Genomic DNA, 56,585 nt, shown 5'->3' with positions numbered 1-56,585 from the left:
TGTGGCTGTCGGCCTACGCGGACGACGTCTTCCACTCCGGCGCCGGCTCCTACAGCCTCTTCAACACCCTGATGGCCGTCGGCTCCCTGTGCGGTGCCCTGCTGGCCGCCCGGCGCGGTACGGCCCGGCTGCGCGTCCTGACCGCCGCCGCGCTGGCCTTCGGCACGCTGGAGGTGGTGGCCGCGGTGGCGCCGTCGTACTGGCTGTTCGCGCTGCTGATGGTGCCGATCGGGGTCTGCGGCCTGACGGTGAACGTCACCGCGAACACCGCCGTGCAGATGGCCACCGACCCGGCCATGCGGGGCCGGGTGATGTCCCTGTTCATGATGGTGTTCATGGGCGGTACGCCGCTGGGCGCGCCCGTCGTCGGCTGGATCACCGACACCTACGGCGCCCGGATCGGCTTCGCCCTCGGCGGCGTCGTCTCGGCCGCGGCCGCCGCCGGCATCGGCCTGATCCTGGCCCGCGTCGGCGGTCTTCGCCTGACAGTGGGCTGGCACCACGGCCATCCGCGGGTCCGGTTCGAGTCGAGGAACCGGGAGCGGCTGGCCACGGCGGCGTAGGAGACACCGTACTCCGGGCTGGGCAGCACATCCCCATGGCATCACGCATCACCGGCATCGGCCCCGAGATCCCGTTCCCGCGTGCGGTGGCGGACGGCGGTCGTGCCGGCCTGCGGCGCGGTCGGTGGGCTCGCCGCTGTCGCGCGGTCCGGGGTCGAGGGCGCCAGTGCCGGGCCGATCACGGCTTCCGGGAGCGCGAGGTCGTCTTCTGCGTCGCGTCCTGTCGGGGGAACCCTGAGGGTCGCGCCGGCGGGCGCTCGTGATCGACGGCGCGTGCGGACCTGCAGCGGGGCGCCGCCCGGTCCGGCTGCACGGGCGGTGCCCGGCTCGCCACGGGGATCGAGGACGCGGCACACGGCCTGCTCGGCACCCTCCCGCGCCGAACGCCGATCCTCACGGGAAAGCCCCGGCCTGTCCGGGCGGGCTGATCGTCATGCGCTCGTCCCGTCCGCCGGCTCTGCGAAGGTGAGGGCATGAGACTCTTCGCCGCGGTGCTCCCCCCGGAGCACGTCGTCCACGAACTCGCCGCCGAAGTGGCCCGGTTGAAGCGGCTGCCCGGCGCGGAGCGGCTGCGCTGGACCAACCGGCCCGGCTGGCACTTCACCCTCGCCTTCTACGGCGAGGTCGACGAACCCCTCGTACCGGACCTGTCGGACCGCCTGGCACGGGCGGCCCACCGCACGGCACCCTTCACGCTGGCCCTGTCCGGCGGTGGCCAGTTCGGCCACGGCAAGGCCCTGTGGACCGGCGCGCACGGCGAGGTGGAGACGATGCGGCTGCTGGCCGAACGGGCCGAGTCGGCGGCGCGGAAGGCGGGCGTGCCGATGGAGGAGCACCGGCGGTACAAGGCGCACCTGACGGTGGCGCGCAGCAGGGCCGGGGTGGACGTACGGCCGTACGTCGAGCTGCTCCGCGCGTTCACCAGCCCGAGCTGGACGGTGAGCGAGCTGGTGCTGGTGCGGAGCAATCTGCCGCGCTCGGGGGTGGAGGGAGAGCAGCCCCGGTACGAGGCGGTCGGCCGCTGGCCGCTGGGCGGGTCCGGTTACGCTCGATGACGTGGACCCGAAAACCCGAAACCGGATCATGGCCGGTGTACTTGTGCTGATGTTCGTGGTGGTGGCCTTGGCGGCGGCCGTGAAGTAGTCGCTCTCGACAGCGGCGGAGCCGCACATCGCATGCAGCCCGCCGCCCCTCACGTCGCCGACGAGTGATCCGCCCTACCAGGCGAAGGCCTCCGGGGACGGGCCCGGGCCCGGGAAGACCTCGTCCAGGCCCGCCAGGAGTTCCTCGCCCAGCTCCAGCTCGGCCGCCCTGACCGCCGACTCGAGCTGCCCGGCCGTACGCGGGCCGACGATGGGACCGGTCACACCCGGCCGCGTCAGCAACCAGGCCAGGGCCACCTCGCCGGGCTCCAGGCCGTGCTTGTCGACGAGGTCCTCGTACGCCTGGACCTGGGCGCGGACGGCCGGGTCCTTGAGAGTGTCCGCGGCCCGGCCGGAGGCGCGGCGCCCGCCCCGGACCTCCTTCTTGATCACGCCGCCGAGCAGACCGCCGTGCAGCGGCGACCACGGGATGACCCCGAGGCCGTAGTCCTGCGCGGCGGGAACGACCTCCATCTCGGCGCGCCGCTCGGCGAGGTTGTACAGGCACTGCTCGCTGACCAGGCCGATGGTGCCGCCACGACGGGCGGCGACCTCGTTGGCCTGGGCGATCTTGTAGCCGGGGAAGTTGGAGGAGCCGACGTAGAGGATCTTGCCCTGCTGGATCAGGGTGTCGATGGCCTGCCAGATCTCCTCGAACGGGGTGTTCCGGTCGATGTGGTGGAACTGGTAGAGGTCGATGTAGTCGGTCTGCAGCCGCTTCAGACTGGCGTCCACGGCGCGCCGGATGTTCAGCGCGGAGAGCTTGTCGTGGTTGGGCCAGGCCGGCTGCCCGTCGGCGCCCATGTTCCCGTAGACCTTGGTGGCGAGGACGACCTTGTCGCGGCGCTCGCCGCCCTTGGCGAACCAGTTGCCGATGATCGTCTCGGTCCGCCCCTTGTTCTCGCCCCAGCCGTACACGTTGGCGGTATCGAAGAAGTTGATGTCCGCGTCGAGGGCGGCGTCCATGATCGCGTGGCTGTCGGCCTCGTCCGTCTGCGGCCCGAAGTTCATCGTCCCGAGGACGAGCCGACTGACCTTGAGTCCCGTGCGTCCAAGCTGCGTGTACTTCATGGTCCTCTAGCCAACGGCTTGAAGTGCGCTCTAAGCAAGGGCTTTCGGCCGGAGACGTTCCGGCTCGGAGACCGAGCCCGCCCGCGATCGCCGGCCGGGAAGGCCGTGCCGCTGCTCATGGGCGGGTTCACCGAGCGGGAGGCTCGTCACGACCGCGTCGCGGGAGCCGGGGATGGTCCTCACGGAGGCGAGGCAGCCGTAGGTCATGGACCGCAGCCCGGCGTCCGGCGTGTCAGCCGCGGGGGAACCAATTCCGGCGTCTCCCGGTGACGGTGCCATTCAGGCCGCGTACGTCCGTCCGATCCCCCATGCCTCCCACATCGCTCCCGCGAACGCCCCCGCGATCCGGTGCTCCCCGGCCGCGTTGGGATGCGTGCCGTCGTAGGTGTCGACGTGGATGTCGTACTCCTCCGGCGGTGAGGCCAGCAGCAGCGGGGACCTGGGTTCGTCCAGGTCGGCCGCGCACTTGGCCAGAAGGACGTTGAAGAGGTCCACCTGTGTGGCGAAGGGGGCGTCCATCTCGGCCCGGATGTTGGGGATCACCGGGAGGAGGACGATGCGGATCCGCGGGTTCGCCTCGCGGGCGCCGGTGACGAAGGCGCGCACGTTCTCGGCCGTCTGCTCGGCGTCGGTGTAGAAGCCCAGATCGATGAGCCCGAGGGAGACCAGCAGCACGTCCGCCCGGTGCCGCCGTACCGCCTCGCCGATCAGCGGGGCCATGTGCAGCCAGCCCTCGCCCCAGCCGGCCAGGTGACGGCGGGGGAAGTCCGGGTCGGCGTAGTCGTACGACGTCGGTGCCTCGGCGGACTTGTCGTAGAGCTCCTCACGGGGGCCGACGAACGTGAACGGGCCGCCGTGCGTCTCGCACAGATGCCGCCACAGCCGGTAACGCCACGTGTGTTCGCCCGCGCTCCCGATCGTCATGGAGTCACCTACGGGCATGAACCTGAGCATCCGCTCATGATGGACGATCCCGCGCGCCGGTGGGGTGTGAGGCCCACCACGTCCGGCGGACAGCGACGGCAGCCCGCCGGGTGAACCGCCGCACGGGGTGGCAGGCTTGGGACATGCGTCGATCGTCCGCCGTCCTCGCCGGGTTGCTGCTCGCCGGCGCCTGCGCGCTGCCCGCCTCCGCCGCCGGCGCGGACGGCGACCAGGGGTTCACCTTCAAGGACCCGCGCATCGACGAGTCCAGCGGACTCGCCGCCTCCCGCCTCCACCCCGGCGTCTACTGGACGCACAACGACAGCGGTGACGGGCCGTACATCTACGCCGTGGACAGCCGCACCGGCAGGACGGTCGCCCGGGTCACCCTGCGCGGCATCGGCGCCCCGCGTGACGTCGAGGCCATCTCGATCGGGCCGCACGACGAGATCTACCTGGGCGACATCGGCGACAACCTCGGCGGCAAGTGGCCCTACGTGTGGATCTACCGGCTGCCCGAGCCGAAGGAGCTGCGGGACCAGACGGTCACCGCCACGCAGTACGTCGTGAAGTATGCGAACGGGCCGCGCGACGCCGAGTCGCTGATGGTTCATCCGAAGACCGGACGGGTCTACATCATCGACAAGAAGGAGAACGGCGGACACCTCTACGAGGGCCCGGCCGCCCTCTCCACGTCCGGCACGAACGTCTTCCGGCCGATCGCCCCCGTCGACCTGTGGGCCACGGACGCGGCGTTCTCCCCGGACGGACGGCAGCTCGTCGTGCGCGGCTACTTCGGCGGCATCACCTACGACTGGAACGGCGGCCGTATCAGACGCGAGGGCCGGCTCGACGTGCCGTTGCAGCGACAGGGCGAGGGCGTCACCTACTCCGCCGACGGGACCAAGCTGCTCTACAGCAGCGAGGGCGCGGGCAGCGAGGTCGTGGCGCAGGACGCGCCCGGCCGCGCCGCGGCCGAGGCGCCTTCCGAGGGCGGTGGTTCATCGGCCGCGTCCTCGAAGGGGAGCGGTGACGGCCTGAAGGTCGGCGCCGTCGTCGTCGCCGTCGGGCTGGCCGCCCTGTTCGGGTTGCGGCGGCTGCGGCGCGGGAGTTGAGGCGTCCGGCGGCCCGGTCCCGGCAGGCGTCGGCCACCCGGTGCCGTCGCCTCCCGCGATGACGGGGGTCAGGGCGACCGGGTGAGGGGAGCCGGGGCGGAGGGAGCCGGGCATCGGGACCGGGGGAGATACGGCGTCCGGCGCCGGACTCGAGGCGTCCTCGCGGCGCCGGCTCGCGGCGGGCCCGAGTCGCCGGGCGCCATGTCCGGACCCGGCACCATGGGCGGCGGGGACCTGGACTTCGCCAACGTCGTGGTGACCGACGCGACCGCCCTCGGTTGCCTGCTCGTCGCCCTGACCGGCCGGCGCTCCGCGCGCCCCGGTCACCGCGGCTCACCCTGGAGCACAGCGGTGTCGTGACCACCGTGCACGACGCCTCACCGGAGACGGTCGAGCGGGTCCTCGCCCTGTTCACCGAGACGCCCGAGTCCGCCGGGACCGCTTCCTCCACCGGGACCTCGGAACTCGCCCGGGCTTCCGCGCCCGCCGGAACCCCCTGACCGAACGACGCGCTCCGCGGCCTGCAGCTGGACACCGGCGGCATCGAGATCGGCACATGAGCGGCGCCCGGTGCCTGTCGCACCGGGCGCCGCTCATGGTCCCACGCGTGAGGTCAGAGCTTCTCGATCACGTAGTCGACGCAGTGCGTCAGCGCCTCGACGTCCGCCGGGTCGATCGCCGGGAACATCGCGATGCGCAGCTGGTTGCGGCCGAGCTTGCGGTACGGCTCGGTGTCCACGATGCCGTTGGCGCGCAGCACCTTCGCGACGGCGGCCGCGTCGATCTCGTCGGAGAAGTCGATCGTGCCGATGACCTGCGAGCGCTTGGCCGGGTCGGCGACGAACGGGGTGGCGTACTTGGACTCCTCCGCCCAGGAGTACAGGCGGGTCGAGGAGTCCTTGGTGCGGGCCGTGGACCAGGCGAGACCGCCCTGTGCGTTGAGCCACTCCAGCTGCTGGTTCAGCAGGAAGAGAGTGGCGAGGGCCGGGGTGTTGTACGTCTGGTTCTTGCGGGAGTTGTCGATCGCCGTGGGCAGGCTGAAGAACTCCGGGACGTGCCGGCCGGAGGCGTGGATCCGCTCGGCGCGTTCGATCGCGGCAGGGGAGAAGATGCCGATCCACAGGCCGCCGTCGGAGGCGAACGACTTCTGCGGGGCGAAGTAGTAGACGTCGGTCTCGGCGACGTCGACCGGGAGGCCGCCCGCGCCGGAGGTGGCGTCCACGAGGACGAGCGCGCCCTCGTCGGCGCCGGCCACACGCTTGATCGGCATGGCGACACCGGTGGAGGTCTCGTTGTGGGTGAAGGCGTAGACGTCGACGCCGGCCTCGGCCCGCGCCTCGGGGTGGGTGCCGGGGTCGGTGGAGACGACGGTGGGCTCGGCCAGCCACGGGGCGAGCTTGGCGGCCTTGGCGAACTTGGAGGAGAACTCGCCGAAGCTCAGGTGCTGGGACTTGTTCTCGATCAGACCGTGGGTGGCGATGTCCCAGAAGGCGGTCGAGCCGCCGTTGCCGAGGATCACCTCGTAGCCCTCGGGCAGGGAGAACAGTTCGGAGATCCCCTCGCGGACCTTGCCGACCAGGTTCTTGACGGGCGCCTGGCGGTGGGAGGTGCCGAGCAGGGAGCTTCCGGTCGCGGCGAGGGCGTCGAGCGCCTCGGTGCGCACCTTGGAGGGGCCCGCGCCGAAACGTCCGTCGGCGGGCTTGATGTCAGCGGGAATCTGGATGTCGGCCACGACTCGGAGGGTATCCGGTGGGCGAAACCGGGCGGAACCGTGTCCGTCCGATGAGACGAGATCGCCGTGCAGCGGACTCGTGAATTCATACGACGATATGCAGGGGGCTGTGGAAAACGCTCGGTGACTGTGCGTGAGCGGATGCATCCTGGACGCATGACGGATCACTCGGGTCTCGAAGCGGAGCTGCGCGCTGCCGTCCGGGGCGAGGTCGGTTTCGACACCACCTCCCGGGCGCTGGTCACCATGGACGCGTCCAACTACCGGCGCGTCCCGCTGGGCGTGGTCGCCCCGAGAGATACCGAGGACGTGGCCGCCGTGCTCGAGGTCTGCCGGGCACGCCGGGTGCCGGTGGTGGCGCGCGGCGGAGGCACGTCGATCGCCGGGCAGGCGACCGGCACGGGCGTGGTGCTGGACTTCACCCGGCACATGAACGGCCTGCTGGAGCTGGATCCCACCACCCGTACGGCCGTCGTCCAGCCGGGGCTGGTCCTCGACCGGCTCCAGGAGGCCGCCGCCCCGCACGGCCTGCGCTTCGGCCCCGACCCGTCCACGCACAGCCGGTGCACGCTCGGCGGGATGATCGGCAACAACTCCTGCGGCTCGCACTCGGTGGCCTGGGGGACCACGGCCGACAGCGTGCGCGAACTGTCGGTGGTGACCGCCCGGGGCGCCCGACTGCGGCTCGGGCGGGACTGGGCCGGGGCACCGGAAGGCCTGCGCGCGCTGGTCGAGGGGGACCTGGCCCGGCTGCGCACCGGCTTCCCGGACCTGCCCCGCCGCATCTCCGGGTACGCGCTGGACGCGCTGCTGCCCGAGAAGGGCGCCGACGTGGCCCGCTCCTTCTGCGGCTCCGAGGGCACTCTCGGCATCCTCACCGAGGCGGTCGTCCGGCTGGTTCCGGCCCCCCGCGCGCGTGCCCTGGCCGTGTTGGGATACGGCGACGAGAGCACGGCCGCCGAGGCCGCGTCGGGCCTGCTCGCCCACGGGCCGCTCACCGTCGAGGGGATGGCGGCCGACCTGGTGCGCTCCCCGGCCGGACTGCCCCAGGGGGGCGCCTGGCTGTTCGTGGAGACCGGCGGGGAGTCGACGGCCGAGGCACGCGCGCGTGCCGAGGCGATCGTCCACGCGGCCGACGTGGCCGACTCCCTGGTGGTGACGGAGCCGGCCGCCCAGCGCACCCTGTGGCGCATCCGCGAGGACGCGAGCGGCACGGCCACCCGGATGCCCGACGGCAGCGAGGCCTGGCCCGGTTGGGAGGACTGCGCGGTGCCACCCGTCCGGCTCGGCGCCTATCTGCGGGACTTCCGCGCCCTGTTGTCGGCGCACGGGCTGCGCGGCACGCCCTACGGCCACTTCGGCGACGGCTGCATCCACGTCCGGATCGACTTCGACCTGCTCACCGGGGCCGGCATCGGCCGCTTCCGCCGCTTCTCCGAGGAACTGGCCGACCTGGTGGTGCAGCACGGCGGCTCACTGTCCGGGGAACACGGCGACGGACAGGCCCGCGCGGAACTGCTGCCGCGCATGTACGGTGCCGAGTTGGTGTCCCTCTTCGAGCGGGCCAAGGCGCTCTGGGACCCGGACGACCTCCTGAACCCCGGGATGCTGGTCCGCCCGGCCCGGCTGGACGACAACCTCCGCTTCTCGGTGCTGCCCCGCGAACCGGTGGACGTGACCTTCGGCTATCCGGCCGACGGCGGCGACTTCCGCGCCGCCGTCCGCCGCTGCGTCGGCGTCGCCAAGTGCCGGACGGCGACGGTGTCCGGATCGGCCGTGATGTGCCCCTCCTTCCGGGCGACCGGCGAGGAGGAGCACTCCACGCGCGGCCGGGCCCGGCTGCTGCACGAGATGCTGGCCGGCGAGCCCGTCACCGACGGCTGGCGTTCGATCGAGGTGCGCGACGCCCTCGACCTGTGCCTGTCCTGCAAGGGATGCCGCTCCGACTGCCCGGTCGGCGTCGACATGGCCACGTACAAGGCGGAGTTCCTCCACCACCACTACGCCGGCCGTCGCCGCCCCGCAGCCCATCTCAGCATGGGCCGCCTGCCGCGGTGGCTCCGCTGGGTGGCCGCCACCCGCACGGCCCCACTGTTCAACACCCTCGCCTCGCTCGCCCCGCTGGCCGCCGTCGGCAGACGCCTGGGTGGAATCGCGTCCGAGCGGGAGATTCCCCGGCTGGCGACACGGACGTTCACCGGGTGGTGGCGCAGCCGGAAGCCTGCGAAGCACGGCAGCGGCAGGCTGGTGGTCCTGTGGCCGGACACCTTCACCGAGCATCTGTCGCCGTCCGTCGGCCGGGCCGCCGTGCGGGTGCTGGAGGATGCCGGGCTGCGCGTGGCCCTGCCGCCGACGCTGCTGGTGCGCGGGGACGGGATCGGCGCCGGCCGGCGAAGGTCGGCCGCCGCGCTGCTCACCGCTCGCCGGGCCCGGGTCTGCTGCGGCCTCACCTATGTCTCCACCGGCCAGCTCGACCAGGCCCGTGCGGTCCTGCGACGCACCCTGGACCTGATGGAACCGGTGCTGCGGGCCGGAGCGCCGGTCGTCGCCCTGGAGCCGAGCTGCGCGGCGGCCCTCCGCACCGACCTGCCGGAACTCCTCCACGACGATCCTCGTGCCGCCCGCCTCTCGTCGGCAATCGTCACCTTCGCCGAGGCCCTCCAGAGGTACGCCCCGCACTGGAGTCCCCCCGCCGTGGACCGCCCGGTCGCCGGCCAGACCCACTGCCACCAGCACGCGGTGCTCGGCGACGCCCCCGACCGCCGGCTGCGCGAGGCGGCGGGCCTCACCGGCGAGCTGAGCGGGGGCTGCTGCGGCCTGGCGGGCAACTTCGGTTTCGAGAAGGGCCACTTCGAGGTGTCGAAGGCCTGCGCGGAGGAACAGCTCCTGCCGTCGGTCCGGGGGGCGTCCGCGCAGACGGTGATCCTGGCCGACGGCTTCTCCTGCCGCACCCAGCTGGAACAGCTGGCCGGGGTGCGGGGCCGGCATCTGGCGGAGGTCCTGGCGCAGGCGCTGGACGATTTTGGCGATTCGGCGGGAGACGCGGCGTGACCGGGGGAGTGAAGTGACGGGGGCACGCGGGGTGACGCAGGACGGCGAGGGCGGCGGGCGTGAAATGACCGAGGAATACGGCACGTTAGCGTTCCCACGTCCGCCTGGCGCACGGCCGTCCGGTGGTCGACCCGGGCAGCGTCGGCATGCCCTACGGCCGCACCGGCGCCCACTGGTGCCTCCTCGGCCCGGGGTGGTGCCCACGAACGGCTGCACCGCTCGCAGAACGACGCGGTGACGGACACCGGCGAACTGCGCATGCCGCTGTGGGAGGGGCAGTCCCCGGCGCCGGTCACCGAGCAGGTGCCGGTGTACCACCAGCAGTACGGCTGCCCCGCCCCCTGCATCACCGCCCCGGCGCCCGCCATGCTCCCGGGCGGTCGTCCCCTCTTCCGTGACGAGGAGGTGTGGCCTGCCGTCCGACCGGGATCCGCCGCGCCGGTGTCCCATCATCCGGGACAGCTCCTTAAAGGGTTCACGCACCTGTCGAGGTCCATTACCCTGGACCCGGTAGTACATCGAGATGAACGAACCCGATCAAGCACAGGACCGCCCGTGACCGCCACCTCCAGCACCACCACGCCGACTACGGTCACCCCCGTCCAAGGACCGCGCCGCTTCGGCTCGTTCGGCCCCGTCGGCCTCGTCCTGGCCGGCGGCATCTCGGTCCAGTTCGGCGGCGCCCTCGCGGTGACCCTGATGCCGAGGGCCGGCGCCCTGGGCGTCGTCACCCTCCGCCTGCTCGCGGCGGCTGCGGTCCTCCTCGTGGTGTGCCGCCCCCGGCTGCGCGGCCACTCGCGCACCGACTGGGGCACGGTGATCGCGTTCGGTGTCGCCATGGGTGGCATGAACGGCCTCTTCTACGAGGCGGTCGCCCGCATCCCGCTGGGTCCGGCGGTCACCCTGGAGGTCCTCGGCCCTCTGACCCTCTCGGCCCTCGCCTCCCGCCGTGCGATCAACGCCCTGTGGGCGGCCCTGGCCCTGCTCGGCGTCTTCCTGCTGAGCGGCGGAGGCTTCGGCAGCCTCGACCCCATAGGTGTCGGATTCGCCCTGGGCGCCGGCGCCATGTGGGCGCTCTACATCCTCTTCAGTGCCCGTACGGGCCGCCGCTTCCCCCAGGCGGACGGCCTGGCCTTGGCGATGGCGGTGGCCGCGCTCCTCTTCCTCCCTCTCGGCATCACCTCGGCGGGCACCCGCCTGCTGAACCCCGCCACCCTCGCCCTCGGCGCGGCGGTGGCCCTGCTCTCCTCGGTCCTCCCCTACACCCTCGAGCTGCTCGCCCTGCGCCGCCTGCCCGCCTCCACGTTCGCGATCCTGATGAGCCTCGAGCCGGCGATAGCGGCCACCGCCGGCTTTCTGATCCTCGGCCAGTCCCTCTCCCTGCCGGAGGCCGCCGCCATCACCCTGGTCATCGCGGCAAGCATCGGCGCGGTCCGCACCCAGGTGGGCCGGGGCGGAGCCCGCCGGGAGCCGGCGCCTGAGGCGTGACGTCGCAGCCTTGGCGCAGGCAGCGGCGCGCACTGATGCTGCACCAGGCAACCGGGCCCCGTGCCGACCGCTGCCACGTCGAGGCCGTGGTGCGCGTCGGGAATCGCCTCGGGCAGGTTCGTGCCGTCGGTCCCCCCTTCTTGTCGCCCCGCAGGACCGTCACGTGCCGACTTCCTGGCCCGCCGCGTTGTCCTCGAACCGGGTGGGACCGGCAGATCGGCACGGCCGTCCCGGTGCAGTCCGGTGGTCGCCGTGGAGGTGCCGAAGCCGTCGTACGACTCGCCGGTGCCCGGCACCCCCCCGTCACCGTGGAAACAAATTCATGCAAGCATGCTTGATTGTTTCTCTGCCCGCTGCCATGCTCCCCCCATGGCCGACCCGACGCCCGTCATCGACGACCTGCGTGCCGAGAGCGACGAACTGGAAAAGCTGGTAGGCGAGCTGAGGCCGGAACAGTGGGCGCAGTCCACCCCCGCCCCCGGCTGGACCGTTGCTCACCAGATCGCCCACCTGCACTGGACCGACCACTCGGCCCTGCTTGCCGTCACCGACCCGGACGCCTTCCGCTCGCTGGTCGAGAAGGCCGTCGCCGCCCCCGACTCGTTCGTGGACGAGGGCGCGGAGGAGGTCGCCCGGCTCGCGCGCGCCGAACTGCTGCGCGTCTGGCGTGAGGGGCGCGCCGCAATCGACCGGGCTCTGCGGGCCGCCCCGCCCGGTGCCCGCTTCCCCTGGTACGGCCCACCCATGTCGGCCGCCTCCATGGCCACCGCCCGTCTGATGGAGACCTGGGCCCACGGTCTGGACGTCGCCGAGGCCCTGGGTGTGGTCCGCCCACCCACCGACCGGCTGCAGCATGTGGCCCGGCTCGGGGTCCGGACTCGCGACTTCGCCTACACCGTCCACGGCCTCACCCCGCCCGCCGACGAGTTCCGGGTGGAACTGACCTCCCCGACCGGCGAGTTGTGGGTCCATGGTCCCGAGGGCGCCGAACAGCGCGTCACCGGTTCCGCCCTCGACTTCTGCCTGCTCGTCACCCAGCGCGCCCACCGCGCCGACCTCGCCCTGACCGCCGTCGGTCCGGACGCCGACCGCTGGCTGGGCATCGCGCAGGCCTTCGCGGGGCCGCCCGGCGGCGGTCGCCCGCCGAAGGGGGCCGAGCGGTGAACGCCCTGCGCATCGGCAACTTCTCCGGCTTCTACGGCGACCGCGCGGACGCCCTGCGCGAGATGCTCGCCGGCGGCGAGGTCGACGTCCTCACCGGCGACTACCTCGCCGAACTCACCATGCTGATCCTCGCCCGCGACCGGCTGAAGGACCCTGGCGCCGGTTACGCCCGCACCTTCCCGCGCCAGCTGGAGGGCTGCCTCGGCCTGGCCCACGAGCGCGGGGTGCGGATCGTCACCAACGCGGGCGGGCTCAATCCGGCCGGTCTCGCCGCTGCGGTGAGGGATTCGGCGGACCGGCTGGGCATCCCGGTCAAGGTCGCACACGTCGAGGGCGACGACCTCACCGCCTCCCACCCCGGTGCCCTCGCCGCCCACGCCTACCTCGGCGGCTTCGGTGTCGCCGCGTGCCTGCGGGCCGGCGCGGACATCGTCGTCACCGGGCGCGTGGCCGACGCGGCCCTGGTCACCGGGCCCGCCGCCGCCCATTTCGGCTGGGGGCCAAGGGAGTACGACCGGCTCGCGGGCGCCGTCGTCGCCGGGCATGTGCTGGAGTGCGGCACCCAGGCCACCGGCGGCAACTACGCGTTCTTCCACGAGGGGGACGTACGCCGGCCCGGGTTCCCCCTCGCCGAGATCCACGCCGACGGCAGCAGCGTCATCACCAAGCACCCCGGAACCGGCGGGTTCGTCGACACCGGCACGGTCACCGCGCAACTGCTGTACGAGACCGGGGGCGGCCGGTACGCCGGACCCGACGTCACCGCCCGGCTGGACACCGTACGGCTGAGCCAGGACGGCCCGGACCGGGTGCGGATCGCGGGCGTGCGGGGGGAGGCTCCCCCACCGACGCTGAAGGTCGGGCTCAACCGGCTCGGCGGGTTCCGCAACGAGGTCGGCTTCGTCCTCACCGGGCTCGACATCGAGGCCAAGGCGGACCTGGTGCGCGAGCAGCTCTCCGACGCGCTCGCCAAGTCGCCGCCCGCCGAGGTCGGGTGGGAACTGGTCCGCACCGACCGGGTCGACGCCGGCACCGAGGAGATGGCCAGCGCCCTGCTGCGGCTCGTCGTGCGGGACGCCGACGAACGGGTCGTCGGGCGGGCGCTGAGCGGGGCCGCCGTGGAACTGGCGCTGGCCAGCTATCCCGGCTTCCATGTGCTGGCGCCACCCGGAAAGGGCTCTCCTTATGGGGTCTTCGAGGATGTGTACGTTCCACATGGTGCCGTGGACCACGTGGCGGTCCTCCACGACGGACGCCGTGTCCCGGTGGCGCCGCCCCAGGTGACCCGCCCCCTGGACGCCGTACCGGAGCCGCCCCTTCCGCAGCCGCTGCCGCCGGGACCGACCCGCCGGGCCCCCCTCGGCCTGGTCGTCGGGGCCCGCAGCGGGGACAAGGGCGGCAACGCGAACGTCGGCGTGTGGGCCCGCACCGACGACGCGTGGCGATGGCTCGCGCACGAGCTGTCCACCGAAAGGTTCCGGCAGCTGATCCCCGAGAGCCGGGACCTGCCCGTCACCCGGCACGTGTTCCCGGACCTGCGCGCGGTCAACTTCGTCGTCGAGGGGATCCTCGGCGCGGGCGTCGCCGCGCAGGCCCGCTTCGACCCGCAGGCCAAGGCCCTCGGCGAATGGCTGCGCTCCCGCCACCTGGACATCCCGGAGGTTCTGCTGTGACGGTTCTGCACACCTCCCTGGACCCCACGGGCCCCGACTACCGGGCGAACCGCGAGGCCATGCTCGGCAAGCTCGCCGAACTCGACGCCGAGCACGCCAAGGCGCTCGCGGGCGGCGGGGAGAAGTACGTCCAGCGGCACCGGAAACGGGGCAAGCTGCTCGCACGGGAGCGGATCGAGGCGCTGCTCGACCCGGACACGCCCTTCCTGGAGCTGTCCCCGCTCGCCGCCTGGGGCAGCGACTACGCGGTGGGGGCCTCACTCGTCACCGGCATCGGTGTGGTGGAGGGCGTGGAGTGCCTGGTCACCGCCAACGACCCGACCGTGCGCGGCGGCGCGAGCAATCCGTGGAGCCTGAAGAAGGCCCTGCGCGCCAACGACATCGCGCTCGCCAACCGGCTGCCCTGTATCAGCCTGGTGGAGTCGGGCGGTGCCGATCTGCCGTCGCAGAAGGAGATCTTCATCCCCGGCGGCGCCATCTTCCGCGACCTGACCCGGCTCTCCGCCGCCGGTATCCCGACCGTCGCGGTCGTCTTCGGCAACTCCACCGCCGGCGGCGCCTACATCCCCGGCATGTCCGACCACGTGATCATGGTCAAGGAGCGGGCGAAGGTCTTCCTCGGCGGACCGCCGCTGGTGAAGATGGCCACCGGTGAGGAGAGCGACGACGAGTCCCTGGGCGGCGCCGAGATGCACGCGCGCGTGTCGGGTCTCGCCGACTACTTCGCCGTCGACGAGCCGGACGCGCTGCGCCAGGCACGGCGGGTGGTCGCCCGGCTGGGCCACCGCAAGGCGTACCCGGAGCCCGGCCCCGCCGGGCCGCCCAAGTACGACCCGGAGGAACTGCTGGGCATCGTCCCCGGCGATCTGAAGACCCCCTTCGACCCGCGCGAGGTCATCGCCCGGATCGTGGACGCCTCCGACTTCGACGAGTTCAAGCCGCTGTACGGGACCAGCCTGGTCACCGGGTGGGCGGCCCTGCACGGCTACCCGGTCGGCATCCTCGCCAACGCCCGGGGCGTGCTGTTCAGCGCGGAGTCGCAGAAGGCCGCCCAGTTCATCCAGCTCGCCAACCAGCGCGACATTCCGCTGCTCTTCCTGCACAACACCACCGGCTACATGGTCGGCAGGGAGTACGAGCAGGGCGGCATCATCAAGCACGGCTCGATGATGATCAACGCGGTCAGCAACAGCCGTGTCCCGCACCTGTCCGTGCTCATGGGCGCGTCGTACGGCGCCGGGCACTACGGGATGTGCGGGCGCGCCTACGACCCCCGCTTCCTGTTCGCCTGGCCCAGCGCCAAGTCCGCCGTCATGGGCCCGCAGCAGCTCGCCGGCGTGCTCTCCATCGTCGCCCGGCAGTCGGCGGCGGCCAAGGGACAGCCGTACGACGAGGACGCGGACGCCGCCCTGCGCGCCATGGTGGAACAGCAGATCGAGTCCGAGTCGCTGCCGATGTTCCTGTCCGGGCGGCTGTACGACGACGGCGTCATCGACCCGCGCGACACCCGCACCGTCCTCGGCCTGTGCCTGTCCGCCATCCACACCGCCCCCTACGAGGGCGCGCGCGGCGGCTTCGGCGTCTTCCGGATGTGAGGTCCATGATCCAGACACTGTTGGTCGCCAACCGGGGCGAGATCGCCTGCCGGATCGTCCGCACCTGCCGTGCGTCGGGGATCCGGACGGTCGCCGTGCACTCGGACGCCGACGAGAACGCGCTCCACACGCGTGTGGCCGACGCGGCGGTACGGTTGCCGGGCGCGGCCCCCGCGGAGACGTATCTGCGCGGCGATCTGATCGTGAAGGCCGCCCTCGCCGCCGGCGCGGACGCCGTCCACCCCGGGTACGGCTTTCTCTCGGAGAACCCCGGCTTCGCCCGGGCCGTCCTCGACGCCGGGCTGATCTGGATCGGCCCGTCCCCCGAGGCCATCGAGGCGATGGCGTCCAAGACCCGGGCCAGGCACCTGATGGGGCTGGCACCCCTGACCGACGTCACCGAGTCCGACCTGCCGGTACTGGTGAAGGCGGCCGCCGGCGGCGGAGGGCGCGGGATGCGGATCGTGCGCCGCCTGGAGGAGCTGGACGCCGCACTGGAGGGCGCGCGCGCAGAGGCCACGAGCGCCTTCGGTGACGGCGAGGTCTTCGTCGAGCCCTACCTGGAGCACGGCCGCCACGTCGAGGTGCAGATCCTCGCCGACACCCACGGCACCGTCCGGACCCTCGGCACCCGCGACTGCTCCCTCCAGCGGCGCCACCAGAAGGTCGTCGAGGAGGCCCCGGCGCCCGGGCTCTCCGTCGCGCTCACCGAGGAGCTGTACGCCCTCGCCGTACGGGCCGCGCGCGCCGTCGACTACGTCGGCGCCGGCACCGTCGAGTTCCTCGTCGCCGACGGCCGCGCCCACTTCCTGGAGATGAACACCCGCCTCCAGGTCGAACACCCCGTCACGGAGGAGGTGTTCGGCATCGACCTGGTCGCCGAGCAGATCCGCGTCGCGGAAGGCCACGCCCTCGAGGAAGACCCGCCACGCGCGCGTGGCCACGCGATCGAGGCCCGCCTGTACGCCGAGGACCCCGCCCACGACTGGGCCCCGCAGACCGGCACCCTGCACCACCTGTCCCTGCCGTCCGGCGTCCGCCTGGACACCGGCTACACCGACGGCGACACCATCGGCGTCCACTACGACCCCATGCTCGCCAAAATCGTCGCCCACGCGCCCACGCGTGCGGAGGCCGTCCGCAGGCTCGCCGGAGCACTGGAGCGCGCGGAGATCCACGGCCCGCCGACCAACCGGGACCTGCTGGTGCGCTCCCTGCGCCACCCGGAGTTCACCGCGGCCCGCATGGACACCGGCTTCTACGACCGCCACCTCACCGCGCTCACCGGATGCGACCCCGACCCGCACGCCCCGCTCGCCGCCGCTCTCGCCGACGCCCACGGCCGCTCCCGCTTCGGCGGCTGGCGCAACGTCCCCTCACAGCCACAGGTCAAGCGGTACGTGATGGCGGGCGAGGAGCACGAGGTCCGCTACCGGCACACCCGGGAGGGCCTCGCGGCCGACGGGGTGCGGGTCGTGCACGCCGACGCGTGCCTGGTCGTCCTCGAGGTGGACGGCGTGGAGCGCCGGTTCACCGTGACGGCGTACGGCGACGAGGTCCACGTCGGCACCACCCGTCTCACCGCCCTGCCCCGTTTCCCCGACCCGACCGCCCCGCTCGCACCGGGATCCTTGGTGGCTCCGATGCCGGGGACGGTCGTACGGGTCGCCGAAGGCCTTGCCGAAGGGGCGACCGTGGAAGCGGGCCGGCCCCTGATCTGGCTCGAGGCGATGAAGATGCAGCACCAGATCTCGGCGCCGGTCACCGGAACACTGACCGCGCTGCACGCCAGGACCGGCCAGCAGGTGGAACCAGGAATGTTGCTCGCCGTAGTGCAGGAAACCTCTTCTTAGGAGCTCCATGTCTCCCGTCATCGAAACCGAAGAGCACAAGGCCCTCCGCTCAGCGGTATCCGCCCTGGGCAAACGCTACGGCCGCGACTACCTGGCCCGGACCGTCGCCGAAGGACGGCCACCGGCCGAACTCTGGTCCGAGGCGGGCAAGCTCGGCTACCTCGGCGTCAACCTGCCCGAGGCGTACGGCGGCGGAGGCGGCGGCATCACCGAACTCTCCATCGTCCTCGAAGAACTCGGTGCCGCCGGCTCCCCCCTGCTCATGCTCATCGTCACCCCGGCCATCTGTGGAACCGTGATCGCCCGCTTCGGCACGGAGGCCCAGAAACAGCGGTGGCTGCCCGGCATGGCCGACGGCACCCGCCTCATGGCCTTCGGCATCACCGAACCCGACGCCGGCTCCAACAGCCACCGCATCACCACCACCGCCCGCCGCGACGGCGCCGACTGGCTCCTCACCGGCCGCAAGGTCTTCATCTCCGGCGTCGACATCGCCGACGCCGTCCTGATCGTCGGCCGTACCGAGGACGCCCGCACCGGACGCCTCAAGCCCTGCCTGTTCATCGTCCCGACGGACGCGCCCGGCTTCCAGAAGCGGCCGATCGACATGGAACTCAACGCCGCGGAGAAGCAGTTCGAGCTGGTCCTCGACGACGTACGGCTCCCCGCGGACGCGCTCGTCGGTGAGGCAGAAGACGCCGGCCTGCTGCACCTGTTCGCCGGACTCAACCCCGAGCGGATCATGACCGCCGCCTTCGCCATCGGCATGGGCCGGTACGCGCTGGCCAAGGCGATCGAGTACGCGCGCGACCGCACCGTCTGGAAGACCCCGATCGGCGCCCACCAGGCCATCGCCCACCCGCTGGCCCAGGCCCACATCGACCTCGAACTGGCCCGGCTGATGATGCAGAAGGCGGCCCACCTCTACGACATCGGCGACGACATCGGCGCGGGCGAGGCCGCCAACATGGCCAAGTACGCGGCCGGGGAAGCCTGTGTGAAGGCCGTGGACCAGGCCGTGCACACCCTCGGAGGCAACGGACTCACCCGCGAGTTCGGGCTCGCCTCGTTGATAACGGCCGCACGCGTGTCTCGTATTGCACCGGTGAGCCGGGAGATGATTCTCAACTACGTCTCCCACCAGACCCTCGGTCTGCCCAAGTCGTACTGAGCCCAGCCGCCTGGAGGAACCGTGTTCCGCAGCGAGTACGCAGACGTCCCGCCCGTAGAACTTCCCATCCACGAAGCCGTCCTGGGCAATGCCGCCGCATTCGGCGACCATCCCGCCCTGATCGACGGCACGGACGGCACCATGCTCACGTACGAGCAGATGGACCGGTTCCACCGGCGCATCGCCGCCGGACTCGCCGACGCGGGCGTGCGCAAGGGCGACGTCCTCGCCCTGCACAGCCCCAACACCATCGCCTTTCCGACCGCCTTCTACGCCGCCGCGCGCGCGGGTGCCTCCGTCACCACGGCGCACCCGCTCGCCACCCCGGAGGAGTTCGCCAAGCAGCTCCGCGACAGCGGCGCCCGCTGGATCGTCACCGTCTCCCCCCTGCTGGAGACGGCCCGCCGCGCCGCCGAACTCGCGGGCGGGATAAGGGAGCTGCTCGTGTGCGACAGCGCACCCGGGCACCGCTCCCTCATCGACATGCTCGCCACCACCGCCCCCGAACCGCAGGTGGACATCGACCCGGCCGAGGACATCGCCGCACTGCCGTACTCCTCCGGCACCACCGGCGTCCCCAAGGGCGTGATGCTCACCCACCGGCAGATCGCCACCAACCTGGCCCAGCTGGAGCCCGCCGTCCCCACCGGACCGGGCGACCGCATCCTCGCCGTACTGCCGTTCTTCCACATCTACGGCCTCACCGCCCTCATGAACGCCCCCTTGCGCAAGGGCGCCACGGTCGTCGTCCTGCCCCGATTCGACCTGGAGACCTTCCTCGCGGCCATCGAGAACCACCGCATCACCGGCCTGTACGTCGCCCCGCCGATCGTCCTCGCCCTCGCCAAGCACCCGGCGGTCGCCCGCTACGACCTCTCCTCCCTGAAGTACGTCATCAGCGCCGCCGCCCCCCTCGACGCCGCCCTCGCCCTCGCCTGCTCGCAGCGGCTCGGCCTGCCCCCGATCGGCCAGGCCTACGGCATGACGGAACTCTCCCCGGGCACCCACGTCGTCCCCCTCGACCGCCTCCACGACGCCCCCGCCGGCACCGTCGGCAGACTCATCGCCGGCACCGAGATGCGGATCGTGTCCCTCGACGACCCCGACAAGGACCTCGGCACCGGCGAGTCCGGCGAGATCCTCATCCGCGGCCCCCAGGTCATGAAGGGCTACCTCGGCCACCCCGACGCCACCGCCGCCATGATCGACGCCGACGGCTGGCTGCACACCGGCGACGTCGGGCACGTCGACGGTGGGGGCACCTCCCGCTCGAGCGGAGCCGAGAGTGGGGGAGGCTGGCTGTTCGTCGTGGACCGGGTCAAGGAACTCATCAAGTACAAGGGCTTCCAGGTGGCCCCCGCCGAACTGGAGGCGCTGCTGCTCACCCACCCCAAAATCGCCGACGCCGCGGTCATCGGCTCCTGCAACGACGACGGCAACGAGATCCCGCACGCCTTCGTCGTCCGCCACCCCGACGCCACCGAGACGCTGACGGAGAACGAGATCATGCTCCATGTCGCCGAACGCGTCGCACCCTATAAACGGATCCGCCAGGTCACCTTCATCGACACCGTCCCCCGCGCCGCCTCCGGCAAGATCCTGCGCCGGGAACTGAGGGAGCACCCGTGACCCCGATCAGCCGCACACGCGCGCGCGCCGTCGAGACCCTCAGCCTCGACTCCACCGAGACCCGCAACGCCCTGTCCGCGACCCTCGTCACCGACCTCGCCGCTGCCCTCACCGACTGCGGCAAGGACCCCGACGTACGCGCCGTCGTCCTCACCCACACCGGCACCACCTTCTGCGCCGGCGCCGACCTGCGCGACCCGCCCGACCCCGACACCCTGGTCGCCCTGCTCCGGCAGATCACCGAACTGCCCAAACCCGTCGTCGCCCGGATCACCGGGCACGTCCGCGCCGGTGGCCTCGGCCTCCTCGCCGCCTGCGACATCGCCGCCGCCTCCACCACCGCCACCTTCGCGTTCACCGAGGTCCGCATCGGTGTCGCACCCGCCGTGATCTCCCTGCCGGTCGTCCCGCGCGCCGACCCCCGCGCCCTGGCCCGCTACTACCTCACCGGCGAGCGCTTCGGCCCCGCGGAAGCCGTACGCCTCGGCCTGCTCACGACCACCGCCGACGACGTCGACGAGGCTCTCGCCCCCGTCCTCGACGGACTGCGCCGCTCCTCCCCCCAGGCCCTGGCCGAGACGAAACGGCTGCTCACGGCTAGGGTGCTGGAGACATTCGACCGGGACGCGGCGGACCTCACCGCCCTGACGGCCCGGTTGTTCTCCTCCGACCAGGCCAGGGAGGGGATGACGGCCTTCCTGGAAAGACGGGATGCGGCATGGGTGGTGTGAGTACGGCGGAACGCGATCGCGTACCCAAGCAGGACCGCAGCCGGGCCACCCGGCAGCGGCTTCTGGAGGCCGCCGTGGCCTGCCTGGCCGAACACGGCTGGGCGGGCTCCACCGTCGCCGTCGTCGCCGAACGCGCCGGCGTCTCCCGCGGCGCCGCCCAGCACCACTTCCCCACCCGCGAGGACCTGTTCACGGCCGCCGTCGAGTACGTCGCCGAAGAACGCTCCACCGCACTGCGCGCCCTCTTCCCCACCGGCCCCGCCGACCGCCACGCCGTCGTCAGCGCAGTCGTCGACCTCTACACCGGCCCCCTCTTCCGCGCCGCCCTGCACCTGTGGGTCGCCGCCTCCGACGAAGACCAGCTGCGCACCCGCGTCACCGAACTCGAGGCCCGCGTCGGCCGCGAGACCCACCGCATCGCCGTCGAACTCCTCGGCGCCGACGAGACCCGCCCCGGCGTCCGCGAAACCGTGCAGGGCTTCCTCGACATGGCCCGCGGCCTCGGCCTCGCCAACCTCCTCACCGACGACACCGCACGCCGACGACGCGTCGTCGCCCAGTGGGCCGACCTCCTCGAACAGGCCCTGCGCTGAGCCGTGCCCGGCCTGTGAACCCGGCCACATCCGCGTCCCGGCGCGCGCAGTACCCTTGCCGCATGCTTCCGATGCTCGTCCGCCGCCGTCACGTGGACTACGTGCGCGTCACGAGCATGGGCTGTCGGCGCCTTCCCGCCTGAACCAGCCCCCTCACCTTCCTCTTTTCCGGTCCTTTCCGGCACCCGGGGGCCGTCACACCCCTCCGGCGGCCACCCGTGCCCCGTACACCCACGGACGCACCATGACCACGCACACCCCGGCGGCCACCCCGTCGTACCACCAGCTCCCCGTCATCGACCTCTCGGCCGCCGACCGCGGCCCCCGGGCCCGCGCCCTGCTCCACACCCAGCTGCACAGCGCCGCCCACGACGTCGGCTTCTTCCAGCTGGTCGGACATGGCGTGACCCCGGCCGAGACCGACGCGCTCCTCACCGCCATGCGCGCCTTCTTCGCCCTCCCCGAAGCCGACCGCCTCGCCCTCGACAACATCAACTCCCCGCACTTCCGCGGCTACACCCGCACCGGCGACGAACGCACCGCCGGCACCCGCGACTGGCGCGACCAGCTCGACATCGGCGCCGAACGCCCCGCCCGCGTCCCCGCCCCCGGCGAACCGGCGTACTGGTGGCTCCAGGGCCCCAACCAGTGGCCGGCCGCCCTCCCCGAACTGCGCACGGCAGCGCTGGCCTGGATCGACACACTGAGCGACGTCGCGGCGCGCCTCCTGCACGAGCTCCTCACCGCCATCGGCGCCCCCGCCGACTTCTACGACCCGATCTTCGGCGAGCACGCCCACCCGCACCTCAAACTCGTCCGCTACCCCGGCAGCGCGGGCGACGGCACCGACCAGGGCGTCGGCGCCCACAAGGACTACGGCTTCCTCACCCTGCTCCTCCAGGACACCGTCGGGGGCCTCCAGGTCCAGCGCGAGGACGGCCTCTTCCACGACGTCCCGCCCATCGAGGGCGCCTTCGTCGTCAACCTCGGCGAACTCCTCGAGGTCGCCACCAACGGCTACCTCCTGGCCACCAACCACCGCGTGGTCAGCCCACCCGGAGCCACGGAACGCCTCTCCGTGCCCTTCTTCTACAACCCCCGCCTGGACGCGAGGGTCGAGCCCCTGCCCTTCCCGCACGCGTCGAAGGCCCCGGGCATCACGACGGACCCGGCGAACCCGCTCCACGCCGAGTACGGCTACAACGAGTTGAAGGGCAAGCTCAGGGCGCACCCGCTGGTGGCGGAGCGGCATCACGCGAGCCTTCTGACCCCGGCGTGACCAACTCCTCGGGGGCGCGGAGCCGCACGGTGAAGCGGCCCAGCGCCCTCGACCACCGACGCGAGTGAGCCTCCCGGCCGAGTACACCCAGGGCACCGTCAGCGGGCGATGTCGGCGTACCCCGCGATGTCCTTCGGCCTCCGCGGCCCCGGCCCCACGTACCGCGCGGTAGGCCGCACCAGCCGCCCCGTGCGCTTCTGCTCGAGAACGTGCGCCGACCACCCCGCCGTACGCGCACACGTGAACATCGAGGTGAACATGTGGGCCGGTACCTCGGCGAAGTCGAGCACGATCGCCGCCCAGAACTCCACGTTCGTGGCCAGCACCCGATCCGGCCGGCGGTTGTGCAACTCCTCCAGCGCGGCCTTCTCCAGCGCCGCGGCGACCTCGAACCGCGGAGCACCCAGCTCCCGCGCCGTACGCCGCAGCACCCGCGCCCGCGGATCCTCCGCCCGGTAGACCCGGTGCCCGAACCCCATCAGCCGCTCACCACGGTCCAGCGCCTGCCGGACGTAGGCCTCCGCGTCCCCCGTCCGCTCGATCTCCTCGATCATCCCCAGCACCCGGGACGGCGCACCCCCGTGCAGCGGCCCCGACATCGCACCGACCGCCCCCGACAGCGCCGCCGCCACATCCGCGCCGGTGGAGGCGATGACCCGCGCGGTGAACGTCGAGGCGTTCATCCCGTGCTCCGCGGCCGACGTCCAGTACGCATCCACAGCGGCCACATGCTTGGGATCCGGCTCACCGCGCCACCGGATCATGAACCGCTCCACCACCGACCTCGCCTTGTCGATCTCCCGCTGCGGCACCATCGGCAGCGCCTGCCCGCGCGCGGACTGGGCGACGTACGAGAGCGCCATGACGGCAGCCCGCGCCAGATCCTCCCGCGCCTGGTGCTCGTCGATGTCGAGCAGCGGCTTCAGCCCCCACACCGGCGCCAGCATGGCGAGCGCCGACTGCACATCCACCCGGATGTCACCTGAGTGCACCGGGATCGGAAACGGCTCGGCCGGCGGCAGCCCGGGATTGAAGGCGCCGTCGACCAGCAGCCCCCACACGTTCCCGAACGAGACATGACCGACCAGATCCTCGATGTCGACGCCCCGGTAGCGCAGGGCGCCGCCCTCCTTGTCCGGCTCGGCGATCTCCGTCTCGAACGCGACGACTCCCTCGAGTCCGGGTACGAAATCGGACATCAGGCGGCTCCTTGAGATGGTTCGGCGGCGGTCACCCCGGTGATGCCCCGTTCGGCCGGTGGTCACCCAAACCGCAAGGGACCAGCACGATAACCCCGCGTGCCGGACTTGGGGAGCCCGTACGACACTGAGTGCCAGTGGCGTTCGATACGGCAAGATGACCGCGTGACCGACCGCGAACCCCTCCTGGACCCCGCCATCGACCCCGCCGCCATGCGCAAGCAGTACCGCGCGGAGGGCCTCGCCGAACAGGACCTCGCCACCCACCCCATGGACCAGTTCGCCCGCTGGTTCGAGGACGCCGCACGGGCCGCGCTGCACGGCACCGTCTACGAGCCCAACGCGATGATCGTCTCCACGACGGACGCGGCAGGCCGCCCCAGCTCGCGCACGGTCCTGATGAAGCAGTTCGACACCGAGGGCTTCGTCTTCTACACCAACTACGGCTCCCGCAAGGCCCGCGACCTCGCCGAGAACCCGCACATCGCCCTGCTCTTCCCCTGGCACCCGCTCGCCCGCCAGGTCATCGTCACCGGCACCGCCCGCCGCACCCGCCGCGACGAGACCGCCGCCTACTTCCGCACCCGCCCGCACGGCTCCCAGCTGGGCGCATGGGCCAGCGCCCAGTCCTCGGTGATCGCCTCCCGCACCGAACTGGACACCGCCTACGCCGAACTGGAGGCCCGCTACTCCGAGGACGAACAGGTCCCGGTCCCCCCGCACTGGGGCGGCTTCCGCGTCACCCCGCAGACGATCGAGTTCTGGCAGGGCCGTGAGAACCGCCTGCACGACCGCCTGCGCTACACCGCCCGGCCGGACGGCACCTGGACCACCGAACGCCTCGCCCCCTGAAAGACGCCGAGAACGCGGACGACCCGCGGGCTGGGTTCCTCGAGGAGGAGCCGGCCGGACGTACCGGCAGCCCGCGGGTCGGGTGACTGCTTGAGACTGGGCCGGCTGCGTGTTTCTCGCACACGCTGGTCCGGCACCGCACTGGTGTGGTGGCGGGCCGCTAGCCCGCAGCCACCTCACGCGTCCGGTATTCATACATCTGCCGAACCACCTCCCTTCTCGTGTACCGCACACCTTAGGAAGCCGGCGGAGGACGCTCAACTGTTTTTCGGCACGTTCCCGCGGACGTTCTCGATACGTTTCCGCACATGACCGAACTCAAGATCGCCACAGTGGACGACGAGGCCGTGCTCGAACAGTGGCGGCACGTCCACGATGTGATCGTCCCGCCCGCCGCCATGTCCCTGGAGGACGCCCGGGAACGGCGGGAGCGGCACCGGCTGCGCAACGCCTACCTCGAGGACGTGCTCGTCGGCTGTTCCACGGTCCGGCCGCCTGCGGGGGAGGACGACGCGGCGACCGTCATCGCGCGCGTGCTGCCCGCTTTCCGGGGGCGGGGTTTCGGGACCTCGCTGTACGAGGACGGTCTCGACCACGCGCGGGCGCTGGGCGCGGCCGCGAACGAGACGTGTGTGCTGGCGGTGAACGAGGACGGGCTGCGGTTCGCCCGGCGGCGGGGTTTCGCGGAGATCGAGCGGTATGTGCTCGACGGCGCGTGCGATGAATGGGTCGACCTGCGACTGAGCACGTATTGATTCCCGGGAACTTGCCGGAACAGGGTGTGGGCTGTGTCACGTTCGAGTTGAATGAAAGGTCAGTGAGCGAACCGCGCGCCCTACCGGCGCCGACGCAGCCTCCAGGGGGTCCAGGTGAGTGCTTCCCGGCGGAGTGGGACCACCGACGAGCTGGGGCCGGACGACCCCGGCGAGTCCGGGGGATCCGATCTGCTCGCCGCACTGCTCGACGGCATGGACGCGGCCCTGTGCGCCTTCGACGCCGACGGGGTCGTCACCCACTGGAACCGTGAGGCCGAGCGGATCCTCGGCTGGACGGCCGCCGAGGCGGTCGGACGGCACGGGTTCGCCGGCTGGGCGGTGCGCAGCGCGGACGCCGGGGAGGTGCAGGCCCGGCTGATGTCGGCGATGCACGCACCGGGGCGGCAGGTGCACGAGTTCGCACTGGTCACCAAGGACGGCGGGCGCGTGCTGGTCCGTACCCAGTCCGCTGCCGTGCGCGGGCCCGACGGCAAGCCCGCCGGCGTCTACTGCGCGTTCAGCGAGGTGCACGCGCAGATCGATCTGGAGCGCTCCATCGCGCTGAGCGAGGCGCTGTTCGAGGACGCGGCCTGGGGCGTCGTCCTCATCGACGCCGACCTGCGGCCCGCCGTCGTCAACGCGCACGCGGCCCGCGCGCTCGGGATCGGGCGTACGTCCGCGCTGGGCCGTCCGCTCGGCGAACTGCTCGTGCAGGGCGTGGAGGAGCTGGAGGCCGCGCTCACCCATGTGCTGTCCGAGGGCGCGCCGCCGGCGCCGGCCGAGATGTGGGTGACCGTACGCACCCGCGAGGGGGAGAAGCGGCGCTGCTGGCGGAACGGCTTCGTACGGCTGTCCTCACCGCTCGCGGAGGAACCGGTGCCGCTCGGCGTCGGCTGGCTGTTCCAGGACGTCACCCAGGCCAAGCAGAGCGAGCAGGAAGCCTCCCTGCTGCGGTTCCGCAGCAACCAGCTGCACCGGGCCGCCCGCGCCGCCGCCGAGTGCGAGGACCCTGCCGAGGCCGCCGTCGCCCACCTCGACTTCGCCCTCGCCGGCTTCGCCGACCACGCGCTGATCGACCGCGTGGCCCGGCCTTCGCGCAGGGACGAGGAGGAGGGCGCCGTACGGCTGGTACGGCTGGCCGCGACACCCGCCGGAGCGCCCGGGCCGAGTCTGCTCACGGGCGCGGCCGGACTGCCCGTGCGCTACGAGCCGGGCCACCCGGCACTGCAGTGCGTGGAGCGGGCCGGAACCGTGCGCGCGGACGCCCGGCCGGTCCCGGCGGAGGCGGCCCGGGAGTGGGCGCTGGCCCGGCAGTGGCCCGGCGACGCGGTGCACGCCCTGTGCGCGGTGCTGCGCAGCCGGGGGCGGACGCTGGGCGTGGTGACCTTCCTGCGCGGATCCGGCCGCACCCGCTTCGAGCGGGGCGACACCGGCTACGCGGAGGACGTGGCGGCCCGCATCGCGGCGGCGCTGGACCTGGCGGACGCGGCGCGGGCCGAATGAGGGCTGACGGAGCCGTCGCCGCTCAGCGCCGGTAGAAGATCCGGTCGGCGTACTCCCGCATCACGCGGCCGTTCCACTCGTGGCCGCCGTCGACGTTGCCGGAGCGCAGCAACGGCGGCTCGATGCCGCGGTCGGCGAGGGCGGCGGCGGCCGTCGCCATCACGGCCTGCATCAGGGCGGTGGTGACGACCGTGGAGGCCGGGGCGAAGGGGGCCGGGATGGTGTCGAGGGTGAGTTCCGCGTCCCCGACGGCGATCTTCGAGTCCAGGACGATGTCGCAGTGGTCCTTCAGGAAGGTGCCGGAAGCGTGCCGGGACGTGGTCTGTGCCGCGTACGCCACCGACGTGACGCCGATGACCTTCACCCCCAGGGCGCGGGCGTTGAGCGCCATCTCCACGGGCAGGGCGTTGCGGCCGGAGAGGGAGATGATCACCAGGGCGTCCCCGGCCCGGACCGGCGAGGTGTCCAGCACGGCGCTCGCGAGCCCGTCGACGCGTTCGAGGGCGGAACCGAGGGTGGCCGGGGTGACGTCGACACCGACGACACCGGGGACGGCGAGCAGGTTCATCAGGGCGAGACCGCCGGCCCGGTAGACGACGTCCTGCGCGGCCAGCGAGGAGTGTCCGGCCCCGAACGCGAACAGCCGGCCGCCGGCGGCGACGGTGCCGGCGAGCAGATCCCCCGCCGCCCCGATCGACTCGGCCTCCTCCTCACGGACCCGTTGCAGCAGGCCGATCGCGGCGTCGAAGAACAGGTCGGCAGGCGTGCCGTCGCTCATGCGGTGCCCCTTCGCAGCGTCTGTGTCGCGGATCACCGTGCGGTCTGGACCAGTGCGGTGTCAATACGGCACTGGGCGGGTTGTGGCTCGTTACTCCCCGGAGCGCGTCGCCGTGTCCCTGTGCGGCTCCGCCGTGCGGGTGCGAGCAGCCCGGTACGGACTCGCACCCGGCACCGGCCGGAACCTCCCGCGCCGCCCCGCCCGTTTTCCCGGTGGCCCCCGCTTGTCAGTGGGATCCGGCAGAATTGGTGTCAGGGCCAGCGCACGCGCCGGGCTGCCGGCAGAGGTAATCGAGGGGCACGTATGTCCGGACTGATCGACACCACGGAGATGTATCTCCGCACCATCCTCGAGCTCGAAGAGGAAGGCGTCGTCCCCATGCGCGCCCGCATCGCGGAGCGGCTGGACCAGAGTGGGCCGACGGTGAGCCAGACGGTGGCGCGCATGGAGCGCGACGGGCTGGTGTCCGTGGCCAGCGACCGTCATCTGGAGCTGACCGACGAGGGCCGCAGGCTCGCCACGCGTGTGATGCGCAAGCACCGGCTGGCCGAGTGCCTGCTCGTCGATGTGATCGGCCTGGAGTGGGAGCAGGTGCACGCGGAGGCGTGCCGCTGGGAGCACGTGATGAGCGAGGCCGTCGAGCGGCGCGTGCTGGAGCTGCTGCGGCATCCGACCGAGTCGCCGTACGGCAATCCCATCCCCGGTCTCGAGGAGTTGGGCGAGAAGGACGGCGCGGACCCGTTCCTGGACGAGGGCATGGTCTCGCTGGCCGATCTGGACCCGGGCGCGGACGGCAAGACGGTCGTGGTCCGGCGGATCGGTGAGCCGATCCAGACGGACGCGCAGCTGATGTACACGCTGCGGCGCGCGGGTGTGCAGCCCGGTTCCGTAGTGAGCGTGACCGCGTCGGCCGGCGGTGTGCTGGTGGGCAGCGGCGGTGAGGCGGCCGAGCTGGAGGCGGACGTCGCCTCGCACGTGTTCGTCGCCAAGCGCTGAGCGGAGGTGAGCCCCGGCGCCTTGTGCGCCGGGGCCTGTCCTCCCCTGTGCTGACCCGGAGCCCCGAGCTCTCAGGGTCATTCCCCTCGGACCGTTTTTCCCCGAGCGGTCCGCCCTCCCGCCAGAAGAGATCCCCTCGTCGGCGGCGATCATTCCTTGGGGGGTGTCACTCGAATGAGGGGTGTTGGGCGCGGAGGCAGATTTTTCGAATAGATATTCGATAGATTCGTGCTCTGCGACGGCGGACGAGCGCGGCGGGTACGACGGGCGCGACAGCGAGCACGGCAGTACACCGGTACGAGGCAGGCGGAGCTGGGGGGTGCCAGGCCCATGGCACGGCGTATCGACGTGACGGGAGCGGGTGGCGTGCGCCTGGCCGCCTGGGAGTTCGCCGACCCTCCCAAGACGGGCCTCGAGGCGGGCGACGGCGGGCGCAAGGCCCCGGGCGCGCTGTTACTCCACGGCCTGATGGGCCGCGCCTCCCACTGGGCCTCCACCGCCCGCTGGCTCGCCGCGCGCCACCGCGCCGTGGCCCTCGACCAGCGCGGGCACGGCCAGAGCGAGAAGCCCCCACAGGCCGCCTACACCCGCGAGGCCTACGTCGAGGACGCCGAGGCCGCCCTCGAACAGCTCGGCCTGGCTCCCGCGCTCCTCATCGGCCACGCCATGGGCGCGCTGACCGCCTGGCAGCTCGCCGCGAAACGCCCCGAACTGGTCCGGGGCCTGATCATCTGCGACATGCGGGCCTCTGCGCTGGGGGCCGCCTCGCAGCGGGAGTGGGCCGACTGGTTCAGGGCCTGGCCCGCCCCCTTCGCCACGCTGGCCGACGTACGCAAGTGGTTCGGTGAGGACGATCCCTGGGTGGAGCGGCCGAATCCGGCGCGCGGTGAGTTCTACGCCGAGGTGATGCACGAGGGTGCCGACGGCTGGCGGCCGGTCTTCGAGCCGGAGCAGATGCTCAGGTCCCGGGAGACCTGGGTGTACGACGCGCACTGGGAGGAACTGGCCCAGGTGCGCTGCCCGACGCTGGTGGTGCGCGGGGTGGACGGCGAGCTGGGGCGGGCGGAGGCACAGGAGATGGTGCGGGTGCTGCCCGCGGGGGAGTACGCCGAGGTCGCCGACGCCGGGCATCTCGCGCACTACGACATGCCGGGGTCCTGGAGGTCGGCCGTGGCGCCCTTCCTCGATCGGGTGCTGGGGGACCGAGGGAGTCGCCCTACCCCTTGCTGACGGCGGTCAGGATCTCCGGCAGACGCGCCGCCGTTCTCGGTGCCGCCAGGCGCAGGCCCAGCAGGGTGAGGCCGGCGCCGTACGCCGCGCCCACCGGCAGCAGCAGCCATCTCCAGTCGGCGCCGCCCGCGCTCACGTGCAGCCAGATGGTGAGTGCGATGACGGGGCAGCAGAGGAGGGCCGCCGAGACCATGCCGCCGAAGATGGAGATCCAGGCGAGGCCGGCCTGGCCGGGAGCGACGTTCTTGTGGCCTTCCTGGGGGATGGAGTAGGGGAAGCGGGCCGAGGTCCAGGCGCCGGTCGCGAGCATCGCGCCGAGCAGGGCGAAGGACAGGCCCAGCACCTCGGGCAGCCGGGACCAGGAGCCGAGCAGGGCGGTGGTCACCGTGGTGACGAGGGTCGCGTAGGGGAGGGTGATCAGCAGCAGGGCGAGGGCGCGGCCGCGCAACTCGGCGTAGGCGTCCCGGGGGGCGGAGATGGTCAGCGCCACCATCCAGAACGCGGAGGTGTCCTGCCCGAACTGGTTGTACATCTGGATGCCGAGCATCCCTGCGGCGAAGCACGCGAAGTAGACCGACCCGGTGCCCTGGATCGCGTTGAACACGGGCACGATCAGCCCGATCGCCAGTGAGGTCACCCACGCGGCCTTGGTCTTCGGGTCACGCCAGACGTAGCGCAGGCTGCGTTCCATGACCGGACCCGTGCGGCCCTGCGGCAGCAACCGGCCGAGTCCGGCGGCGGAGCGGCCGCGGCCCCCGGCGTCGGCGGGCTGCACCGTGGAGGCGTCGGGTGCGGTCATCAGCCGGCTCAGGCTCCGCGCCCACACCGCGATCAGCGCCACCAACCCGGCAGCCGCGACGGCGAGTCGGGCGAACGCGATGCCGTACGACCCCTCGCTCGTCGCGCGGACCGCCGCCACCGCCGACGCCGGCGGCACCCAGGACAGCACGTCCGCGACCGGCTGGAGCCGCCCGAGCCCGGCCGAACCCAGCTGCCGGGCACCGAAATTGACCAGTTGCACGCCGACCGCGATCACCAGCCCGCTCAGCACGGCGAGATCGCGGCCCTTGCGACTCGTCAGCAGCCGTACGTTGGCGGTGGCGACGGCCCGCGCCAGCGCCACGCAGCCCAGCAGGGCGAGGGCGACGGCGAGCACCGCCACGGCGTAGGCCGCGCCTCCGCGCGCGACGGACAGCGCGCAGCCCACGAGCACCAGCAGCGTGAACAGCGGGCCGATGCCCACCAGGGAGGCCGCGAGCAGCGCCCGGACCAGCGGGCGGGGGCGCAGCGGGAGCATCACCAGCCGGGTGGGGTCCAGGGTCTCGTCGCCGGTGGGGAAGAACAGCGGCAGCACCGCCCAGCCCAGTGCCAGTACGGCCGTGCCGGGTACGGCGATCACGTCGGCGTGCGCGTGCCCGCGCAGCAGAAGCAGGCCGAGCAGCTGCGACAGCGCGAACAGGAGTGCGACGACCGCCGAGGTGACGTAGGCGGCCCGCCGGCCGCCGGACTGCCGCAGCCCGCCCCGCAGCAGCGACAGTTTCAGCCGTACGACGGTGGAGGTGAGGTTCGTCATCGGGCGGCTCCGCCACCCAGCCAGTCCAGGCCGGACCCGGCGTTCCGGCCGCTCGCTCCGACCAGTTCCAGGAAGGCCCTTTGCAGGGTGGGGTGTTCGCCGCGCACCTCGTCCAGCGGACCCGTCGCCCGGATGCGGCCCGCCGCCATGACCGCCACCCAGTCGCACAGCGACTCGACCAGCTCCATCACGTGGGAGGAGAAGACGACGGTGGCTCCGGAGGCGGTGTACCGCTCCAGGACGCCCCGGATGGTCTGCGCGGACACCGGGTCGACGCCCTCGAACGGCTCGTCCAGGAAGAGCACCTCGGGGTTGTGCAGGAGCGCCGCGGCGAGCCCGATCTTCTTGCGCATGCCGGTCGAGTAGTCGACGACCAGCTTGTGCTGGGCGCCGGCCAGGTCGAGGACGTCCAGCAGTTGCGTGGCCCGCCTGTCGACCTCGGGCCCCGGCAGCCCGCGCAGCCGTCCCGCGTAGCCGAGCAGCTCACGCCCCGACAGCCGCTCGAACAGCCTCAGCCCTTCGGGAAGGACACCGATGCGCGCCTTGACGGCCACCGGGTCCCGCCACACGTCGTGCCCGACGACCTCGACCGTCCCGTCGTCGGGCCGCAGCAGCCCGGTCACCATGGAGAGCGTGGTGGTCTTTCCGGCCCCGTTCGGCCCCACCAGCCCCACGAACTTCCCGGCCGGCAGCTCCAGATCGATCCCCCCGACTGCGATCTGCTGCCCGAACCGCTTCCAGAGCCCCCGTACCCGCACCGCGACATCGGTCATGCACGAAGGTTACGGCGAGTGCGGCGCGCCAAGGGGCGGGGGACTGTGGTCTTGTCCGCGGTTACCGGTCCCGGCCGCAGGCATACGCGAGCGGCGAGATCAACTCCTCCGCGCCCGGCAGCCACCGGTTCGCCGGGGTGGGCCGGCGAGCCCACTGCACGGCCCCCCGGGACCCGAACCGTGTCGGGGGAGCGGCCACGTACGACCCCTCGCCGAGGGCCACCAGATCCAGCGAAGCGAGCGACCAGCCGAGTCCCCGCAGCAGTTCCGGCACCTTCGCGGCGCCCCCCGGCAGCACGAGGAAGTGCATCCGCCGGTCCGGGGCCAACGTCACCGGCCCGAGCGTCAGCTCCATCCTCTCCATGCGGGCCAGAGCGAGGAAGCCGGCGCTCTCCGGGACGGACAGCGCGTCGAAGGTCCGCCCCGTCGGCAGCAGGATCGAGGCCGTCGGCTGCTTCTGCCACATCCGGCGCGCCACGGTCGCGCTGCCGGTCGCCTGGGCCGCCCAGTCGGGGCGCGCGGGGTGCGCACCCGGCGCAGGGCAGGAGGCGTCGCCGCACGAGCAGCGCTGAACGCCGCCGACCGCTTCCAGCCAGGTGCCCGGGAACACGTCCCAGTGCCGTTCCCCGGCGTAGCGTACGGCGGTCTCCAGCAGTGGTTCCCCGCGCTGCTGCGGAATCTGACCGGTCATCTGAGTGTTCGAAGCGCCCGCGATCGTCTCTTCCACGCCCCTCTCAACTCCCGCGCCCACCTGGAGTTACGGCTGTAGCGCGCGCCGGGGTGGAGCATCGATTCGGCAGTCGGGGCGCATGGGTGCACGGGCGGGGGCGCGCGGGAGGAACCGGGGCGTGGGCTGGGTAGGCAGGGGTGGGGTTGGCATCCGTAGTTACCCCGGCAAACCGCACATGTCGTGCATTGACGGTATGTCAACTGGGCAGTGATCTTTCCGAAAGCGGTGACGGCCCAGGTGATCGCAACGCAGGGGGTAGCACATGGCCGCAAGGCCTCTCGTGGCGAGGCAGCCGAACGAACGGCTGCAGGCTCTCATCCAGGAAGCGGGGTGCTCGAACGCCGGGCTGGCCCGGCGGGTCAACATGTGTGGCGCCGAGCGCGGTCTCGACCTGCGCTACGACAAGACGTCCGTGGCCCGCTGGCTGCGGGGGCAGCAGCCGCGGGGCCGGGCCCCGGCGATCATCGCGGAGGCGCTCGGGCGCAAGCTCGGCCGTACGGTCACGATCGACGAGATCGGCATGGCCAACGGCAAGAACCTCGCCTCGGGGGTGGGTCTCCAGTTCTCGCCGACGGTACTGGGGGCCATCGAGCAGGTCTGCGAGCTGTGGCGCAGTGACGTGGGGCGGCGGGACTTCCTGTCCGGCTCCTCCGTCGCCGCCTCCGCGCTGGTCGAGCCGAGCAGGGACTGGCTGATCTCGGCGCCGGACGCCCAGGTGGCCCGGCAGGCGGGCCCGCGCGTGGGCCAGGCCGACGTGGCGGCCGTACGGTCCATGACGCAGGCGCTGACCGACCTGGACCACCAGTTCGGCAGCGGGCACGTGCGCCCGGTGGTCGTGCACTACCTGAACAGCGTGGTCTCCGGGCTGCTCGCGGGCTCGTACCGGGAGACGGTCGGACGCGAACTGTTCGCCTCCGTGGCCCGGTTGACGGAACTGGCGGGGTACATGGCCGTGGACAGCGGGCAACCGGGGCTCGCCCAGCGGTACTACATCCAGTCGCTGCGGCTGGCGCAGGCCGCCGGGGACCGTGGGTACGGCGGCTATGTGCTCGCCGCGTCCATGAGCCACCTCGCCGCGCAGCTCGGGAACCCGCGCGAGATCGCCCAGTTGGCGCGGGCGGCGCAGGAAGGGGCGCGCGGGCAGGTGACCCCGCGCGCGGAGGCGATGTTCCACGCGGCCGAGGCGCGCGGGCACGCCCTGCTCGGGGACGCGCGCGCGGCGCAGGCCTCCGTCGGGCGCGCGGTGACGGCGATGGAGCGGGCGGACGGCTCCCTCGGCGACGACCCGGTGTGGATCCGGCACTTCGACGAGGCCTACCTCGCCGACGAGTTGGCGCACTGCCACCGCGACCTCGGCCAGCCCGAGCAGGCGGCCCGGTACGCCGAGCAGTCGCTGGCCGGACACCCGGAGTCCCGGGCCCGCCGGCGCGCCATCGGCCTCTGTCTGCTCGCCACGGCCCAGGTGCAGCAGCGGGAGATCGAACAGGCCTGTGGCACCGGCCTGAAGGCGGTGGAGCTGCTGGAGACGCTGCGTTCCAACCGGGGCGCCGAGTACCTGGAGGACCTCCAGCAGCGCCTGGAACCGTTCCGGGAGGAGGCGGTGGTAAGGGAGTTCGGGGCGCGCCTCGAACTCCAGCAGGCCGCGTGAACGGCACCGGCCCCGCGGTGTGCGTGAACTTTGGGCCGTGAGCGCGTGAACGGACGGCGAACGGCGTCCGGAGGCGTGACGGACACGCAAAGTGGCCTATACCAGTACACTGCGGGGGTGGTTCTGTCGTGGCCGTCACACGGAAGAAGATCGCGCCCTGAGCTGCATGGCACCCGGCTCGGGGGACCCGGTAGCGTGAGCCCGATTCACAAGGTCCCCCATTAGTAGGAGTCCCGGTGACGCAGAGTGGACAGGGCGAGGAGCCCTCGGCGCGGAACGCGCGCGAAGGCATCGTGCTGCCCTCCGACGGAGGCGAGCCCCTGTTGCCGGGCATGACCGGCGCGCCCGCCCCCGCAACGACCGCCCCGGCAGGCGGGCAGGCCTGGGGCGGCTCCTGGGGGCCCGAGCAGCAGCCGCCCGGGCCGGACCAGGGCTGGCCCCCGGCGGCGGCCCAGCAGTGGCAGACCCCGGACGTCCCGCCCCAGCAGCCGCCGGCCGCGGGCCCCGGCCCGCTGCCGCCCGAGGGCACCCCGGCCGCGTCGTACGGGCAGCCGCCGTACGGCCAGGGCGGCGGCTACGGTGCCGGTCAGCAGCCCGGGTACGGCACGGCACCCGAGCCGTACCAGCAGCAGCACCAGCCGCAGCAGGCGTACGCGCAGCAGCCCGCCCCGCTGCCCCCGGCGGACGAGGGTGCGACGCAGTACATACCGCCGGTGCAGGCGGCTCCCGACGAAGGCGCCACCCAGTACCTGCCGCCGGTCGCGGCCCCCGCCGACGAGGGCGCGACCCAGTACCTCCCGCCGGTGGCGCCCGGCGCGCTGCCGCCCGAGGCGCAGGGCGAGGAGACGCGCTACCTCGGCCGCGCCGCCCAGGCACCCGCGCCGTCGGACGCGGAGGCCACCCAGTACATCCCGCCGTACGCCGCGCAGGCGCAGCACCAGGCGCAGGGCGTGGACCGGCCGTCGTCGGACGGGTTCGACCACCTCTTCCGCGGCGGCCCGGCGGGCGGTGACGGCCCGGCCGGGTCCACCCAGCAGATGCCGCGCGTCCAGCAGCCGGGCGGCTACCCCGGCGGAACGGCCCAGCCGCCGTACGGCGCGACGCAGCCGTCGTACGCCCCCGCGCACGACGACGACCCGCCCCGGACCCGCTCGCGGGTGCCGCTGATCGCCGCGATCGGGGTGGGCATCGTCGTCGTCGGTGTGGGCGCGGGCGCGCTGCTGAGCGGCGGCGGCACGGACCGGAGCACCGACGGCAAGACGGTCGCGGCCACCTCCGCGGCCTCCGGCCAGAGCTCCGCGCCGGCTGCCGACCCGGCCCGGCAGCAGGCGGTCGAGCTGGACAAGCTGCTCGCCGACAGCGGCAGCAGCCGCGCCACGGTGATCAAGTCGGTGGCCGACGTCAAGAACTGCACCGACCTCGACACGGCCGGCTCCAGCCTGCGCGACGCGGCCGGGCAGCGCGGCGACCTGGTGACCCGGCTCGGCAAGCTGTCCGTCGACAAGCTGCCGAACAGCGGTGAGCTGACCGCCGCGCTGACCAAGGCCTGGCAGGCGTCCGCCGCGGCCGACAGCCACTACGCGGCGTGGGCGGACCAGGCCAGGAACCGCAAGGTCTGCCGCAAGGGCCACGCCCGTGTCACGGGCGAGACCCAGGCGGGCAACCGGGCGAGCGGCACCGCCAGCGCGCAGAAGGCGAAGGCGGCGGCGCTGTGGAACGCGATCGCGCAGAAGTACGGACTGACCCAGCGCCAGCCGACGCAGCTGTGAGGTCCTGAGGGGACGCGCCGGCGGGCGTCACTGCACGTCGGCGTTCTCCAGGATCGAGGTCATGTCGGTGGTGCCGTCGAGACCGCCGGTGCCCCTGCGGGCCGCGACCAGCCTGCCGTCCTGGACCACCTGGAGGGTGACGTCGGCGTTGACCAGGCGCGGGAAGCCGACCACGGCGAGTCTGCTGGAGTAGGACCAGTGCAGGGTCGGGGTCAGACCGCCGGTGGAGACCCGCAGGCCGCTGTCGAGGGTGCGCCGCACGGAGTCGGCGCTCACGTCTCCGCCACCGATCTTGTCGAGGACGGCCTTCAGCACGGTGTAGGCGATCCACGTGGTCTGCACCCCGGCGTCCGCGGGGTCGATGCGGTTGTCGCCGAAGGCCTCCTCGTTGATCACCTTCTTCATCGGGTCCCAGCGCGCGTCCGACGCCGGCGGGTACCAGCCGGTGATGTACGCCCCCTCGTACGGCCCCGACGCCCCGCCGGTGGCGTTGATCACGGTCTGGTCGACGCTGCCGAGCACCGTCCCGAGCCGTACCGCGGGGAAGCTGTCGCGCTCGCGCCGGAAGGAGTCCATGAAGGTGTCGGTGCGGTCGCCGAGTGCGGGGATCACGCAGCCCTTCCTCACCACGTCCCGGGTGGCATGGCGCAGTGCCTGGTCGGCCTGGTCGCTGTACTCGGTGGCGTCCTCCTGGGCGAGCTGGTCGCCGGCCTTCGCGTGGCCGCCCGCCTGCAGCCCGGCGTCGAGCAGCACGGGCAGTTCGTCGCCTGCGATGCTGTCGGGCCGGACCAGGGAGACGTCGCCGCAGCCGGCCGCGAGGGCCTTGCCGAGACCGGCGAGCAGGGCGGGCTGGCCGCCGTTGACCGGGTACGACATCTGGCCGGTGAACTCGTCGTTGGTGACGCCGTAGCCGCCTATGTAGGGGATGCCGGCGCCTTCCAGCGGGGCGGAGTAGGAGTCGGTGAACTGGCTGTAGGAGCCGACGACCGCGACCACGTTCTCGTCCGCCGCGTACCGGGCGCACTTGGCGGCGCCCACGCTGTCGTTGTGGTCGTTGCAGGTCAGGACCTTCAGCTGGCGGCCGTTGATGCCGCCGTGCGCGTTGAGCCACTTGGCGTAGGCGAGGGCCATGGCGGGCATGCCGGGTTTGTTGGTGGCGTCGGTGTCCTGCGGGGCCCAGGTCATGACCTTGATCGGGTCGTCCCCGGAGCCCCCCGTGGCACCGGGGACGACCCCGCATCCGGCGGTGAGCGACGCACAGAGAGCCACCGCGCCCGCCGTCAGGGCGGCGGTTCTGCCGGGGCGGAGAGAGGGCTGGAGGAAAGTACGGATCGCGCGTCGCCTGCCGGTCATGTGCACGCACGATTCCCTCACACGACGAACCGACGAGTGACCCAGAGTCAACGAAGGGTGACATGGAGGTGAATTGCCGGGGCCTGTGAGGCTGGCGTGACGGGGAACGTACGATCGATGACCGTGCAAGGTTCGGAGAACTCTTCCCGTCGTGGCCGTCGCTCCTCCACCATGGGCGGCATGCCCCTAAGCGACATGCCGTGGTGGCGCTGGCGCAGCAATGTGCGCTCGGCGCTGCACATGCTCTCCGACCCGGTGTTCCAGCGGGACGTCTGGCTGGCCGGCGTGGACGGGTACGGCGACGTCACCGACGCCGTCTACCGCCTGGTGGAGGACACCTGGCTGGACAACTGGTCCGCCGAGAAGTACGTCGGCACGATCTTCCGGGACTCGCAGGAGGCGGCGCTCGTGGACACCGCCGTCCTGCGGGTGCTGCGGATCATGCACCAGGTCGGCCCGGACGCGCCGGTCTCCGCGTACCTCGACCACCCCGGGTGGCCGGAGGCGGTACGGGCGGCGCGGGACGCCCATGTCCGGATGTCCGTCAGCGACGGAGAGGACCCGGACACGCCGCCGAAGACCCTGGAAGTGCTGCGGATCCTGACCCGGAGCGCGTAGCCGTTTCCGCGGGCGGTGCGCCGTCGCCCGCGCCGTGGACCCCGTCCGGTCGCCCCGTCCTGCCGTCCCGTCCTGCGGGACGATCGTCCGCGGCGGGCGGCCGGCGTGAGAACCTGTAGTGCATGAACGAGCAGTCCGCGCCCGCCGCCAAGGCCGACCAGTACGTCCTCACCCTGTCCTGCCCGGACAAGCAGGGCATCGTGCACGCCGTGTCGAGCTACCTCTTCATGACCGGCTGCAACATCGAGGACAGCCAGCAGTTCGGCGACCACGACACGGGTCTGTTCTTCATGCGCGTCCACTTCTCGGCCGAGGCGCCGGTGACGGTGGAGAAGCTGCGCGCCAGCTTCGCCGCGATCGGCGACTCCTTCCGCATGGACTGGCAGATCCACCGGGCCGACGAGAGGATGCGGATCCTGCTCATGGTCAGCAAGTTCGGGCACTGCCTGAACGACCTGCTGTTCCGGGCGCGGATCGGGGCGCTGCCGGTGGAGATCGTGGGCGTGGTCTCGAACCACACCGACTTCGAGGAGCTGGTGGGCTCCTACAACATTCCTTTCCACCACATTCCGGTGACGAAGGACACGAAGGCGGACGCCGAGGCGAAGCTGCTGGAGATCGTGCGCGAGGAGGGCGTCGAACTGGTCGTCCTCGCCCGCTACATGCAGGTCCTCTCCGACGACCTGTGCAAGCAGCTCAGCGGCCGGATCATCAACATCCACCACTCCTTCCTGCCGAGCTTCAAGGGCGCGAAGCCGTACCACCAGGCGCACGCCAGGGGGGTCAAGCTCATCGGGGCGACCGCGCACTATGTGACCGCCGACCTGGACGAGGGGCCGATCATCGAGCAGGAGGTCGAGCGGGTCGGCCACGATGTGACGCCGGACCAGCTGGTCGCCATCGGCCGGGACGTGGAGTGCCAGGCGCTGGCGCGGGCGGTGAAGTGGCACGCGGAGCGCCGCATCCTGCTGAACGGCCGACGGACCGTGGTGTTCGCCTGACGGCCGGGAGGCGCCTGCGCACCCCACCCCTACATCCGGCTCAACCCCGCCGTGGCGAACAGCACGTCCCCGATCGCCTCCCGGTCGCCCACCTGCCCGGCCGCCGCCTCCTCCGGTGACACCCGACCGGCGGCCAGCCGGCAGAACTCCACGCCGTCCAGCGCCACATGGGCCACCTCGTGCTCCGCGGAGCCCACCGCCGCCGGTGAGTCCAGCGGGATCAGCCACTCGCCGCCGCCGTGGCCCTCGATCTCCAGCCGGAGGCTGCGGCCGGGCTCACCGGCGACGCCGAGGTGGCGGCCGCGGCCGGGCGAGGCCAGGCCCGCCTGCCGGCGTTGCGCCAGGGCGGCGGGCAGCATCCGGGCCGCGAGGTCGATCATCTTGTTCAGGTGGCGCGGCGCGGGCGGCTCGTAGGGGTAGTCCACCGCCTCCGCGATGTCCTCCGCGTGCACCCAGCACTCGAAGGCCCGGTCCAGCATCGCGTCGTGCAACGGCAGGTCGAACTCGCCGTACGACACCGCCAGCCCGCCCGCGTGGCCGCCGGTGAAGGACACGGTCCGCACCAGACCGTGGCTCTGCTCCCGCCAGGGCGCCCGCACCGAGCGGGTCGGCGGGAAGCGGGAGGTCCGCCAGAACGCCTCCGTGCGCTGCTGCGGGCCCACCGCGCGCCGCTCGGCCACCTCGCCGACCCCGGCCAGCGGGTCCTCCAGGCCCAGCCCGACCGCGACCAGCCCGTCCACCGACAGCAGGTGCGCGATCACCCCGGCCACGGTCGTACGACGGCTGCGCGGCGTGTCGGACTCGAACCAGCGCAGCCGCACCGGCGCGTGCCACTCGGCGCCCCCGAAGTCCTGCAGCAGGGCGTCCAGACGCGCGGTCTCGGCGTCGTACGGCGTCGCCCATCCGGGCACCGGGATGTGCGGCGGCCGGCGCTCCAGGCAGCTCTCCAGGACGCGGGTGCGCAGCGCCGGGTTCAGGTCGAGGCTCTCCGGCTGGTGCAGCAGACCGACCGCCTCGCGCAGCCGGCGGGCCTCGTCGGCGCAGCTTCCGCAGGAGCCCAGGTGGTCCTCGACGGCCACCGCCTCGGCCGCCGAGCAGGCGGCCAGCGCCCAGGCGCCGAGGAGCGATTTCAGGACGTCGTGCGGCAGGTCGAGCGGCACGGGCGTGAGGTCTTTGAGAGCGGCGAGGTCGGGCAGCGCAAGCCCGCCGTCCTCGACGGAGGCGCGGGGCGTCGGTATGCGCGCGGGCCGGTCCGGCTCGGAGCCGCCGGTGCCGTGCGGCTCGTGGCCCGAGCCGCCGTCGCCCCCCGCGTCGCGGTGTCCCTCGTCCCCGTGGCCGCCGGTGCCGTCGTACCCCTCGCGCCGGATCTCCTCCCCCTGCTCCTGCCCCTGACCGTGCCCGTCGTGGGCCTCGAACCGTCCCGCTCCGCTCACGGCGCGCCCCCGTGTTCCGGCGGTGTGCCGGCGTCGTGGGCGGTGGAGAGCAGCTGCAGGCCGAGGCGGAGCCGGCGGCGGGCCTCGTCCTCGGTGACGCCGAGGTCGGTGGCGGTCTGGCGGTAGTCGCGGCGCTGGAAGTAGGCCAGGTCGAGGGCGGCGCGCAGCGGGGCGGGCATGGAGTGGACGATGTAGTCGGCTCGGGCGGCGACCGAGGCGCGGCGCACCTTGCGCTCCAGTTCCGCCAGGGAACCGCCACCCTCCGCCAGCGCGGCGGTCTCGCTGGCGCGCAGCCGCTCCACGGCGAGCCGGCGGGTGACCCCGGCGACCCAGGTGCGCAGGGGGCCCTTCTTGGGGTCGTAGGTCTCGGGGTGCTCCCAGAGGTGGGCGAAGACCTCGCGGGTGAGGGTGTCCGCGGCCTTCTCCTCGCCGAGGACGCGGTGGGCGAGGCCGTGCACCAGCGAGGCGAAGCGGTCGTACAGCTCGCCCAGGGCGGCCGCCTCACCGCGGGCCAGCCGCTGTTGCATCTTGCGGTCCCAGCGGGGCGGTACGTCCTTCTCGGCCATGCGGTCCCTCCCCTCACCCGTGTCCGGCCGGTCCAGCCTCTCCGCACTGTCCTGTCGAATGTAGTCGGCACACCCGGCGGCGCACGCCCCTTTGTGTCAATGCGCGCCCCCGGGAGCGCCGCAGGTGATAGTGCCCTCTTCACATAAGCTTCACACGGACCCTGTGTATCTGTGATCGAACAGGATCGATAGTGACCGAAATAAGCCCCTTGTCGATCACGTCGAGTTTGTGGCCGGACGTTTCAGGGAACGGCCGGTGGGCAGCCGCGCGGAAGCAAGCGTAGGAACTGCGTCCGTTTCCGGGCGGTTCCGGAAGTTCCGGCGAGCGGAGGGGCAGGGACGTGGCATTCGATGTGACCGGCGTCGAACGGGGCGAGTGGGCCGTGCTCCGGGTGTCCGGAGAACTGGACCTGATGACCTCGCCGGTACTGCGGCAACACGTGCACGACGTGGTGGCCGAGGGCCACCACAGCCTCGTCGTGGACCTCTCCGACGTGTTCTTCTGCGATTCCAGCGGGGTCGGCGTCCTCGTCGCCGCCCGCAGGCTGCTCCGCTCCTGCCAGGGCCGGCTCCGGCTCATCCTGCCCGACCGCGGCGCCGACGACGGCTCGCACGTCAACCGGGTCCTCGGCGCGCTCGGCGTCCGCCGCCTCTTCGACGTCCGGCCCGACCTCGAGGCCGCGACCACCGACGAGGCGGACCCGCTCTCGGCCTGACGCGCCGCCCGCGCCGGTGCCCGAGCCCTCCTGAACCCCCGGCGTTTCGCGCCGCGCCGCGACACGCCGTCGGCGCCACCGCCCCCGCGACATGGCCACACTGTTGTCGCAGAATTCCCCCGGTCTTGGCACAACCGCCGGGTTGCGGCCATCCGAAGGCCACGCGCGTCATACGCTCCCTGCGAGGTGGCCCGTCCACCCGCACCACGCACGAGACGCACACGTAAGGCGGCCCGAACAGACATGGTCAGCACCGAGTACGAGCGCAGGATCGCCGCCCGGTTCGCCACCTTCGACCAGGACGGCAACGGCTGGATCGACCGTGAGGACTTCAACGCGGCGGCCAAGGCGCTCCTCGCCGAGTTCTCCGTGACCGCGCGCTCCGACAAGGGGCAGGCGCTGTACGCGGGCGCGGAGGCGTTCTGGCAGGGCATGGCCGGGATCGCGGACCGGGACGGCGACCAGCGCATCACCCGCGAGGAGTTCGTCACCGGCGCGGTCAAGCGGCTGCGCGACAACCCCGAGCGCTTCGCCGAGATCGCCCGTCCCTTCCTGCACGCGGCCCTCGCCGTGGCGGACACGGACTCCGACGGCCGTCTCACGGTCGCCGACACCGCCCGCGTGCTGCGCGTCCTGCACGTTCCCGCCGGCCCGGCCGGCACCGTCGCGGCGGCCCTCGACACCGACGCCGACGGTGCCATCACCGAACCGGACATCATCCCGGCCTTCTCCCGCTACTTCACGGTCGCGGAATAGCGTTCCCGCAGCTTGTACTTCAGCACCTTGCGCAGGGTGTCGTTCCGCGGCAGCGCCTGAACCACCTCCAGCCGCTCCGGCAGCTTGTGCACGGACAGGCCCGCCGCGCGCAGGTAGGAGGTGACCTCCGGCAGGGTCAACGCGGCTGCGCCGGGCGGCTGTTCGACCACCGCGCAGACCAGTTCCCCGCGGTCGGCGTCCGGCAGGCCCACCACCGCGGCGTCCGCGATCGCGGGGTGCGCGGCGAGGAGGTCCTCGATCTCCCTGGCCGAGATGTTCTCGCCCTTTCGGATGATCACGTCCTTCAGGCGACCGGTGAGGACGAGATGGCCCGAGTCCGTCACGCGGCCCAGGTCGCCGGTGCGCAGAAAGCCGTCGGGGTCGAAGGCGGCGGCGGTCTGCGCGGGGTCCAGATAGCCCTGGCACACGGCCTCGCCGCGCAGCCGGATCTCGCCGTCGACGATCCGCAACTCCATGCCGGGCGGCGGGCGGCCCTCGGTCGTGGCCAGGTTCTCCGGGGTGTCCCGCGGGTCGCCCATGGTGATCATCGGAACCTCGGTCATGCCGTAGCCGTGGGTGAGCTGGACGCCCATCTCGCGGACCACCGCGTGGTAGACCTCGGGGGGTTTGGGCGCGCCGCCGCCCGCGAGCAGCCGCAGGGACGGGATCAGTCTCCGGCCGGGCCGCTTGCGCTGCTCGGCCAGGAACATCGAGTAGAAGGCCGTCGAGCCGCCCGCCACCGTCACCCCGTGCCGCCGGTACTCCGCCAGCGCGTCCGGCAGCGCGAAGTGCTCGAACAGCACCGCCGGGAAGCCGTACAGCAGCAGCATCACCAGATAGTCGGGGCCGCCTATGTGGGCGTACGGGAAGGCGATCGAGCCCACGTCGGCCGGGGTGAGCCCCAGGGCGTGCGCCAGGCAGGAGCCGCCGGCGATCAGCGAGCGGTCCGTGTGCAGCACGCCCTTGGGGTCGGAGGTGGTGCCGGAGGTCCAGTAGATCCAGCGCACCGAGGTGCCGTCGGCGGGCGGGGCGGGCAGCCCTGACGGATCGCCGTCGGGCAGGGTGTCGTACGCCTCGAAGACACCCTTCGCGCCGAGCCGCCGCGCCATCTCCGTGTGGTCGTGGCCCCGCCACACGCCCGGCACCGCGAAGAACTCCGCCCTGGACGCGCGCAGCGCGAAGCCGACCTCCCGGTCCCGGTGGAAGGGGATCACCGGGGACTGCACGGCGCCCAGGCGGGCCAGCGCGAGGGAGAGCAGGACGGTCTCGATCCGCGTGGGCAGCTGCCAGGCGACCACCGTGCCCGGGCCTACGCCCATGCCGTGCAGGCCGGCCGCCACCCGCTCGGCACCCGTGCGCAGCCCGCCGAAGGTGAGCGTGTGCCCGCCCTGGAGGAGGGCCGGGCGGCCGGCGCTGAGGGCGGCGCGGCGGACGACCAGGTCCCACAGTGTGCGGGCGGAACCCAGGGAGTGCGGGGTCTCGTTCACGTGGCCTCCCCGACCGGGTTGGCTGACGATCCGTCAGATGGCATGCTAACTGACGGTCCATCAGATCAGTACTGTCCGGCGGAGGGGAACGCGGAGGGGAACCATGACCGAACTGCCCCGCATCATCAGCGTCGACGACCATGTGATCGAGCCCGCCCACCTCTTCGAGACCTGGCTCCCGGCCCGGTACCGGGACCGCGGGCCCAAGCCGCTGACCGCCGGCATCGGGGAACTCGCCTACGTCGGCGGCACGTACCGGATCACCATGGACCCGGCGGGCCCGCCGACCGACTGGTGGGTGTACGAGGACCTGAAGTTCCCGTACAAGCGCAACATCGCCGCCGCCGGCTTCGCCCGGGACGAGATGACGCTGGAGGGGATCACCCGGGAGCAGATGCGCCCGGGGTGCTGGGATCCCGCCGAGCGACTGAAGGACATGGACCTCAACCACGTCGAGGCCAGTCTCTGCTTCCCGACGTTCCCCCGCTTCTGCGGGCAGACCTTCGCCGAGGCGCACGACAAGGAGGTCGCCCTCGCCTGCGTGCGCGCCTACAACGACTGGATGGTGGAGGAGTGGTGCGGGGACAGCGGGGGCCGGCTGATCCCGCTCTGCCTGATCCCCCTGTGGGACGTCGAGCTGGCCGTCGCCGAGATCCGGCGGAACGCGGCGCGCGGGGTCCGGGCGGTCACCTTCTCCGAGATCCCCACCCATCTCGGGCTGCCCTCGATCCACTCCGGCCACTGGGACCCGTTCTTCGCGGTCTGCCAGGAGACCGGCACCGTCGTCAACATGCACATCGGCAGCAGCTCCCAGATGCCGGCCGCCTCCCCGGACGCGCCGCCCGCCGTCCAGGCCTCGCTGAGCTTCAACAACGCGATGGCCTCGATGATGGACTACCTCTTCAGCGGGGTCCTGGTGAAGTTCCCGCGGCTCAGGCTCGCCTACTCCGAAGGGCAGATGGGCTGGATCCCGTACGCCCTGGAACGCGCCGACGACGTGTGGGAGGAGCACCGCGCCTGGGGCGGGGTCCGTGACCTGGTCCCCGAACCGCCGTCGACGTACTACTACCGGCAGATCTTCTGCTGCTTCTTCCGCGACAAGCACGGCGTCGCCTCGCTGGACGTGGTGGGCAGGGACAACGCCACCTTCGAGACCGACTACCCGCACGTCGACTCGACCTTCCCGCACACCAAGGAGGTCGCCCTCGACCATGTCAAGGGCCTGGACGACGAGACGGTCCACAAGCTGATGCGGGGCAACGCCATCCGCATGCTCGGCCTGGACCTCGACGCGTGATGGACCTGACGGACACGCCCGAGGAGGCGGAGTTCCGGATCCGGCTGCGGGAGTGGCTCGCCAGGGCGCTGCCCACCCTGCCGCCGAAGCCGCCCCCCGGCGACTGGCCCGCGCGCCGGGCCTACGACCTCGGCTGGCAGCAGACGCTGTACGACGCCGGGTACGCGCACGTCCACTGGGACGCCTCGCCGACCATCCGCCTGATCTTCCTGGAGGAGACGGAGCGGGCGGGCGCCCCCTACGTGGGTGCGAACTTCGTCGGGCTGCTGCACGCCGGTCCGACGATCGCCGCCGAGGGCACGCCCGAGCAGCGGGCGCGCTGGCTGCCGCCGATCCTGCGCGGCGAGGAGGTGTGGTGCCAGGGCTTCAGCGAACCGGGCGCCGGCTCCGACCTCGCGGCGCTGCGCACGCGCGCGTGGCGCGACTCGGACGACTACGTGGTCACCGGGTCCAAGATCTGGACCTCGCACGCGGAGGTCGCCGACTGGTGCGAACTGCTGGTCCGTACCGACCCGCACGCGCCGAAGCACCGGGGCATCACGTGGCTCGCCCTGCCCATGGACGCCGACGGCGTCACGGTCCGGCCGCTGCGCACGCTCGCCGGATCGGCGGAGTTCGCCGAGGTGTTCCTCGACGAGGTGCGGGTGCCCGCCGAGAACCGCGTCGGGGCGGAGCACGACGGTTGGCGCGTGACCATGGTGACCCTGTCCTTCGAGCGCGGCACGGCCTTCGCCGGCGAGGTCGTGGCCTGCCGCCGTGCGCTGGGCGAAGTGGCCCGCACCGCACGGGAGAACGGCCGCTGGGACGATCCGGTGCTGCGACGCAGGCTCGGTCGCCTGGAGGCGGAGTTCCGGGCCCTGTGGCGGCTGACCCAGTGGAACGTCGGCGAGGCGGAGGGGAACGGGGGAGTGCCGGGCGTGGGCGGCTCGGTCTTCAAGCTCCGCTACTCGCACGCCCGCCAGGACCTGTACGCCGCCGCCGCCGATGTCCTCGGCCCCGACGCCCTCGACCTGGACCAGCCGTGGGTCCTCGACCGGCTGTCGTCGCTGTCGTACACCATCGCTGCCGGCACCTCGCAGATCCAGCGCAACATCGTGGCCGAGCGGATCCTGGGGCTGCCGAAGGGGAGGTGAGCATGCGGTTCCAACTGACCGGCGATCAGCGCGCGTTGCGGGCCGGGGTACGCCAGGTGCTGGACCGGTGGTTCGGGCGGGAGCAGGTGCGGGCCACCGTCGACGCGCCGGGGCGGCTCGACCGGGAGCTGTGGCGGGCGCTCGGGGACGCGGGCTTCTTCGCCCTGCGGCTTCCGGAGCCGGACGGCGGGGCCGGACTCGGCCTGCCCGAGGCGGTGCTCGCCTTCGAGGAGGCGGGGCGTGCGCTGCTGCCGGGCCCGCTCGTCGCCACCCACCTCGCGGCCGGGACCGTGCCGGGCGCGGCGACCGGGGAGACGGTGGTGACGGCCGTGGACGGCGGCCTGGTCGAGTGGCTGGACGCGGCGGACGTGGTCCTCGGGGATGCCGCGGACGCCGTGCCCCTGCGCTCGCTGGACCCGCTGACCCCGCTGCACCGGGTGCCCGCCGCGACCGCGGGCCGCCGTACGCGCGCGGGAGCGGAGGCCGTGCTCCTGACCGCCGCCGAGCAACTGGGCACGGCCGTACGCCTGCGCGAGCTGGCCGTGCAACACGTCCGGACACGTGAGCAGTTCGGGCGGCCGATCGGCACCTTCCAGGCCGTGCAGCATCTGTGCGCGGACCTGCTGGTGCGCACCGAGACCGCGCGGGTGGCCGTCTACGCGGCATCCGTGACCGGCGACGAGGCGGACGCCGCCGCCGCCCGGCTGCTCGCCGACGAGGCCGCCGTGCACGGCGCCCGTGACTGCCTGCAGGTGCACGGCGGCATGGGGTTCACGTGGGAGGCCGAGGTGCATCTGCACCTGAAGCGGGCCTGGGTGCGGGCCCGGCGCGGCGGCGGTGGCGCGGACAGCGAGGAACTGCTCGCCGCCCGGCTGGTGGCGTGACGGGACGGCCACCGCCCGCGGCGCACCGCTGGAAAGGCGTTGGCCCAAGATGTCGCGGATCGTGGCATGCCGGTTTCACGGAGCGTCGATACCGGGTTGTGTCCTTCGCCGGGCTCGTCACATCCCGGAGTCGGCCGTCCGCTCCGGTACCTTGTGTGGGATGCGAGTGGCTGCGAGCACGGGCCGGGCCGGCGGTGCCCCTGGGGCAGTGCCGGGTCGTGCGGTGCGCGTCGCTGCTCGCGGGGCGGTGGCGGCCTTACCCGCCGTCTGTTCGACTCCCCGGCACGAGCGTCGCACAGTATGCCGCACGCGTACTCCTTCGCGCTGGAATATGCCCGAAGCGCTTGTTGCGGTGACTGTACGTCAACCATGCTGTCTCCCAGGGGAATCACGTTCCGTGACCCCTGCTCTGGCCGTTGTCCTGGCCATGCAGAAAATGGCTACGATCGTGGCCCTCGTGATCGCCGTCGCGGCCCGGAGCGCCGCGGCGACGAGGTGGCGTGGGGTCATGTGTCCGCCGGTTCGGATGGTGTGAGCGGTGCAGGTGCTTCAAGTGCAGCTGGAGATCCGGCCCGACCCCACGGAGGTGGGACGGGCGAGGAAGTGGGCCCGCTCGCGGCTCCCCGGACTGGGCATAGCGGCCGACGAGCCGCTCGCCGAGACCCTGATCCTGCTCGTCTCCGAACTGGTCACCAACGCCGTCGTCCACACCGGACGTGCGGCCGTCCTCCGGCTCTCCCTGCCGGGCGCGACGGGCGGTGCGGCCGTGGTGCCGGCGGCGCCCGCGGCGGGCACCGTGCGCGTGGAGGTGGCCGACGGCAGCTCCCGCGCCCCCGTGCCGCGGTGCGCCGGCAGTGACGCGACCGGCGGCCGGGGACTGGCCCTCGTGGACTGCCTGGCCGATCGCTGGGGCTGGAGCCCGGAAGGCGCCGGCAAGAGCATCTGGTGCGAACTGGACCGCTGCGCACGGCCCGGCGAGAGCGCAGCGGTGGCGTACGGGAGCGGGCTGTCCGCGTTCGAGGGCTTCGCCTTCGAGGCGGTGTAGCACCCGGCGCCGTGGTGCGCCGGAGGTGCATCCGTGCGCGGGCACCGCGAACAGGGCGTACGTAACAAATCTCCGTACCGGCGTTGACGACCCGTGACTGGCTGAACACGCTGGTGGGCGACGATTCGCCGCGAGGGGACGGCGAGGGCCCGGGCGACGGCGGCTCTCGCCGAGTGTGGGTCGCACCCGGTGGGCGGCGCGTGCACGACGGTGGGGGGAGGCGCGCCGCCCACCGTTCGGTACGGCTTTCGTCTCCGGGTTCACAGGACGGCCACGGGCGCCACGGGTGTCCCTGTCGCGCCGGCGAACGGCTCGGGCATCGCCGACAGCCAGAACGTGTACCGCCCTTCTTCTCCACAGGCTGTGGACAACTCTTCGAGATTCCAGTTCTGGCCCTGGAGCATCCCCATCTCCACGAGGTCCAGGGCGTGCACGGGCAGCCAGAGATTCTCCGACTCGGGCGGGAATATCTCAAAAGTGAGCGTGTCGTTGGCGACCGCGGCCACATCGCGCGCGTGGAACCACTCCGGGGTGCGGATCGACAGCCCCGGCGACGGATGGCCGTACCCGTGCCGGTCCCCGGCCAGGTACGTCCGCACCTGCCCGGTGCGGACCAGCACGATGTCGCCGGCCCGCACGCGCGTGCCGGCGAACTCCTCGGCCGCCTCGAGGTCCTCCGGGGTCACGGCGTGACCCCCCGCCAGCCGGTCCACACCGCGCGCGCGTGCCACGTCCAGCAGCACTCCGCGCGAGACGATGTGCCGCGCCTTGTCGATCCCGCCGAACCCGGCGCCGCCGTGCGCGGTGACCGTGAGCGCAGGACGGCCGTTGTAGAGCCTCCCCGAGTGCGAGACATGGCTGAGCGCGTCCCAGTGGGTGCCGGCCTGGAGGCCCATGGTCACCACGTCGTCGCTGCACGCCACCGTGCCCGGCCCGAACAGCTCCTGGTTGATCTGCACCATCGCGTGCAGCGGATTGACGCGCCCCGGGATCACCCCCGTCTGCACCCCGTCCTGGCTCAGGGGCAGGGCGAGCGGGACGCGGCGCCCGGTGCGGACGCATGCGGCGGCCTCCCGTACGACGTCGTCGGTGATCAGGTTCAGCGTGCCGATCTCGTCGTCCGCTCCCCAGCGCCCCCAGTTGTTCACGCGCTTCGCGATCTCGTGGAACTCCTTGGGCAGTGCCATCCGGTGCCTCCCCGGGGCTTGTGTCCGCGCGACCGGCGCGCCATAGAATCTAACGGATCGTCAGAAACGGCGGGAAGGGGCCGGGCGTGGGGAACTTCTTGGCAGGAAAGGTCGTCGCCGTGACGGGTGCCGGGCGGGGCATCGGCCGGGCGGTCGCGCGGGCGGCGGCCGCCGAGGGGGCGAAGGTCGTCGTCAACGACTGTGGCGTCGCCGTCGACGGCGCCTGCCCCACGAGCGAGGTCGCCGAGGCCGTCGTCAAGGAGATCGAGGCCGCGGGCGGGGAGGCGGTCGCGGTCGCCGACGACATCTCCACGATGGCGGGCGGACAGCGGGTGGTCGACGTGGCACTGGCGTCGTACGGCCGGCTCGACGGGGTCGTGTGCGTGGCCGGGATCCTGCGCGAACGCATGCTCTTCAACATGACCGAGGAGGAGTGGGACCCCGTCCTCGCCACCCACCTCAAGGGCACGTTCACCGTCTTCCGGGCCGCGTCCGCGGTGATGCGGCGGCAGCGCTCCGGCACGCTGATCGGCTTCACCAGCGGCAACCACCAGGGGTCCGCGTCCCAGGCCAACTACAGCGCCGCGAAGGGCGGCATCGTCTCGCTCGTCCGCAGCGCGGCGCTCGGCCTGCACAAGTACGGGGTGACCGCGAACGCGGTGGCGCCGGTGGCCCGTACGCGGATGTCGGCGAACGTTCCCATGGAGCTGAGCGAGATCGGTGAGCCGGAGGACGTGGCCGCGCTGGTGGTGTACCTGCTGTCCGACGGCGCTGCCGCGCAGGGCGTCACCGGGCAGGTGTACACCGCCGCCGGGTCGAAGATCGCGGTGTGGGCACAGCCGCGGGAACTGCGCGCGGTGTACGCGGAGGGAACCTGGACGCCGGAGCGGATCGCGCAGGTCCTGCCGGGGTCCGTGGGGGTGGACCCGATGCCGATGCTGTCCCGGCTCACGGCGATGGAAGAGGCTGCGCGAAGTGGTTCTCGGCCGAACGCCCGGTAGCGCGGGGCGCGTCGATCCAAGGCGGTGTTCCATGGATTTCGGGTTCAGCCGGCAGGACGAGGACTTCCGGGTCGAGGTCCGGGACTGGCTCGGCGCCCATGCGAGGCCCTCGACAGACCGCCGTACCTGGGAGCGCACCCTCGGCTCGGCCGGCTGGATAGGGCTCGGTTGGGCGGAGTCGGGATACGGCAACCGTACGGCCACGCTCACCCAGCAGGTCGTCTGGGCCGAGGAGTACGCCCGGTCGCCCGCGCCGCCGCGCTCGGGGCACATCGGGGAGAACCTGCTCGCGCCCACCCTCGTCGCGCACGGCAGCGAGGCGCAGAAGGCTCGCTTCCTGCCGCCGGTCGCCGCCGGTGAGGAGCTGTGGTGCCAGGGGTACAGCGAGCCCGGCGCCGGGTCGGACCTGGCCGGGGTGCGGACGGCGGCGGTGCGGGAAGGGGACCGCTACCGGATCAGCGGGCAGAAGATCTGGACCTCTCTCGCCCACGAGGCCGACTGGTGTTTCGTGCTGGCCCGCACCGACCCGGAGTCCGGGCGCCACCACGGCCTGAGCTTCCTGCTCGTCCCCATGGACCAGCCCGGCCGCGTCGAGGTCCGCCCCATCCGCCAGCTGACCGGCACCAGCGACTTCAACGAGGTCTTCTTCGACGGCGCGTACACGAAGGTCGAGCACGTCGTGGGCGGGGAGGGGCGGGGGTGGGCGGTGGCGATGAGTCTGCTCGGGTTCGAGCGCGGGGTGTCCACTCTTGCCCAACAGGTGGGCTTCGCAGAGGAGTTGCGGCGAGTCGTGCGGACGGCCGTGGAGACGGGAGCGGCGGACGATCCGGTCGTACGGGCGCGGATCGTACGGCAGTGGGCCGAGCTGCGGACCATGCGCCGGCACGCCCTGCGCACCCTCGGCGGCTCGGTGGACCCCGGCGCGCCCAGCGTGGCCAAGCTGCTCTGGGCCGGCTGGCACCAGCGGCTCGGCGAGCTGGCGGTGCAGGTCCGGGGCGCTGCGGCCGGTGCCGGCCCGGCTAACTGGTCGCCGTCGGCGCCGTACGAACTCGACGCGGACCAGCATCTGTTCCTCTTCTCCCGGGCCGACACCCTCTACGGCGGCACCGACCAGGTCCAGCGCACGATCATCGCCGAGCGCGTGCTCGGTCTGCCCAGAGAGCCCAAGGGGGCCGTGTGATGCGTGGTGTGGTGTTCGACGGCACACAGGTGCGGGTGGTCGACGACCTCGCGGTGCGCGAGCCGGGCGCCGGGGAGGTGCTGGTGGCGATCGCCGCGGCCGGACTGTGTCACAGCGATCTGTCCGTGGTGGACGGCACCATACCTTTCCCGGTTCCGGTGGTGCTGGGCCATGAGGGTGCGGGAGTGGTCGAGGCGGTCGGCGCCGGCGTCACCCATGTCGCGCCCGGCGACCATGTGGCGCTGTCCACGCTCGCCGCCTGCGGCACCTGCGCGCAGTGCGACCGGGGACGGCCGACGATGTGCCGGCAGGCGATCGGGCGCCCGGGAAAGCCGTTCGCACGGGGAACCACGCTCCTCCACCAGTTCGCCTCCAACTCGGCGTTCGCGGAACGCACGGTCGTCAAGGCCGTGCAGGCGGTTCCGATCCCGAAGGACATCCCGCTGGAGTCGGCCGCGCTGATCGGCTGCGGGGTGCTCACGGGCGTGGGGGCCGTGCTGAACCGGGCCCGGGTGGAGCAGGGGGACAGCGTCGTCGTCATCGGCGCCGGAGGGATCGGGCTGAACGTGCTGCAGGGCGCGCGGCTCGCGGGGGCGCTCAGGATCGTCGCCGTCGACGCCGACCCGGCCAAGGAGGACGTGGCCCGGCGGTTCGGCGCCACCGACTTCCTGGCGTCGACGGAAGGCGTGCGGGACCTCCTGCCCGGCGGCGCCGACCATGTCTTCGAGTGCGTCGGCCGGGTGGAGCTGATCAGGCAGGCGATCGACCTCCTCGACCGGCACGGCCAGGCGGTCCTCCTCGGGGTCCCGCCGGCCACGGCCGAGGCGTCCTTCCGCGTCTCCTCGCTCTACCTGGACAAGTCCGTCCTCGGCTGCCGCTACGGCTCCTCACGCCCCCAGCGGGACATCGCCCTGTACGCGGACCTGTACCGTCAAGGCCGCCTCCTGCTAGACGAGTTGGTGACGGCCGTCCATCCGGTGGAGGACTTCGACAAGGCACGGGCGGACGCGGAGGCGGGCCGGGTGGCGCGGGCGGTGCTCACGTTCTGACGGCCGCCCGGAACGTGCGGCGATAGGCGGTCGGTGTCACTCCGAGCGCCTGCTGGAGGTGCTGGCGCATCGACTGGGCCGTGCCGAAGCCCGCCTGATGGGCCACCTGGTCGATGGACAGGTCGGTGGTCTCCAGCAGATGGCGGGCGCGTTGGACGCGCTGCTGGGTGAGCCACTGGCCGGGGCTGATCCCGACCTCCTCGCGGAAGCGGCGGGTGAAGGTGCGCACCGACATGGCCTCCTGCTCGGCCATGTCCCGCAGCTGGATCGGCTCGTGCAACCGGCCAAGCGCCCAGGCGCGGGCGGCGGTCGTGGTCGACAACTGCGGGTCGGGCACCGGCCGTTCGATGTACTGGGCCTGGCCGCCGTCGCGGTGCGGCGGTACGACCGTGCGCCGGGCGACGTCGTTGGCGACCGCCGTACCGAAGTCGCGACGGACCATGTGCAGGCACAGGTCGATCCCGGCGGCCACGCCGGCCGAGGTGAGTACGTCCCCGTCGTCGATGAACAGCACGTCCGCGTCCACCTTGACCTGCGGGAAAAGCTGCTGGAAGCGTTCGGCGTCGGCCCAGTGCGTGGCGGCCGGGCGGCCGTCGAGGTGTCCGGCGGCGGCGAGGACGTAGACGCCCGTGCAGATGGACGCGAGCCGGGTGCCCGGGCGGATGCGGGCGAGGGCGGCGGCCAGTTCACCGGTGAGCCGGCCCTCCTCGAAGACCGGGCCGAGTTCGTACGACGCCGGGACGATCACCGTGTCGGCGTCGGCCAGGGCCTCCGGTCCGTTGGGGACGTGCACGGCGAAGTCGGCGTCGGTCTCGACCGGGCCGGGCGGCCGCACCGAGCAGGTCACGACCTCGTACAGGTGGCGGCCCCGCTCGTCCCTGGGGCGGCCGAAGATGCGGTGCGGGATACCCAGCTCGAAGGGGAGCAGGCCGTCGAGCGCGAGGACGACGACCCGGTGCGGACGGAAACCGTCGGTGACAGCGGCCATGGCCCGATCCTAGCGAAGGCTGACCTTCGGGCCACTCGATGTGCGCTCATGAAAAGGGGACGCTGTGCGACGTGACTCAGACAAGCCCAGCCGCAGCCCTCGTCCAGGCCGCCCCGCCCGCCCGGCGCCGCCGCGTGCACCGCGCCTGGTTCGTCGCCGCCGTCACCTTCGTCACCATCATCGGTGCGGCCGCCTTCCGCTCCCTGCCCGGCCTGCTCATCGACCCGCTGCACCAGGAGTTCGGCTGGTCACGCGGCACGATCGGCGCGGCCGTCTCCGTCAACCTGGCGCTCTACGGCCTCACCGCGCCCTTCGCCGCCGCCCTGATGGACCGCTTCGGCATCCGCCGGGTGGTCGCCGTCGCGCTCACCGTGATCGCGGCCGGTTCGGGCCTGACGGTGTGGATGACGGCGGCCTGGCAGCTGTGGCTGTGCTGGGGCCTGCTGGTCGGCCTCGGCTCCGGCTCGATGGCCCTCGCGTTCGCCGCGACGGTCACCCACCGCTGGTTCACCGAGCGGCGCGGCCTGGTCAGCGGCATCCTGACCGCCGCGTCCGCCTCCGGCCAGCTGATCTTCCTGCCGGTGCTGTCCTGGCTGACCGAGCACCACGGCTGGCGCCCGGCCGCCGTGACCGTCGCCCTGGCCGCCCTGGCCGTGGTCCCCTTCGTCTGGATCCTGCTGCGCGACCACCCCGCCGACATCGGCCTGAGGCCTTATGGTGCCCGGGAGTTCGTGCCCAAGCCGGCGCCGGTCACCGGCGCCGCCCGCCGCACGCTGAACGTCCTCGCCGCCTCGGCCCGCACGGGCACCTTCTGGCTGCTCGCCGGCACCTTCGCGATCTGCGGCGCCTCCACCAACGGCCTGATCCAGACGCACTTCGTGCCCGCCGAGCACGACCACGGCATGCCGGTCACGACGGCGGCCTCGCTGCTCGCCGTCATCGGCGTGTTCGACGTGGCCGGCACGATCGCCTCCGGCTGGTTCACCGACCGCTTCGAACCCCGCCGCCTGCTGGCCGTCTACTACGCCCTGCGCGGCATCTCCCTCGTCTTCCTCCCGATGCTGCTGGGCCCGGCGGTCCACCCCCCGATGCTCTTCTTCATCGTCTTCTACGGCCTCGACTGGGTTGCCACCGTCCCGCCGACCCTCACCCTGTGCCGCGAGAACTACGGCGAGGACAGCGCCATCGTCTTCGGCTGGGTCCTCGCCTCCCACCAGGTCGGCGCGGCCCTCGTCGCCTACCTCGGCGGCCTCGCCCGTGACGTCTTCGGCTCCTACGACCTGGTCTGGTACGCCTCCGGCACCCTGTGCGCGGCGGCGGCCCTGATGGCCCTGGTGATCCGCCGCCGCCCGGCCGGGCTCGTCCCGGCGGCCGCCTGAACGACTCCCTCGGGCCTGCCTGACGATTCCCGTCCGCCGCGCGACGCCCTGCACGCTCCCCCACTGCCTCAAGGGCGTGGGAGGCGCCTCCGCGCGCCGCACCGGCCCCGGACCCGAGTACCTCCAGTACGAGGGCCCGTGGCCGGCGCGCCGGGAGCACGCACCTGGCGCCGCGCGGCCGCCCTTCGGGCAACGACGCGCATTATCGGACAGGCCCCAGCTGTGCTGTCCCGGGAGACAACGTCTGCGCGTCGCGACGGGGCGAACGTTGCCCGTTGGGGCACTAGCGGCCGATCCGGGCGAACCGCCCCCGGTGGAAGAGCAGCGGTTCGCTCCGCTCCGGTGCGCCGAGGACGTTCACCCGGCCCACGACGATCAGGTGGTCGCCGCCGGTGTGCACGGCGTGGACGGTGCAGTCGATCCAGGCGGCGGCGCCGGCCAGCCGGGGCGAGCCGGAGGCGGGCGCCGCGTCGTACGTCACCCCCGCGAACTTGTCCGCGCCGCTCACCGCGAAGGCCCGGCACAGTTCGTCCTGGTCGGCGCTGAGCACGTTGACGCAGAAGACGCCGGCGCGGGCGATACGGGGCCAGGTGGTGGACGTACGGCCCACCATGAAGCAGACCAGGGGCGGTTCGAGGGACAGAGAGGCGAAGGACTGGCAGGCGAAGCCCGCGGGACCGCCCTCCGTGCCGGCGGCCGGTGCCGTGATCACGGTCACGCCACTCGCGAAACCGCCCAGCACCCGCCGGAACTCTCCCGGCTCCACCGGCGCCCGTTCGTCCTCCCGCACGCACCGCAACTCCGGCCGGTGCAAGGGCTCCACGGGTCCGCGCCCCAGATACCGGACGGCGGCCGCCGCCGCCCCTGCGTGTCCCATCACGCCATCCATTGAAACTGACGGCACGTCAGATGGGAAGGTCCCGGGGGTCTGC

Annotated in this window: 50 protein-coding genes and 1 pseudogene (1 of these 51 running past the window's edge); 36 read left to right on the top strand and 15 right to left on the bottom strand. The window is 72.6% G+C overall.

Translation table 11 applies throughout. The features are described 5' to 3' along the window. Positions 1-563, top strand: the 3' end of a protein-coding gene (locus AC5WRT_RS01810) for an MFS transporter (protein ID WP_496091856.1). It extends 784 nt beyond the left edge of the window; 563 of the gene's 1,347 nt are visible here — the last part of the coding sequence; its start codon lies off the left edge, out of view; its stop codon occupies positions 561-563. A gap of 473 nt (positions 564-1,036) precedes the next feature. Next, the gene (thpR, locus tag AC5WRT_RS01805) at positions 1,037-1,618 is read left to right on the top strand and encodes an RNA 2',3'-cyclic phosphodiesterase (protein ID WP_496091855.1); all 582 of its coding nucleotides are present in this window, start codon (positions 1,037-1,039) and stop codon (positions 1,616-1,618) included. Between the two features lie 162 nt (positions 1,619-1,780). On the opposite strand, the gene AC5WRT_RS01800 is transcribed toward thpR, so the two are convergent. Together AC5WRT_RS01800 and AC5WRT_RS01795 are read right to left on the bottom strand one after the other, a co-directional pair. Next, on the bottom strand, positions 1,781-2,776 hold the full coding sequence (locus AC5WRT_RS01800; protein ID WP_496091854.1) for an aldo/keto reductase: 996 nt from the start codon (positions 2,774-2,776) through the stop codon (positions 1,781-1,783). 279 nt (positions 2,777-3,055) lie between these two features. Next, entirely contained in the window at positions 3,056-3,730 is a 675-nt protein-coding gene (locus AC5WRT_RS01795; RefSeq protein ID WP_496091853.1) for a GDSL-type esterase/lipase family protein, read from the bottom strand. 113 nt (positions 3,731-3,843) lie between these two features. Here AC5WRT_RS01795 and AC5WRT_RS01790 point away from each other — a divergent pair, with 113 nt between their 5' ends. The 3 genes from AC5WRT_RS01790 (at position 3,844) to AC5WRT_RS01780 (ending at position 5,315) form a co-directional block, all read left to right on the top strand. Then, positions 3,844-4,815, top strand: coding sequence for a WD40 repeat domain-containing protein (locus AC5WRT_RS01790; RefSeq protein WP_496091852.1), 972 nt, complete (start codon positions 3,844-3,846; stop codon positions 4,813-4,815). Between the two features lie 201 nt (positions 4,816-5,016). Further along, on the top strand, positions 5,017-5,175 hold the full coding sequence (locus tag AC5WRT_RS01785; RefSeq protein WP_496091851.1) for a hypothetical protein: 159 nt from the start codon (positions 5,017-5,019) through the stop codon (positions 5,173-5,175). Then, positions 5,172-5,315, top strand: a complete 144-nt coding sequence (locus AC5WRT_RS01780; RefSeq protein ID WP_496091850.1) for a hypothetical protein — start codon at positions 5,172-5,174, stop codon at positions 5,313-5,315. The genes AC5WRT_RS01785 and AC5WRT_RS01780 overlap by 4 nt, the downstream gene beginning before the upstream one ends. Before the next feature lie 113 nt (positions 5,316-5,428). Here the strand turns inward: AC5WRT_RS01780 and serC are convergent, their stop codons facing one another. Then, the gene (gene serC, locus AC5WRT_RS01775) at positions 5,429-6,547 is read right to left on the bottom strand and encodes a phosphoserine transaminase (RefSeq protein WP_496091849.1); all 1,119 of its coding nucleotides are present in this window, start codon (positions 6,545-6,547) and stop codon (positions 5,429-5,431) included. Positions 6,548-6,703: 156 nt separating this feature from the next. Here serC and AC5WRT_RS01770 point away from each other — a divergent pair, with 156 nt between their 5' ends. From AC5WRT_RS01770 to AC5WRT_RS01715, 12 genes and pseudogenes are all read left to right on the top strand, one after another. Then, complete coding sequence (locus AC5WRT_RS01770) at positions 6,704-9,598, top strand: FAD-binding and (Fe-S)-binding domain-containing protein (protein ID WP_496099857.1); 2,895 nt, start codon at positions 6,704-6,706, stop codon at positions 9,596-9,598. Positions 9,599-9,696: 98 nt separating this feature from the next. Next, a pseudogene (locus tag AC5WRT_RS01765) lies at positions 9,697-9,792 on the top strand (metallophosphoesterase family protein); the annotation flags it as partial. Between the two features lie 361 nt (positions 9,793-10,153). Further along, positions 10,154-11,086, top strand: coding sequence for an EamA family transporter (locus AC5WRT_RS01760; RefSeq protein WP_496091847.1), 933 nt, complete (start codon positions 10,154-10,156; stop codon positions 11,084-11,086). Between the two features lie 369 nt (positions 11,087-11,455). After that, on the top strand, positions 11,456-12,250 hold the full coding sequence (locus AC5WRT_RS01755) for a TIGR03084 family metal-binding protein (protein ID WP_496091846.1): 795 nt from the start codon (positions 11,456-11,458) through the stop codon (positions 12,248-12,250). Next, positions 12,247-13,923, top strand: a complete 1,677-nt coding sequence (locus tag AC5WRT_RS01750; RefSeq protein WP_496091845.1) for an acyclic terpene utilization AtuA family protein — start codon at positions 12,247-12,249, stop codon at positions 13,921-13,923. Before AC5WRT_RS01755 ends, AC5WRT_RS01750 begins: the two co-directional genes overlap by 4 nt. After that, positions 13,920-15,518 (top strand): acyl-CoA carboxylase subunit beta, encoded by a 1,599-nt coding sequence (locus AC5WRT_RS01745; RefSeq protein WP_496091844.1) that lies wholly within the window; start codon positions 13,920-13,922, stop codon positions 15,516-15,518. Before AC5WRT_RS01750 ends, AC5WRT_RS01745 begins: the two co-directional genes overlap by 4 nt. Positions 15,519-15,523: 5 nt before the next feature. After that, the gene (locus AC5WRT_RS01740; protein ID WP_496091843.1) at positions 15,524-17,371 is read left to right on the top strand and encodes an acetyl/propionyl/methylcrotonyl-CoA carboxylase subunit alpha; all 1,848 of its coding nucleotides are present in this window, start codon (positions 15,524-15,526) and stop codon (positions 17,369-17,371) included. Positions 17,372-17,378: 7 nt separating this feature from the next. Continuing rightward, positions 17,379-18,542, top strand: coding sequence for an acyl-CoA dehydrogenase family protein (locus AC5WRT_RS01735; protein WP_496091842.1), 1,164 nt, complete (start codon positions 17,379-17,381; stop codon positions 18,540-18,542). A gap of 21 nt (positions 18,543-18,563) precedes the next feature. Continuing rightward, positions 18,564-20,171 carry an AMP-binding protein gene (locus AC5WRT_RS01730; RefSeq protein ID WP_496091841.1) on the top strand — a complete coding sequence of 536 codons (1,608 nt, stop codon included), beginning with the start codon at positions 18,564-18,566 and terminating at the stop codon, positions 20,169-20,171. After that, the gene (locus AC5WRT_RS01725; protein ID WP_496091840.1) at positions 20,168-20,902 is read left to right on the top strand and encodes an enoyl-CoA hydratase family protein; all 735 of its coding nucleotides are present in this window, start codon (positions 20,168-20,170) and stop codon (positions 20,900-20,902) included. Before AC5WRT_RS01730 ends, AC5WRT_RS01725 begins: the two co-directional genes overlap by 4 nt. Continuing rightward, complete coding sequence (locus AC5WRT_RS01720; RefSeq protein ID WP_496091839.1) at positions 20,890-21,495, top strand: TetR/AcrR family transcriptional regulator; 606 nt, start codon at positions 20,890-20,892, stop codon at positions 21,493-21,495. The genes AC5WRT_RS01725 and AC5WRT_RS01720 overlap by 13 nt, the downstream gene beginning before the upstream one ends. A gap of 244 nt (positions 21,496-21,739) precedes the next feature. After that, positions 21,740-22,774 (top strand): isopenicillin N synthase family dioxygenase, encoded by a 1,035-nt coding sequence (locus tag AC5WRT_RS01715; RefSeq protein ID WP_496091838.1) that lies wholly within the window; start codon positions 21,740-21,742, stop codon positions 22,772-22,774. Between the two features lie 98 nt (positions 22,775-22,872). Here AC5WRT_RS01715 and AC5WRT_RS01710 read toward each other — a convergent pair whose 3' ends face one another. Next, entirely contained in the window at positions 22,873-23,973 is a 1,101-nt protein-coding gene (locus tag AC5WRT_RS01710) for a citrate synthase 2 (RefSeq protein ID WP_496091837.1), read from the bottom strand. A 165-nt stretch (positions 23,974-24,138) separates the two neighbouring features. Between AC5WRT_RS01710 and pdxH the strand changes: the two genes are divergently transcribed. The 3 genes from pdxH to AC5WRT_RS01695 all read left to right on the top strand — a co-directional run bounded on the left by pdxH (position 24,139) and on the right by AC5WRT_RS01695 (position 27,083). Further along, positions 24,139-24,825: a pyridoxamine 5'-phosphate oxidase gene (gene pdxH, locus AC5WRT_RS01705; protein WP_496091836.1), complete on the top strand. Its 687-nt coding sequence runs from the start codon at positions 24,139-24,141 to the stop codon at positions 24,823-24,825. 308 nt (positions 24,826-25,133) lie between these two features. Beyond that, entirely contained in the window at positions 25,134-25,580 is a 447-nt protein-coding gene (locus AC5WRT_RS01700) for a GNAT family N-acetyltransferase (protein ID WP_496099856.1), read from the top strand. Positions 25,581-25,694: 114 nt separating this feature from the next. Further along, on the top strand, positions 25,695-27,083 hold the full coding sequence (locus tag AC5WRT_RS01695; protein WP_496099855.1) for a PAS domain-containing protein: 1,389 nt from the start codon (positions 25,695-25,697) through the stop codon (positions 27,081-27,083). A gap of 22 nt (positions 27,084-27,105) precedes the next feature. Here AC5WRT_RS01695 and AC5WRT_RS01690 read toward each other — a convergent pair whose 3' ends face one another. Beyond that, the gene (locus AC5WRT_RS01690; protein WP_496091833.1) at positions 27,106-27,861 is read right to left on the bottom strand and encodes an SIS domain-containing protein; all 756 of its coding nucleotides are present in this window, start codon (positions 27,859-27,861) and stop codon (positions 27,106-27,108) included. 303 nt (positions 27,862-28,164) lie between these two features. Between AC5WRT_RS01690 and AC5WRT_RS01685 the strand changes: the two genes are divergently transcribed. After that, positions 28,165-28,857, top strand: a complete 693-nt coding sequence (locus AC5WRT_RS01685) for an iron-dependent transcriptional repressor DtxR (protein WP_330339277.1) — start codon at positions 28,165-28,167, stop codon at positions 28,855-28,857. A 330-nt stretch (positions 28,858-29,187) separates the two neighbouring features. Continuing rightward, entirely contained in the window at positions 29,188-30,087 is a 900-nt protein-coding gene (locus AC5WRT_RS01680; protein ID WP_496091832.1) for an alpha/beta fold hydrolase, read from the top strand. Here the strand turns inward: AC5WRT_RS01680 and AC5WRT_RS01675 are convergent. The 3 genes from AC5WRT_RS01675 to AC5WRT_RS01665 all read right to left on the bottom strand — a co-directional run bounded on the left by AC5WRT_RS01675 (position 30,074) and on the right by AC5WRT_RS01665 (position 33,124). Beyond that, on the bottom strand, positions 30,074-31,660 hold the full coding sequence (locus tag AC5WRT_RS01675) for a transporter (protein ID WP_496091831.1): 1,587 nt from the start codon (positions 31,658-31,660) through the stop codon (positions 30,074-30,076). The two genes, AC5WRT_RS01680 and AC5WRT_RS01675, sit on opposite strands and share 14 nt — an antisense overlap. Continuing rightward, the gene (locus AC5WRT_RS01670) at positions 31,657-32,433 is read right to left on the bottom strand and encodes an ABC transporter ATP-binding protein (RefSeq protein WP_496091830.1); all 777 of its coding nucleotides are present in this window, start codon (positions 32,431-32,433) and stop codon (positions 31,657-31,659) included. The genes AC5WRT_RS01675 and AC5WRT_RS01670 overlap by 4 nt, the downstream gene beginning before the upstream one ends. A 61-nt stretch (positions 32,434-32,494) precedes the next feature. Next, entirely contained in the window at positions 32,495-33,124 is a 630-nt protein-coding gene (locus AC5WRT_RS01665; RefSeq protein ID WP_496091829.1) for a bifunctional DNA primase/polymerase, read from the bottom strand. A 301-nt stretch (positions 33,125-33,425) separates the two neighbouring features. Between AC5WRT_RS01665 and AC5WRT_RS01660 the strand changes: the two genes are divergently transcribed. Beyond that, positions 33,426-34,811: an NsdA family TPR-like regulatory protein gene (locus AC5WRT_RS01660; protein ID WP_496091828.1), complete on the top strand. Its 1,386-nt coding sequence runs from the start codon at positions 33,426-33,428 to the stop codon at positions 34,809-34,811. A 236-nt stretch (positions 34,812-35,047) separates the two neighbouring features. Further along, complete coding sequence (locus tag AC5WRT_RS01655; RefSeq protein WP_496091827.1) at positions 35,048-36,580, top strand: hypothetical protein; 1,533 nt, start codon at positions 35,048-35,050, stop codon at positions 36,578-36,580. 27 nt (positions 36,581-36,607) lie between these two features. On the opposite strand, the gene AC5WRT_RS01650 is transcribed toward AC5WRT_RS01655, so the two are convergent. Continuing rightward, a complete protein-coding gene (locus AC5WRT_RS01650; protein WP_496091826.1) occupies positions 36,608-37,933 on the bottom strand; it encodes an ABC transporter substrate-binding protein in 1,326 nt (441 codons plus the stop codon). A 117-nt stretch (positions 37,934-38,050) separates the two neighbouring features. Between AC5WRT_RS01650 and AC5WRT_RS01645 the strand changes: the two genes are divergently transcribed. Together AC5WRT_RS01645 and purU are read left to right on the top strand one after the other, a co-directional pair. Then, positions 38,051-38,551 (top strand): SCO4402 family protein, encoded by a 501-nt coding sequence (locus tag AC5WRT_RS01645; protein ID WP_496091825.1) that lies wholly within the window; start codon positions 38,051-38,053, stop codon positions 38,549-38,551. 122 nt (positions 38,552-38,673) lie between these two features. Then, the gene (gene purU / locus AC5WRT_RS01640) at positions 38,674-39,552 is read left to right on the top strand and encodes a formyltetrahydrofolate deformylase (protein ID WP_496091824.1); all 879 of its coding nucleotides are present in this window, start codon (positions 38,674-38,676) and stop codon (positions 39,550-39,552) included. A gap of 29 nt (positions 39,553-39,581) precedes the next feature. On the opposite strand, the gene AC5WRT_RS01635 is transcribed toward purU, so the two are convergent. Both AC5WRT_RS01635 and AC5WRT_RS01630 read right to left on the bottom strand, forming a co-directional pair. Further along, positions 39,582-40,985 carry a zf-HC2 domain-containing protein gene (locus AC5WRT_RS01635; protein WP_496099854.1) on the bottom strand — a complete coding sequence of 468 codons (1,404 nt, stop codon included), beginning with the start codon at positions 40,983-40,985 and terminating at the stop codon, positions 39,582-39,584. Beyond that, entirely contained in the window at positions 40,982-41,551 is a 570-nt protein-coding gene (locus tag AC5WRT_RS01630) for a sigma-70 family RNA polymerase sigma factor (RefSeq protein WP_496099853.1), read from the bottom strand. Before AC5WRT_RS01630 ends, AC5WRT_RS01635 begins: the two co-directional genes overlap by 4 nt. A gap of 341 nt (positions 41,552-41,892) precedes the next feature. Between AC5WRT_RS01630 and AC5WRT_RS01625 the strand changes: the two genes are divergently transcribed. Together AC5WRT_RS01625 and AC5WRT_RS01620 are read left to right on the top strand one after the other, a co-directional pair. Next, complete coding sequence (locus AC5WRT_RS01625; protein ID WP_496091821.1) at positions 41,893-42,267, top strand: STAS domain-containing protein; 375 nt, start codon at positions 41,893-41,895, stop codon at positions 42,265-42,267. Positions 42,268-42,510: 243 nt separating this feature from the next. Beyond that, on the top strand, positions 42,511-43,023 hold the full coding sequence (locus AC5WRT_RS01620) for an EF-hand domain-containing protein (protein ID WP_496091820.1): 513 nt from the start codon (positions 42,511-42,513) through the stop codon (positions 43,021-43,023). On the opposite strand, the gene AC5WRT_RS01615 is transcribed toward AC5WRT_RS01620, so the two are convergent. Further along, on the bottom strand, positions 43,002-44,510 hold the full coding sequence (locus AC5WRT_RS01615; RefSeq protein ID WP_496091819.1) for a class I adenylate-forming enzyme family protein: 1,509 nt from the start codon (positions 44,508-44,510) through the stop codon (positions 43,002-43,004). The two genes, AC5WRT_RS01620 and AC5WRT_RS01615, sit on opposite strands and share 22 nt — an antisense overlap. Before the next feature lie 103 nt (positions 44,511-44,613). On the opposite strand from AC5WRT_RS01615, the gene AC5WRT_RS01610 reads away from it, so the two are divergent. The 4 genes from AC5WRT_RS01610 (at position 44,614) to AC5WRT_RS01595 (ending at position 48,869) form a co-directional block, all read left to right on the top strand. After that, positions 44,614-45,807, top strand: coding sequence for an amidohydrolase family protein (locus AC5WRT_RS01610; RefSeq protein ID WP_496091818.1), 1,194 nt, complete (start codon positions 44,614-44,616; stop codon positions 45,805-45,807). Beyond that, on the top strand, positions 45,807-46,940 hold the full coding sequence (locus AC5WRT_RS01605) for an acyl-CoA dehydrogenase family protein (RefSeq protein ID WP_496092004.1): 1,134 nt from the start codon (positions 45,807-45,809) through the stop codon (positions 46,938-46,940). The genes AC5WRT_RS01610 and AC5WRT_RS01605 overlap by 1 nt, the downstream gene beginning before the upstream one ends. A gap of 2 nt (positions 46,941-46,942) precedes the next feature. Beyond that, the gene (locus tag AC5WRT_RS01600; protein ID WP_496091817.1) at positions 46,943-47,824 is read left to right on the top strand and encodes an acyl-CoA dehydrogenase family protein; all 882 of its coding nucleotides are present in this window, start codon (positions 46,943-46,945) and stop codon (positions 47,822-47,824) included. A 538-nt stretch (positions 47,825-48,362) separates the two neighbouring features. Further along, a complete protein-coding gene (locus tag AC5WRT_RS01595) occupies positions 48,363-48,869 on the top strand; it encodes an ATP-binding protein (protein ID WP_496091816.1) in 507 nt (168 codons plus the stop codon). Between the two features lie 260 nt (positions 48,870-49,129). On the opposite strand, the gene AC5WRT_RS01590 is transcribed toward AC5WRT_RS01595, so the two are convergent. Beyond that, entirely contained in the window at positions 49,130-50,056 is a 927-nt protein-coding gene (locus AC5WRT_RS01590) for a cyclase family protein (protein WP_496091815.1), read from the bottom strand. A gap of 86 nt (positions 50,057-50,142) precedes the next feature. Here AC5WRT_RS01590 and AC5WRT_RS01585 point away from each other — a divergent pair, with 86 nt between their 5' ends. The 3 genes from AC5WRT_RS01585 to AC5WRT_RS01575 are packed head-to-tail and all read left to right on the top strand — an operon-like array spanning position 50,143 to position 53,286. Then, positions 50,143-51,057, top strand: coding sequence for an SDR family NAD(P)-dependent oxidoreductase (locus AC5WRT_RS01585; protein ID WP_496091814.1), 915 nt, complete (start codon positions 50,143-50,145; stop codon positions 51,055-51,057). Between the two features lie 31 nt (positions 51,058-51,088). After that, the gene (locus AC5WRT_RS01580; protein ID WP_496091813.1) at positions 51,089-52,237 is read left to right on the top strand and encodes an acyl-CoA dehydrogenase family protein; all 1,149 of its coding nucleotides are present in this window, start codon (positions 51,089-51,091) and stop codon (positions 52,235-52,237) included. Beyond that, positions 52,237-53,286: a Zn-dependent alcohol dehydrogenase gene (locus AC5WRT_RS01575; protein WP_496099852.1), complete on the top strand. Its 1,050-nt coding sequence runs from the start codon at positions 52,237-52,239 to the stop codon at positions 53,284-53,286. Before AC5WRT_RS01580 ends, AC5WRT_RS01575 begins: the two co-directional genes overlap by 1 nt. Here the strand turns inward: AC5WRT_RS01575 and AC5WRT_RS01570 are convergent. Continuing rightward, positions 53,276-54,274, bottom strand: coding sequence for a GlxA family transcriptional regulator (locus AC5WRT_RS01570; RefSeq protein WP_496091811.1), 999 nt, complete (start codon positions 54,272-54,274; stop codon positions 53,276-53,278). The genes AC5WRT_RS01575 and AC5WRT_RS01570 overlap by 11 nt on opposite strands. Before the next feature lie 71 nt (positions 54,275-54,345). Between AC5WRT_RS01570 and AC5WRT_RS01565 the strand changes: the two genes are divergently transcribed. Continuing rightward, a complete protein-coding gene (locus AC5WRT_RS01565) occupies positions 54,346-55,653 on the top strand; it encodes an MFS transporter (RefSeq protein ID WP_496091810.1) in 1,308 nt (435 codons plus the stop codon). Between the two features lie 283 nt (positions 55,654-55,936). Here the strand turns inward: AC5WRT_RS01565 and AC5WRT_RS01560 are convergent, their stop codons facing one another. Beyond that, the gene (locus tag AC5WRT_RS01560; RefSeq protein WP_496091809.1) at positions 55,937-56,530 is read right to left on the bottom strand and encodes a flavin reductase family protein; all 594 of its coding nucleotides are present in this window, start codon (positions 56,528-56,530) and stop codon (positions 55,937-55,939) included. Positions 56,531-56,585: the final 55 nt, after the last annotated feature.

The sequence above is a fragment of the Streptomyces sp. NTD91 genome (assembly GCF_059510455.1).
Note: the sequence above shows the minus strand (reverse complement) of the source record. Positions and strands in the feature narration are given on the sequence as shown.

Coding starts and splice junctions, on each gene's coding strand:
- AC5WRT_RS01605 (WP_496092004.1), top strand. CDS start 45,807: ATGGACCTGACGGACACGCCCGAGGAGGCGGAGTTCCGGATCCGGCTG.
- AC5WRT_RS01700 (WP_496099856.1), top strand. CDS start 25,134: ATGACCGAACTCAAGATCGCCACAGTGGACGACGAGGCCGTGCTCGAA.
- AC5WRT_RS01795 (WP_496091853.1), bottom strand. CDS start 3,730: ATGCTCAGGTTCATGCCCGTAGGTGACTCCATGACGATCGGGAGCGCG.
- AC5WRT_RS01710 (WP_496091837.1), bottom strand. CDS start 23,973: ATGTCCGATTTCGTACCCGGACTCGAGGGAGTCGTCGCGTTCGAGACG.
- AC5WRT_RS01755 (WP_496091846.1), top strand. CDS start 11,456: ATGGCCGACCCGACGCCCGTCATCGACGACCTGCGTGCCGAGAGCGAC.
- AC5WRT_RS01680 (WP_496091832.1), top strand. CDS start 29,188: ATGGCACGGCGTATCGACGTGACGGGAGCGGGTGGCGTGCGCCTGGCC.
- AC5WRT_RS01560 (WP_496091809.1), bottom strand. CDS start 56,530: ATGGGACACGCAGGGGCGGCGGCGGCCGCCGTCCGGTATCTGGGGCGC.
- AC5WRT_RS01630 (WP_496099853.1), bottom strand. CDS start 41,551: ATGGCCGAGAAGGACGTACCGCCCCGCTGGGACCGCAAGATGCAACAG.
- AC5WRT_RS01715 (WP_496091838.1), top strand. CDS start 21,740: ATGACCACGCACACCCCGGCGGCCACCCCGTCGTACCACCAGCTCCCC.
- purU (WP_496091824.1), top strand. CDS start 38,674: ATGAACGAGCAGTCCGCGCCCGCCGCCAAGGCCGACCAGTACGTCCTC.
- AC5WRT_RS01770 (WP_496099857.1), top strand. CDS start 6,704: ATGACGGATCACTCGGGTCTCGAAGCGGAGCTGCGCGCTGCCGTCCGG.
- AC5WRT_RS01690 (WP_496091833.1), bottom strand. CDS start 27,861: ATGAGCGACGGCACGCCTGCCGACCTGTTCTTCGACGCCGCGATCGGC.
- AC5WRT_RS01670 (WP_496091830.1), bottom strand. CDS start 32,433: ATGACCGATGTCGCGGTGCGGGTACGGGGGCTCTGGAAGCGGTTCGGG.
- AC5WRT_RS01800 (WP_496091854.1), bottom strand. CDS start 2,776: ATGAAGTACACGCAGCTTGGACGCACGGGACTCAAGGTCAGTCGGCTC.
- AC5WRT_RS01790 (WP_496091852.1), top strand. CDS start 3,844: ATGCGTCGATCGTCCGCCGTCCTCGCCGGGTTGCTGCTCGCCGGCGCC.
- AC5WRT_RS01675 (WP_496091831.1), bottom strand. CDS start 31,660: ATGACGAACCTCACCTCCACCGTCGTACGGCTGAAACTGTCGCTGCTG.
- AC5WRT_RS01785 (WP_496091851.1), top strand. CDS start 5,017: ATGTCCGGACCCGGCACCATGGGCGGCGGGGACCTGGACTTCGCCAAC.
- AC5WRT_RS01620 (WP_496091820.1), top strand. CDS start 42,511: ATGGTCAGCACCGAGTACGAGCGCAGGATCGCCGCCCGGTTCGCCACC.
- AC5WRT_RS01645 (WP_496091825.1), top strand. CDS start 38,051: ATGACCGTGCAAGGTTCGGAGAACTCTTCCCGTCGTGGCCGTCGCTCC.
- AC5WRT_RS01660 (WP_496091828.1), top strand. CDS start 33,426: ATGGCCGCAAGGCCTCTCGTGGCGAGGCAGCCGAACGAACGGCTGCAG.
- AC5WRT_RS01610 (WP_496091818.1), top strand. CDS start 44,614: ATGACCGAACTGCCCCGCATCATCAGCGTCGACGACCATGTGATCGAG.
- AC5WRT_RS01740 (WP_496091843.1), top strand. CDS start 15,524: ATGATCCAGACACTGTTGGTCGCCAACCGGGGCGAGATCGCCTGCCGG.
- AC5WRT_RS01600 (WP_496091817.1), top strand. CDS start 46,943: ATGCGGTTCCAACTGACCGGCGATCAGCGCGCGTTGCGGGCCGGGGTA.
- AC5WRT_RS01665 (WP_496091829.1), bottom strand. CDS start 33,124: ATGACCGGTCAGATTCCGCAGCAGCGCGGGGAACCACTGCTGGAGACC.
- AC5WRT_RS01575 (WP_496099852.1), top strand. CDS start 52,237: ATGCGTGGTGTGGTGTTCGACGGCACACAGGTGCGGGTGGTCGACGAC.
- AC5WRT_RS01570 (WP_496091811.1), bottom strand. CDS start 54,274: ATGGCCGCTGTCACCGACGGTTTCCGTCCGCACCGGGTCGTCGTCCTC.
- AC5WRT_RS01685 (WP_330339277.1), top strand. CDS start 28,165: ATGTCCGGACTGATCGACACCACGGAGATGTATCTCCGCACCATCCTC.
- AC5WRT_RS01650 (WP_496091826.1), bottom strand. CDS start 37,933: ATGACCGGCAGGCGACGCGCGATCCGTACTTTCCTCCAGCCCTCTCTC.
- AC5WRT_RS01580 (WP_496091813.1), top strand. CDS start 51,089: ATGGATTTCGGGTTCAGCCGGCAGGACGAGGACTTCCGGGTCGAGGTC.
- AC5WRT_RS01590 (WP_496091815.1), bottom strand. CDS start 50,056: ATGGCACTGCCCAAGGAGTTCCACGAGATCGCGAAGCGCGTGAACAAC.
- AC5WRT_RS01735 (WP_496091842.1), top strand. CDS start 17,379: ATGTCTCCCGTCATCGAAACCGAAGAGCACAAGGCCCTCCGCTCAGCG.
- thpR (WP_496091855.1), top strand. CDS start 1,037: ATGAGACTCTTCGCCGCGGTGCTCCCCCCGGAGCACGTCGTCCACGAA.
- AC5WRT_RS01720 (WP_496091839.1), top strand. CDS start 20,890: ATGGGTGGTGTGAGTACGGCGGAACGCGATCGCGTACCCAAGCAGGAC.